Source organism: Longimicrobiales bacterium, from assembly GCA_028823235.1.
Lineage (GTDB): Bacteria > Gemmatimonadota > Gemmatimonadetes > Longimicrobiales > Gaopeijiaceae > UBA2589.
In genome coordinates, this window is sequence record JAPKBW010000010.1 from 1 (window position 1) to 57671 (window position 57671).

The window sequence follows — 57671 nt, forward strand, 5'->3', positions numbered from 1 at the left end:
GGACGAGGAGCGACGGGACCGCGGTCTCGTAGCACTGTCCGAACTTTCGAAGACTCGGCAAGTCTTTGCCTTCACCTGCCATCCGGATACGGCCGCTCGGCTCGAACAGCTCGGGGGCCGCATACTCAGGCTCCAGCGATGACCAGCCGGGTCGTTCGCACGTCGCTCCCGCTTTCGGTGACGGAGGTGACCTCGCCGGATTCGGCCTCGGGGAGCCAAGATCAAGGCGGGGACAAACCGACCTTCCTACTGCTCCACGGATATGGCGGCAGTTCCTATACTTGGCATGCATGGGCGCCCCGACTCGCCCTGTTCGGGAGGGTAATCAGCGTCGACTTCATGGGGTTCGGCGACGCCCCGAAGCCGGCCGATGGGACGTACACGCCAGCGGAACAGGCGCGTCTCGTCAAAGAACTCGTCGGCGAAATGGACCTCGGCCGAATCACGCTGATCGGTCACTCCATGGGCGGAGGAATCGCCCTGCTTTCCACCCTGATGCTGATTGATCAGGGGGCTCTGCCTGTCGACAGACTCGTACTGGTCGCGGCGGCGGCCATGCGGCAGCCTCTACCGCCCTTCGTTGCAATGGCGCGTTACCCACGGTTGTCGCGATTGGTGCTTCTCGTCGTCGGTGCCCAGCGTGTCATCGGAGTCGCGCTCAAGCAGATCGTTCATGACCCCGACTCCATCACCCGGGAGCAGATCGAGACCTATGCGCGCCCGCTGCAGGAGCACGGCGGAGCCCGAGCGGCCCTGGCGATGGGGAAGGAGATCCTCCCGGACGACATCGACCATATCACCGGTCGCTATCCGGAGATCACTATTCCCACTCTTCTTCTTTGGGGAGAGCATGACCGCGTCATCCCACTCTGGGTCGCAAAGAGACTCGAGGAAGCAATGCCAAACGCTGAGCTCACCGTGCTGGAGGCATGTGGGCATATCCCCCCGGAAGAGCTTCCCGACAAATCGTGGGAGGCCGTTGAGCACTTCCTCGCACGCTATCCGTGAGACCCTGATCTCGAGACCCAATTCACAGAATCCAGCTTACCGCAGGCGTTCCCGAGCCAGTGTGTAGAACATCTTCGCTCCAACGCGTATCGACATCATGAGCGAGCCTGAAATTTTTGACTCTCCCTCCGCACGACGGCGATGGGCAACCTCTGTTTCGACGATACGCAGTCCCTGTCGAGCCGCCCGGATCTGCATCTGCAGGGTCCAGCCCCAGTTCCGATCGTCCATCTCCAGTTCCAGCAGTCTCGAGAACCGAATGGCTCGGAACGGCGGCAGGTCGTCGAAGGACTCGCGAAACATGAGACGAACGAGTCCGAGAATCAGGCGGTTGCCCAGACGGGCGTGAGGAAGGATCGTGCCGACGTCACCGTCTACTCCCTTTCGCACACCGAGCACGAAGTCTGCGCGGCCCTCCAGGATTGGCGCCGCCACGCGCTCGATGTCCAACGGATCGTCGCTCCCATCGGCATCCATGAACACGAGGACTTCCGGATGCACGTCCAGGCTGGCCAGATGACGAATCCCGGCGAGGCAAGCCGCGCCGTAGCCGCGCTCGGCTTCGTGGACGACGTCCGCCCCAGCTGCCCGGGCCACGGCAACCGTGCCATCGGTCGATCCGTTGTCGGCGACCACGACGCGATCGACGGATGCTGGCATCGCGGCCAGAATGGCGGGAAGCGCCTCCTCCTCGTTCAGGGCCGGCATCATCACGGCGAGGCGCCCACTCACGAGAGCAGCACCTGCATAGCGGCCATCGGAGCATGAAGAAGTACCTGTTGCTCGGGTACGGTCTGGCGATGACCGCGGTAATCGCGACGCTGGCATGGTTCCCTTCCGTGCATGCGTTCCCTTGGCCAAGCCTGCCCATCTTCGGGCTCGCATTCTCGATCTACGTGATGGCGGCACGGGTCGCCCGCGATCAGGCGAACGAACCCCTCACGCTGCGAGCGATCTGGCTCGTAGCCGTCGCGAGCCGGGTCGCGTTGCTGCCACTGGCCCCAGGCCTCACCGACGACTTCTATCGGTATCTGTGGGACGGGCACGTGCAGTTGTCGGGCCTGAACCCCTACCTCTTCGCCCCTGGGGCCGCCGAGGTCGAAGGCCTCCGAACCGTCTGGCATAGTCTGATCAATAACCCGACGGTCCCGACGATCTATCCGCCACTGGCTCAGATCGCCTTCCTCCTGATCGCGGGTGTCGGGTCCAGCGTGCTTCTCATGAAGTTGCTCTGGGTCGGTTGTGACCTTGCTACCGCTTGGGTCATCAGCCGCATCGCGGTCGACAGGGGAGTCGAGCCAGCGCTGCCATTGTTGCTGTACGCCTGGGCCCCTCTCCTCATTGTCGAGGTCGCATGGAACGGTCACCTCGAACCCCTCGGGCTGCTCATGCTCGCTATGGCGATATGGGCCAGCGACCGAGTCCCGGCCTCTCGTGACGCGAGCCGGACCACCTCCCATCCCGCCCCGGATAGGGCTGGTCCGGTGTGCTCAGCAGGCGGTGCGCCGGCGCACGGGCAACAGATTGTAGCCATTGCCGCAGGCGCGGCGCTGGCACTCTCCGCGCTGACCAAATTCGCTCCGGCTGCCGCTCTTCCTGGACTGGTGCGACGGCTCGGATGGCGAGCCTTCATGGGGTTCTCGCTCGTGATCGTCGCCCTGTACTCACCATACCTGTCGGCAGGCTCCGCTCTGTTCGCCGGCCTCCGCACATACAGTGAGAACTGGTGGTTCATGAAGGGGCCGTTCACCGCGCTCGAAGTGCTGACCGGCGATCCGGATGAGGCGCGTCGGGCGGCTGCCGCAATCATGATCGGGGTCATCGGTTGGTCCGCATGGAGGCGCTTCGATCTCGAACGTACGCTGCTGTGGGTACTCGGAACGGGCATGGTCCTGACCCCGACCTTCCATCCCTGGTACATCCTCTGGATGCTGCCGATGGCCGCTCTCCGCGCGAACCGGCCCTTCGTTCTCCTAAGCGGCCTCGCATTCATCGGCTACTACGGCCTCGGAGCATATCGAGACACCGGGGATTGGGTGCAGCCCATCGGCGCTCGCATGGCCCTCTGGATACCGTTTCTCATCTTTCTTTTTTTCGATGCCTGGCAGGCGTATCGAGGCGAGGCGACGGGAGATGTGCGACTGAAGAACCGGTAGCCCCAGGGCCATGTAGCCGGACAGGAACAGGACGATAAAGGGCAGCTGGCCCCAGTACCCACCAGCTATGGCACCGAGGAGGTACCCCGTCATCAGGAAGGCCATAGAGACCTTGGCGATGGTCCCGAACGGAAGCGGCACGGCCGCCGCGTAGGAGGCCATCCCAGACGAGCCGCGTTTCGGTGTCCGCTCGAAAGCGTCCTCGGTACCACGCAGCCCTCGCAGGACCGCGTGCGTCACCGGCACCGACAGGCCGATCCCCATGGCGAGCGTTCGCAAGACGCTTCGAAACCGACCCCTGCGTGCGACCCCGCGCTCCTCCCCGGCCATCCAGTAGAAGAGGATAAACGGAACGGTCGCAGCTCCAAAGAGGAACACATCCAGACCGAGAAGGTGATCAAGCCCGAGAGCCCGTCGTGCGATGGCAGACGGGAAAAGGAGGAGCGCCAGAAGCCACGTGAGCGGGTGGGCCATGTGTCCGAACAGATGAATGACGGCTTCGGTCTTCACCGCGAAGGGGAACGGTCCCCGCAACAGCGCCGGGAGCACTTTCCGCCCGGTCTGAACACCGCCCTGTGCCCAGCGCCGTTGCTGCAGTTCGAGTGCCATGACCGAATCCGGGATCTCGGCAGGGACCTGTACATCGTCGAGGTAGGCAAAGCGCCAGCCCGCCATCTGAGCCCGATAGCTGAGATCGAGATCCTCGGTCAGAGTGTCAGACTGCCATCCTCCGGCATCCTCCATACAGGTGCGTCGCCACAACCCGGCCGTGCCGTTGAAGTTGAAAAACCGTCCACCTCGATATCGCCCACCCTGCTCGTACAGAAAGTGCCCGTCAAGCAAGAAGCCTTGCGATTCCGTGAGCCAGTTCGTGAAGCGATTCAGATGCGACCAGGCGGCCTGCACCATGCCCACATCGGGGTCCTGCATGGGCATGAGAAGGTCGCGTAGCGTATCGGGCGACGGCACAAAGTCCGCGTCGAGGACGAAGAGAAACTCTCCCCGTGACCGCGCCACACCCTCTGAAAGTGCTCCGGCCTTGTAGCCGGTCCGGGCGTCACGCCTGACCTGCTCGATCTGAACCCCGCGTGCCCCCCACCAAGCGACCCGCTCGGCGACCAGCGAGACCGTGATGTCGTCGGAGTCATCGAGCACCTGGATCTCAAGCAGAGCACTCGGATAGTCGAGCTGGGCGGCCGCGTCGATGACCCTGGCCGCAACCTGTCGCTCATTGTACATGGGGAGTTGAACGGTCACCCTCGGCAGGTCTTCTTCCGGCCACGGGTCACGGATCTCGTCGCGCGCGCGACGAGCCAGAACGAGCAGGTACGAGCGGTGGATCGCGAACGGAATCAGGAACGCGAAGACCGCGGCGGTTGCCGCGAGTACGATCATTGCGATGAGGTTGGTCATACGCTCAGGGGCATCAGGCTCAGGACCACTCGTTCAAGTTACAACGGGGCAATAGCTACCCTCCGGACTTGCCTGGCTATGAGCCATCACGAACTTCTCACTATGAGGAAGAGTCGATGGATGATGCTACTGGTCCTCGGAGCATGTGGGGATGAGGTAACCACCCAGTCCACGCCCGCTCCGGAAGCGAGTTGGGTCGGGACGACCGAGTGCGCAAGTTGCCACGTCGACGACCGGGCCGAGGGTCAGCAGAATGAGCCGAGCCAGCTTCCATACTAGTGGGCAGCACTGGTCGATCCATCGATAAATATGCCCCCCCCCTCCCCAACACCCTCCCTCTCCTGCAAGATTATTTCCCCTCCCGCCAACAAACCGAACAACGAGTCTGAGAGGTCTACTGTGACTGGTGTCCTTGAGCAGCTTGAAGCGATCCGTTCCAGTGCCGGCGAGCGGCGCACCGTCGGTCTCGACGACACCACTGTGTGTCAGTTCGTCACCAGCGACCCGACCTTGGCCGAGGCCGTCAACGCGGCCACGGAAGAGTTCGAATCACTGAACCGAGAATTCCCCGAATTGATGGCGATGGGGGAAGTCGAGCAGGTCGCGGAAATCGAAAGGAATATCGTCAACTTCTACGCAGACGATACGGTCAACCCTTATGTGTCGCTGGCTGCTTACGGGCCGTGGATCGTGACGACAAAAGGTGCTGTCCTGCACGACAACGGCGGCTACGGCATGCTCGGCTTCGGACATGTTCCGGGGACGATCATCCAGGCCATGACCAAGCCACAGGCAATGGCGAATGTCATGACGCCGAGTCCCGCTCAGTACCGCCTCACCAAGGCTCTCGAAAAAGAGATCGGCCAGACGCGCGAGCATGGCTGTCCGTTTACGCACTTTATCTCGATGAACTCCGGTTCCGAGTCGGTCTCGGTCGCGACACGTATCGCAGACGTGAACGCCAAGGAGATGACAGACGAGGGTGGGCGACACGCCGGTAAGCCCGTGAAGAAGCTGTCTCTCGCTGGCGGGTTCCACGGTCGGACCGGACGACCTGCTCAATTTTCTGATTCGTGTGTCGGCTCCTACGCGAAGCATCTCGCCACCTTCCGCGACGCAGAGTTGCTGACGGTCGAAGCGAACGATGTGGATGGATTGAAAGCGATGTACGCCGATGCCGGTGCTAACGGCTACTTCATCGAGGCGTTCTTCATGGAGCCCGTCATGGGCGAGGGGAACCCGGGTGTCGCGATTACGCCCGAGTTCTACTCGACTGCACGCGCCCTCACCAAAGGTCACGGCACGATCCTGCTGGTTGATTCCATTCAGGCGGGTATCCGCACCACTGGGTACCTCTCCTTCATCGACTATCCAGGCTTCCGCGAGATGGAGGCGCCCGATCTCGAGACGTATTCGAAGGCGCTGAACGCTGGGCAGTATCCGCTCTCGATTCTGGCATTGACGGCCGAGTCGGCGGACCTGTACCGGAAGGGCATCTACGGCAACACAATGACCGGAAACCCCCGCGCCATGGACATCGGCAGCGCGGTACTTGACATGGTCACCGATGAGATCCGCGAGAACATCGTGGATCGCGGCCATGAATTCGTGGAGAAGCTGAAGGCCCTCGCGGTTGAGCTCGACGGTGCGATCACAAAGGTCGAGGGCACTGGACTGCTCTTCTCGTGTGAACTCGAGCCACGATTCAAGGCCTACGGAACGGAGAGTGCAGAGGAGTTCATGCGACTGAAGGGTATCGGTGTCATCCACGGAGGTGAGAACTCCCTCCGCTTCACACCGCACTTCCAAGTGACGTCGGCCGAGGTAGATCTGATCGTGGATTGCGTACGAAACGCGGTACTCCACGGCCCACAGGCAGGATCAGCCTGACCGAACTCGCCAACGATCGGCAGGGCGCGGCTGTTCGCAGCCACGCTCGCTGCGGTTCTGGCTCCAGTGACCATCCTCGCCCACGAGGGTGGTCACTTTTTCGGATACGTCATGTTCGCATCTCCGGCGCTGCGCACAGCAACGCGACCACAATGAGAGTTGCGACCACTAGAGCTCCGACCGCCTCCACGCCGTCGCGAGCGAATCCGCATACTCGTTCCACAGTGAGCCAGCGTGCGCACGCATCCACTCGAGTGGGCAATCTGGATGCGCCCGGAAGAGCTCCAGCAGCTCCTTCACCAGATCTAGATTCTTCAGTGGCCCACTCTTGCGCGTCCAGCCAGCCCGTTCCCACTTCGGAGCCCAGTCGTTGATCGTGTTCACGCACAGCTGGCTATCGGAGAATACCGTCACGGTCGTATCCGCTGGGAGGGCTTTGTAGGCCTCGATCAGCGCCTTCAGCTCCATGCGATTGTTCGTCGTATCGTCAGCGGCACCGTACCCCTCGCGCTGGATGTCACCCTCCGTCACCCAGACGAAACCCCACCCGCCAGGCCCTGGATTGGGGTGACTGCTGCCATCGGTGAACACACCGGTCTTTGGGCCGGCCGTGTACTTCTCCAGCACTTCGGCACGCGTGAGGTTCTCCTCCCGCGTCGCTGAGGCTGCGGGCCGCGGTTTCTTCGCAGCCTTCTTCTTCGGCTTTGCCGCAGAGTCTTTCTTGTTCGGAGAATGCTCTCGGCAATACTTCGGCTCCCAGCCCGGGAACTTCTCCAGAGCTGCCGCAGGAACGCTGAACGATTCGCTGCAAACGCTACAAATGAACTGCGGCATCTTTCACAACTCGACTATTATCGACGGACCGCTCAACTGCGCTCTGCGATCGGGGCAACGCAAGATATCGAGATCAGGAACCGATTACGTAGTGCCCCTCGATCCCGTGAGATCCGGTGGAACGGACTCGCGCCCAGCTCACGACCTGGATCGGTCAAGCATTGTGGCGTTTGAACACTCCTCTGGCCCCACGTACCTTGAGAACAGTCACGGCGATATCACCGGCCAAGGAGTAAACATTTTCGAAGCCCAGGTCGGCGTCGCCGCGCGGTGCAGCCGCATCGCCTTCAACGAGAGCTCCACCTTCGGAAACTGGGACTGGGATGTGACTCGGTGGGAGCGTTCCGTCGGATATCGAATCACACTGCACGCTGGCATCATGGCGAGCTACACCTTGACGTCGGACGTCGGGCCTGCAGATCCTCGTGACAACCTCACCGCCGTTCGACTCTAGTGGGGATTCTGAGGCCGGCACACATGCTCGACACTCAGCCCGCCACGACGCACACGTCCGACGCACGACTCCTGACCTTCACGGCGTGGCACGCACGGGCCGCTTCACATCTCGAGCGCGTGCAGCGATGGACTCTTCCATACAAAGAGCGGCGCTCTCGCCACGAGAAGCACCCGGTCCACGATTTCCTTTTCCAGTACTACATGTACTCACCGGGGAAGCTCGAAGCCTGGCACCCCGCCCCATCGGAGTCCCTCGCAGACTCTCCCCAAGCCCGCGATCGCTTCGGAGCTCCGGAGTACCGCGTAGATGCCGGTGTCCTCACGCACGACCTCGGCGCCCTCTCCCACAAGGGCCGAGAGCAACTGCACGAGGTGGTGGACGTTCTGGTCGCCACGCAAAGTCGACCCGCGAACTTCGGGTGCTACGGGGTCCACGAGTGGGCGATGGTCTACAAGGGCGACGACGTTCGTCACGCCGGAATCGCGCCGCTTCGACTACCCCAGGAAGAGGTCGACGAGTTCGTCGAGAGCCGACCCGTCGCATGCAGTCACTTTGACGCCTACCGGTTTTTTGCTCCGGAAGCGAAGCCCCTGAACCGCATTCAGCTCGAGTGGTCGACCCGGCACGAGATGGAGCAGCCCGGCTGTATCCACGCCAACATGGATCTGTATCGCTGGGCCTACACAGCGATGCCCTGGATCGGGAGCGACCTCCTGCTGGACTGTTTCGAGTTGGCCGCGGATCTGCGCGTGCTCGACATGGAGGCCAGTCCGTACGACCTCCAAGACCTCGGCTTCGAGCCGGTACGGGTGGAGACGCCAGACGGACGCGTCGAGTACCAACGTCGGCAGAGAGAGTTCAGCGTGAGGGCTGAGGCGCTGCGGGCTCGGCTGATTGGAGCGGTGAAGGGAGTGCTCTCGGACTAGCACCTGGCTCGAGGGCTCTCTGGAGGTGTGTTGTGAGCGCGCGTCCCGCTGACTCAGACGCTAACGGACCCCGCCTGCCAGAGCCCCACGAGAACTTCAACCTCATCGTTCGGTCTACGGTACTCCGAAGATCCAAGCTGCACGGCCTCAATTGATGACCGCGCGCAGCCGCGCGCGACCCGACCGCAGAATTGATGTGTCCGCTAGGTCATGCGAAAAACTAGGTCCCATAGACTAGACGGAAACACTACGCCTTGCGGCCCCTCTCAAGTTAGCGCCCTTGCTCATGCAGCATGCGGTCGACGATGGGCGCACTTACCCGACAACCCGTCGGATACGGTGGGGGACGCTCTCAGTGTCCCAACACTCCTCCCAACATCCCCCTCCCCAGACTTCGTCTCGACCTAGTTCTCCAAAAACTCCACCGACCAGGTAATCTCCACTGAGTCCTTGATCGACTGCGCCGTGGGGCACTTGCTCACGTGAGTCTCCAAGGCCCGAGACACCTTGTCCTCCGGGGCTTCTGAGGGCAGACGGATCGTATAGTGCATATGGATCTTCGTCAGCAGAATGATCCGTTCTACGACCTCATTCGTGCCTTCAGCCGTACAGCTGATATCACCATTCGGAACCGTAATCCCGCGCACCTCCAGTGCGCCATTGAGTGTCCCGAGTAGTCAGCCGGCGGCTGCCGCGACGAGATAGTCGACGGGCAGCGGTAGGTTCGGCTGGGAATCCATGCCGTAGTGAGCTTTGATGGGGCCGTGAATTCCGAACTCCAGTTCGGTCCCGTCTTCGAGCGTGCCGCGCCGGTGCAGTCCGTCGACCTTGTCGACCGTTGCCCGCGCGATGTAGAGAGGTTCACTCATTTCTGCGTTGCGTCTCCTGACGGGTGTAGTGGCGTCGGACACCAGAGGCGAGCTCCGTAGCCAACTGGCCTAGCTCATCGCTTATGCCACGAGCGATGTCCTCGGGAGGAATCGAGTCGGTGCCGAGAACGAAGTCAAAGCTGTTCCGCTCCAGGCGCCCGAGGCATCGAGTCGGATTGGATCCAACGAAACGTCTACCTGAAGATCGCGGCCGTCGGAGTCGCGGCGGACTTCGATGCTGGGTCGGCGGGAAGAAATCGACATGCTCACGAAGTGAACTTACATCCTCAACTGTCGGAAGGCATTGCCCGCATGCTATCCCCCTGGTGTGGGCTCCTCATCCTGGAACCCCACACACCGGAGAACCGGAAGTGGGGGGTACCGCCGATATCGTTGATCCGTGCTGGCGCGCTCGCAAAGATAGAAACGTGACCCGCGGCGGTTGCCCGTGATCCGGTGGTGCTTGCACGTGACACACAGGCCGATCCGGCGCCGAAGTCGTTCCGCGTCGGTCACGTCACGTCGTCCGGATGTCTCGAGCCCCTAGGCATGCGCTTCGCTATGTAACCGACCTGCCGACAGGCGTCTCCGCTTCGGTGGGAGAAGAGATTACTCGCGGAGCACTTGGTGCAATGTGTGGAGATGGTGATCTGCTCCTTCGGGACGCCACTCTTCGTCGCCCGCGCCGCGAGGACCCCCCTCAGGTCGATCGGTCGGGAAGCGTCGGGCACCATTTGGCCAAGCGCCTTGAAGACCTCCGGTCCCACCTCGTAACACGCGTCGCAAATCGCGGGGCCCAGGTGCATGTGCAGATCGGCAATCGCTGAATCGAACCGGCTCACGAACCCATCTAGTCCTGTCTCGAGAACACCAGCTGCAGCGCCTCGCCACCCAGCATGTACCTCGCCAACCGTCTCTGTAACAGGATCTACGAGAAAAACCGGGACACAGTCAGCGGTGGCTACAGTTACAAGGACCCCGGCTTCATCGATGACCTGGCCGTCGCAGGGCTCGCTGAGAATCGGAGGCTCGGCGGGACCGATGGAGTCGCCATGCCGTGACGAATGCAGAAACACGTCGGCGCCGTGTACCTGACGCTGGTGCCAGGCGGCATAGCATCCCGTTCGCCTGACCAGATTCTGCCAGTTGCTGCGCACGACCGGTTCGGAGCTGCCACTGCTGAAAAGGCCGAGGTCGAAAGGTGCCGCGCCGCGGCCTCGCGTGGTCGTCCCCTGGACCAACCACGGGAAGCGATCCACCCATTCCGGGTGGACCAGGGCCGGCACTTCCTCGAGTACGAATTCAGTCACGCGCCTGATGCCACCGTGATCTCCTACGGGCCTAGTCATGAGCGAAGTTAGGCCAACGCATACGATCCCTCCATGCACCAAGGAAAATGCTTTACTTTAAGCGTCCGCGGGGGCGGAGACCCCTCTTCATTGCTTGGGCCATCGGACCGTGACGGACGACACCCTTTTCGACAGTCTGAACGCCGCCTACGCACAGGCGATGTTCGAAGAATATGCTCGCAACCCGGAGGCTCTGCCCCCGGAGTGGCGCAAACTCTTTGAGAACGGCGGGAGCTTGGCAATGGCCGAGGGTCTCTTCGTGCCCGAGCAGATGGACACCGGTCGTCCGCTCGACGCGCCTGTGGCTGCCCCAGCCCCTCCAGTCGCCCAGACGCCGGCAGCGACTACCGCCTCAGCCCCGGCAGATCCGCCCGCGGCTCTTCCACCCGAGCCGTTGACCCCAGGCGCAGCACTGATTCCGTCTCAGCTGGACTCCGATTCACAAGCACTCCTGAGGCTACTGCCTGCGGTGTCGCGTGCCACGGCATTGATTCAGGCATTCCGAGATCACGGGCATCGGCTGGCTGCGGTCGATCCATTGGGAAGCGAGCCTCCGGGACATCCGCAGCTCTCTCCTGCATTCTTCGGTACGTCTCAGGAGGAGCTAGGGGCACTGCCAGCCTCGTTGGTCCTGACTGAGAACAGCGACCACGGTGATCGCTCTGTGGCAGACGCCCTCACGGACCTCGGTGAGGTCTACGCCGGCTCGATCGGCTACGAGTTCGAGCATCTCGACGACCACGTCACGGTCAACTGGCTCTGGCAGCAGGTCGAGGCTGGGTCCCACCTACCCGAGCTGACCGCGTCCGACCGACGTGCGCTTCTTCAGCGCATCAGCGAAACGGAAGGTCTCGAGCAGTTCCTGCACCGGACGTATCTCGGGCAGAAACGATTCTCGATCGAGGGCAACGACATGCTCGTGCCCATGCTCGACCTCCTGATCGAGGAAGTCGGAAGAAGCGGTGGCCATGACGTCGTCCTGGGGATGGCGCACCGGGGGCGGCTGAACGTCCTTACACATACCCTTGGCCTGTCGTACGGCGAACTGCTCTCCGAATTCGAGGGACCCTCATTCAAGGGCGGCCAACTCGATGTCGCGGGCACGGGAGACGTGAAGTATCACCATGGCGCCCGCGGAACGCGGCGTGTGGACGGTGCTGATGTTCGCATCACCCTCGCGCCGAACCCAAGTCACCTCGAGTTCGTGAATCCCGTGGTTATCGGGATGGCACGAGCGCTTCAGTTTGAGAATCTGGCCAAGGGTGCCGAGCCGGACTTCGACTCGGTAGTACCCGTACTCATGCACGGCGATGCAGCTTTCGCAGCCGAGGGCGTCGTCGCCGAGACGCTCAACATGGCTCGCCTGCATGGCTACAACGTCGGTGGGACCATTCACGTCATCGTGAACAATCAGGTCGGCTTCACCACAGACCCGCGAGACGGACGCTCGACACACTACTCCAGCGATCTCGCGAAGGGCTACGGCATTCCGATCATCCACGTGAACGCGGATGACCCCGAGGCCTGCCTTGGTGCGATCCGACTCGCGATGGCGTTCCGGCGCGAGTTCCACGACGACTTCGTGATCGACCTCGTCGGCTATCGCCGACACGGTCACAACGAGGGCGACGAGCCAGCATACACGCAGCCCGTAAAGTACCGGAAGATCACGGCGCATCAGACGGTTCAAGAGCTCTACTCGGCCCGACTCATCGACGAGGGCGCGATCAACGATGCTCAGGTCGCTGACATGCGTGCCGCGATTATCGACCAGCTCCGAGAGGTGCAGGACAACGTTCGCGAGTCGGATCCAGTCGTGGACGACGAGCCCGATGAGAGGCAGGAAGTACCCGTCGTGCCGGAATCGACAGGCGTCGCGCTGGAGGTGCTTGAGAGAATCAATAAGGCTACGGTCGACGTGCCGGACGGCTTCACGCCCCATCCCAAGCTGTGGCGGCAACTCGGGCGTCGAGAGAGCGACTTCTCGCCAAATCGCACCATCGACTGGGGTTACGCGGAAACGCTCGCCTTCGGCAGCCTGCTGCTGGAGGACATACCCATTCGCTTCACGGGGCAGGACGTGCAGCGGGGCACGTTCAGTCATCGCCACGTAGTGCTGCACGATTCCAAAAATGGAGACGAATTCGTGCCGCTCGCCGCGATGGCCGGGGCACGCCTCGAGGTGCACAACTCTCCCCTCTCCGAGACGGCCGTCATCGGTTTCGAGTACGGCTACTCGGTGGCCGCAGACAACGACGTCGTGTTGTGGGAGGCGCAGTTCGGTGACTTCGTGAACGTCGCCCAAGTCATGATCGACCAGTTCCTTTCGTCAGGTCTGACGAAGTGGGGACAATACTCGCGACTCACCCTGCTTCTGCCTCACGGTCAGGAAGGCCAAGGGCCCGAGCACTCAAGCGCTCGACTGGAGCGGTTCCTTCAGCTGTGCGCTGAGGACAACATGCGGGTCACCTATCCGACGACTCCGGCCCAGTATTTCCACATGCTTCGCCGCCAGGCCCTGCGACGGCCTGAACGACCGATGATCGTGATGACGCCCAAGAGCCTCCTGCGCCATCCGAAGGCGACGTCCACGATGTCGGAACTCGCGGAGGGCGGCTTCAAGCACGTCCTCGATGACCCGACCACGGAGAGTCTGGATCAGATCACGAGACTCGTGCTTTGCTCCGGGAAAGTCTACTACGACATTCAAGGCCATAGCCGCCGGGCGGGCTTGCCGCACGTCGCAGTCGCCCGCGTGGAGCTTCTCTACCCGTTCCCCACCGAAGCGCTCACCGCGCTCCTCGGGCGCTTCCCCAACCTGAAGGAAGTGGTCTGGGCACAGGAGGAACCGCGGAACATGGGCGGCCTCACGTTCGTGGGCCCGCGTCTTCGGGCCGTCGTCCCTCGGAAAATCCCACTTGCCTACGCCGCTCGGCCCGAACGGGCCAGTCCAGCTGAAGGGAAGGCGTCGACGCACGCCGCGGCACAGGAAGCCGTCGTCCTCGAGGCCCTTGGCATCGAGGCGGAGGACGCCGAGTAGGGCGTTGCCCGATTTCTCCCGCATCCTCGGCGCCTTCAGAAAACGAGAGCCGGCCAAGGCTCGATCCAGCGGTGTGGTCCACCGTGACCCGGAGCACTTCATGGCCTATTTCCATCTGGGTCGGTACTCCGAGCAATTGGGCCGGATAGGTGAAGCTGTCATGTACCACAGGGCGGCAGCAGAGCTCTCGGGACGTGCTCCCTGCCTGATCCGCGTTTCTTGGACTGGTCCTCGTACTCGTCGGAGACCGGAACGAAGGGGAAGACATCGCGAACGACTTGGAGCGCTCCTCATTCGCCTGCGCCGAGTGGACGAGGGTCTCGCGTGGCTGGAAACGGCACTAAGGGCGAAGGAAGAGCTTCTTCTCCTTATAGATACTCCGTGGCTCCCTCTCCCCGAAGTCCGGCATACGAAGCGCTTCCGATCTTTGTGCGCACGTCTTCCCGAGACTCGCGAACGCTGACTACCTTCTCCGCCCCATGAAACTTCCTTTCAAGCTTGACCGCCCCCTCGTCTTCTTCGACCTCGAGACCACCGGCCTCGACATCAAGAAAGACCGCATCGTCGAACTGGCGTTCATCAAGTGGACGCCGCACGGCGACGTCCTCGAGCGCGAGCGTCGTTTCAATCCTGAGATGCCGATTCCGGCAGAGGCTACGGCGGTTCACGGCATTACCGACGCCGATGTCGCGGACGAGGCTCCCTTCTGCCGCACAGCAAAGTCCCTCGTCGACATGCTCGAAGGCTGTGATCTCGCGGGGTTTAACGTGCGTCGCTTTGACATCCCAATGCTGATGTTCGAGTTCGACCGGTGTGAGACGAGCTTCTCGATGGAAGGGCGCCGCGTGGTCGACATGCAAAACATCTTCCACCGTGAGGAGCGTCGTGATCTGTCCGCGGCTGCGCGCTTCTACCTCGACCGCGAGCATGAGGAAGCCCACACCGCCCTGGGGGACATCCGGACGTCGGCTGGCGTTCTTGGGGCTCAACTGCTCCGATACCCTGACATTCCTCAGGACCTCGACGGACTCCACGCCTACTGCGAAGAGTACTCCCCGACACGGACGGAAGTGGACCGCTGGTTCAGTCCCGAGGCAGAGGGGCGCGTCTTCCGCCGAGGCAAGCACAAGGGGGCCGCGCTGGCCGAGGTGGCCGGCGAAGCCCCTGACTATTTGAAATGGATGATGAGTGCCGACGACATGGACGAAGACGTCTTGACGATCGTGCGCGCCGCTCTCGCAAAAAAGGACTAAGAATCATGACTCGTGCATCGTTCGGCTTCGGCCTCGTCGCAGTAATCGCCCTCGCCTCGCCGACCGCGGCCACTGCGCAAGCGGCGATCTCGACCTCCGACATGGCGACCATGTATCCCCGCCAGATCGGCCCCGCAGTAACCGGCGGACGCATCCACGATGTCGAGGCGCTACCGAACGACCCGTCGACGATTTTCGTAGGCGCCGCTTCGGGTGGACTCTGGAAGACCACCAACCGCGGGCAAACATGGGTGAACGTCTTCGCTGATCAGCCTGTCAGTACCTTCGGCGACATCGCGATCTCTCGGTCGAATTCTGATGTCATGTACGCGGGGACGGGCGAGCAGCAGAATCGACAGTCTACGTCGTACGGAAACGGCGTCTATCGCTCCGAGGACGGAGGGGACAGCTGGACCCATCTCGGCCTCGAAGAAACACGGCACACCGGAAAAATCGTCATCCACCCGTCAGACCCAGATGTCGTGTACGTCGGGGCGCTCGGGAACCTGTGGGCGGGCTCTGATGATCGCGGTGTATACCGCAGCACGAACGGAGGACGGAGTTTCGAGAAGGTTCTCTATATAGACGAATTCACGGGTGTGATCGACATGGCAATCGATCCGTCCAACCCGGACAACGTCTACGCGGCCACCTACCAGAGGCTGCGTCGGACGTGGGGCTTCAACGGCGGAGGGCCCGGGAGCGGCATCTGGAAGTCGACCGATGGCGGAGACAACTGGATCGAGCTCGAAGGAGGCCTGCCCTCGGGCGACAAGGGCCGCATCGGGATCGCGCTCGCAGAGTCGAACCCGCAGGTCCTCATGGCGTTGGTCGAGAGCGCAGACTCCGACGCCCAGGGCGTCTATCGCACGGAGAATGGCGGCCTCCTCTGGGAGAAGGTAAACGACCAGAACATCCGCCCGATGTACTACTCGCACATCTTCATCGACCCCACCGACGATCAACGTGTCTACACACTCGCAACCCGCTCCTTCGTTAGCGATGACGGGGGGCGATCCTTCGAGAACATTGCCCTGGCCCCCACGTACGACGTCGGTGTTCACGCAGACCACCACTCCATCTGGATCGACCCCAACGACCCGAACCATCTCTTTCTCGCGGGCGACGCCGGGCTGAACGAGACCTACGATCAGGGCGTGACTTTCCGGCGCATCAACAACTTCCCGATCTCCCAGTTCTACGCGATCGCGGTCGACATGCGCGACCCTTACTACGTCTACGGAGGCCTGCAGGACAATCACTCGTTCTTCGGTCCGTCCGAGACGAGACGCTGGGCTGGAATCCTCAACGACGACTGGAGGCAGAACGGCTTCGGTGACGGTATGTACTGGCAAGCCGACCCAAGCAACGAGCGCTACAGCTACGGGAGCTCCAACGGTGGTAGCTATTTCCGCTACGACACCTATACCGGAGACATCCAGGACATCTCTCCGCACGCGCCGCTCGGCACGAGCTATCGGTTCGACTGGACCTCACCGATGATGCTCTCCGCGCACGATCCTAGCGTTCTGTACGTCGCAGGGAATCGATTCTTTACGTCGAAGGACCGGGGCAGTTCTTGGACTGCAACCGAGGAACTCAGCCGTGCAATCGATCGCGACGAGCTGGAATTGATGGGCGTGCTTGGGCGAGACATTACGATCTCGCGCAACGACGGCACGGGATCGTTCGGTGAAGCCGTCACGCTCGACGAATCTCCGATCGATCCGTCGGTCCTCTGGGTAGGATTCGACGATGGAAATCTCCAGGTGAGCCGGGATGCCGGCACGTCCTGGGCCGAGGTCTCGAGGAACGTACCGGGACTCGCAGCTGGCACCTATGTGAGCCGGATCGCGGCGTCGTTCGATGCACCCGGCACAGCCTACGCGACCTTCGACGGCCACCGCGACGGGGACTTCAGACCCTTCGTCTTCCGGACGACCGACTTCGGCATGTCCTGGGAACCCCTCCACGCAGGGCTTCCACAGATGGGTGTCGTGAACGTCATCGTAGAGCACCCTGACAATACCCAGGCTCTCTTTGTCGGTACCGAGCACGCAGTGTTCGTGAGCACAAACGCCGGCATGAACTGGGCGAAAGTCCCGAACCTGCCAACCACGCACTACGACGACATGGTGATCCATCCTCGTGAGAGGGATCTGATCCTCGGGACACACGGCCAGGGCATGCTCATCCTGGACGACACACGCGCGATCGCCGAGTGGGGTGCCGCGTCCGCGCCCATCACGGTCTTCTCGTCCGCGATGGGAACGGTTCAGATCTATCGGAAGGACACTTCCTATCGAGGACAGGACGCCTTCGCTGGCACAAATCCTGTCGACGGAGTGGAAATCACCTACCGGATCACGTCCGGAAGTGGCCGCGCGACCATGCGCGTCACCAACCGGTCCGGAGTGACGGTGCGTGAGTTGAGCGTCCCAAGTGGGGTGGGGACGCACCGAGTCAGCTGGGACCTCCGGCACGGCACTGATGATTCCGAGCAGTGGGCACGCTGGGAGAATCCTGCCCTCGCAAGGAACATTGGAAATCGCGGTCCGTGGGTCTCGCCCGGCGAGTACGTGGTCACCGTCGAAGCCGGCGGTGAGCATGGGACTACGCACGTAGCGGTGCGCGGCGACCCCGCCATGCCGATCAGCCAGGCTATGTACATCAGCCGTGAGCAGTTCATGCTCGACGCCATGGCCCTGACCTCTGAGATCCAGACGTTCTCGCAAGCGAACGATATCGGTGGCGGTGGACGCGGACGCGGTGGTTTCGGTCGCGGGGGGGGCATGCCGACCACCCCACAGGAGAAAGTCCAAGCTGCCGGTCGTCTCGTGCAGCAGGTTTACCAGGCCTTGAACGGCGGGCAGGTTCGCCCCGGGACGCTTTATCCCCCGACGCAGACACAGAGAGGCCAGGTACTGGATGCTCGTCGGCTTTTCGATGAGGCCCAGGTGGAGTTAGGGGGTTAGGAGATGAACCAGACACTCCTCCTTCTGGCTTCCGTCACGCTCGTCGGGTGCGGAGCTGATGGTAGCTCGGCGGCGACCCACGAGCCGTCTACTCCGGCAGAGGGCGTGTACGGCCAAGCGCCCTCGGCTAGAAGCGGGGTTCCGGCAGCCGTCGTGATGGCACCCGCACCGACTGCTCAATCGGAGGTCGGCGTCTCTCCGTTCGCCTTTGACAACCCGGTGATCGATCAATTCGGGCTGGTCTTCTCCCCCACTCAGCTGGTCGTCGAGGCGGGAACCACACTCGTGTTCATGAACAGCGAGTCAGCTCTCACTCACAACGTCCAGGTGTGGGACCCTGCCGCAAAGACAATGCTGCTCGACAGCGATGCTCTGCCCGGCGATCGAATCGAAATCACGCTCACCGAGGTGGGTGGCTACGACATCCTGTGTGACGAACATCCGGGAATGAGGGCCTTCGTGTTCGTGACTGCGAGTCCCTATGCGGTGTTTGCCGACCCGGATGGCGCCTTCGAACTGGGCGTCGCCCCAGTCGGCGACTACCTCGCCCGGGTCTGGACCGTCGATGAAGGCTTTGGACCAGAGGTGCCAATTTCGGTGGCTGAGATCCGCACCGGCGTGGACATGAGGCCGGGCGGTTGAGTCTCGGACCGCACAGCGAGACGCACTGCTAGATTCCTCTTCGACATCACGGGCGCGGTGCCCGTAACGCGGACGATCAACCCCGGGCTAACGATCATGCTTCTTCATGCACATTCGGGCTTCCGATACCTCGTTCTCCTTCTGGGGATCCTCGTCATTCTCTACGCGGCGTACGGAATCGCCACGGGGGCTGGGTACGACAAAAAGATGAAGATCCTTTCGGCAGCATTCACGGGAGTCATCGATGTCACGATCCTGCTCGGTTTCATGAACATCTTCTTCGGCGTTGGCTTCTACCCGCAGTTGGGTGGGCACATCGTGATGATGGTTCTCGCCGCAACTGTCGCACACATAGTCCACGGTATCATGAAGCGCCGGCCGGCCGAGCAGCAGACGTTCGCACCGCATCTGGTAGGCGCGCTGGTCGCACTCGGGTTGGTCGCGGCAGGCATCATGGCTATCGGCCGGCCGATTGTGGGGTGACGGCTCCCGGCATCGACCTGCTGGTGCCGTCTGCGGGTGCGCATACCGGTCACGGACCGGATGACCTCGGCCTGATCATGGGGGGAGGGGGTGCCCGGGCCGCGTACCAGGTGGGATTGCTGCGCTGCGTCGCCCGCCGCTTCCCCGACCTGCACCTTCCCTACATCACCGGCGTGTCAGCCGGAGCGTTGAACGCCGCGCTGCTGGCATCGCACCACGGCACATTCCTGCAGGCGGTCGACGAGCTGTCCCACCTGTGGTCCACGCTCACCGTCGATCATGTATTTCGAGTCGACGCCCGGTCGCTGGCCATGAACAGTATGCGGTGGCTAAAGCGACTCGGGTCCGGTGGAATCGGAGGAGCCCGCAGCCAGGTCCGTGGACTCGTCAACACGCAGCCGCTGCGCAAGCACCTCACCGAGGCGCTGCACGCGGTGGACGGCGAAGTGACGGGCATTCAGTACAACATCGACCGCGGTAAGCTCAAGGCGGTCGCGCTAAGCACGACGAGCTACTCGACCGGTTCTTCCGTCACGTGGCTGCAGGGTGACAACATCGAGCCGTGGTCGCGCCCAGGGAGGCTTACACGGGACACGACACTCACGATCGAACACATCATGGCATCGGCCGCGCTCCCTCTGCTCTTCCCGGCAGTGAGACTGGGGAACGAGTGGTACGGTGATGGCGGGATCCGCCTCACTGCACCTTTGTCCCCGGCGCTGCACCTCGGGGCACGCCGCATCATGGCAATTTCGACACGGTACGCCCGGACCGAGGACGAAGCTTCTACCTCTGCGATACAAGGATATCCGCCCCCGGCTCAGGTCGCCGGCGTACTCCTGAACGCGGTATTTCTCGATCAGCTCGACAACGATGCACTGCGACTCGAAAGAGTGAACCGCCTCCTCGAGACACTGCCCGAAAAGCAACGACATGGCCTGGAGCCTGCAAAGCTTCTCGTGCTCCGCCCGTCGGAGGACTTGGGAAAGCTCGCCTCTCAATTCGAAGCCCAGCTCCCAAGGTCCTTCCGTTTCCTGACGCGAGGGCTCGGTACCCAAGAGACAGAGAGCCCCGACGTGCTCAGTATGATTCTCTTCCAGCCTGACTATCTGACGGCTCTGATTGAGATCGGCGAGAAAGACGCCCGCGATCGAGCCGACGAGATCGGCGAGTTCCTTCTGGGCTGACCGTCCGTCTACCGACTACCGAGTCGAGTAACCTCACTCGCTGTTAGATTTTAGAACGGCCACAAACACCCCGAATCGACGGCGGGACACGGCCTCGAACTGGTACTCAGGGCAGGAAACAGCATCATGGCAGATGAAAAGAAGCTCGCTACCGAGCTCGAATCGAGAGAAGTAGCCGAGCAGGCGCGTGAACAGAACTGGGAGAAGCGGAGCTTCGCCCGCGCACTCTTCGAGGGCCGCTTCGATCTCGACCTCATCTACCCGCTCCCCACGCCGGACGCGGAAGAGCGAAAGCGAGCCGCCGCGTTCATCACCGAGCTCGAGGTCTTCGCCCGAGATCACATCGACGGCGACACGAACGATCGCGAGGGGCACGTTCCGCAGGCCGTGCTGGATGGACTCGCCGAACTAGGTGCCTTCGGAATCAAGACGCCGCAAGCGTACGGTGGACTGGGACTCTCTCAGATGTCGTACAACCGCGCTCTAGCGATCGTGGCCTCACGCTGCAGCGCTACGGGAGCGTTCCTGTCCGCTCACCAGAGTATTGGTGTGCCAGGACCACTCCTGAAGTTTGGGACTGAGCAGCAGAAGAGCACCTACCTGCCGCGCCTCGCCAAGGGCGCACTGTCCGCTTTCGCCCTCACCGAAAACGACGTGGGTTCTGATCCAGCCAACCTGTCGACCACAGCCGAACTTTCGGAAGACGGCTCGCACTGGATCCTCAACGGCGAGAAGCTCTGGACCACGAACGGCCCCCGAGCCCAAATCATCGTCGTGATGGCCCGTACACCAGGGAAGGAAGGCGCACGCAAGAAACCCATCACCGCGTTCATCGTTGAAACAGAGTGGGAGGGAGTCGAGACGGTCATCGAGTGCTCTTTCATGGGGCTGCGAGCACTGTCGAACGGCGTGATCAAGTTCACGAACGTGAAGGTCCCGCGTGAGAATCTGCTCTGGGGTGAGGGCAAGGGGCTGAAGCTCGCACTCATCACCCTCAACACGGGTCGCCTCGCCCTGCCCGCGTTTTGTGGCGCAGCAGCAAAGAGCTGCCTGGAAATGCTACGAGACTGGTCGAACACACGCGTCCAGTGGGGTCTTCCCGTCGGTCACCACGATGCTGTCGCTCAGATGCTCGGCAAGATGACCGCCGACACCTTCGCACTCGAATCCGTCGTCGAGCTCACAGGTGGGATGGCGGACTCCGGCCACTTCGACATTCGACTAGAAGCGGCGATCGCCAAGCTCTGGGGCTCGGAAACTGGCTGGACCCTCGTAAACGACGCACTCCAAGTGCGTGGCGGACGCGGCTATGAGACCCACGAATCGCTGGAGGCACGCGGCGAGACTGCATACCCCATCGAACGCTGGCTCCGGGACATGCGCATCAACACGATCTTCGAGGGATCGTCGGAGATCATGCGCCTATTCATCGCGCGGGAAGCTGTGGACCGGCACCTGTCGATTGCGGGCGACCTGGTGAACCCGAAAGCTCCCCTGGGGGCCAAGGCCGCCGCTCTCGTGCGCGCCGGTCTTTACTACGCCTGGTGGTACCCGACCCGGTTTCTCGGATGGGGCGCCTGGCCGAAGTACTCTCAGTTCGGCACCCTCGCAAAGCATCTCCGCTACATCGAGAGAACGTCCCGGCGGCTCGCCCGAGCGACGTTCCACACGATGGTTCGGTTTGGACCGGGACTAGAGAAACGACAGGCCGTCCTCGGTCGCGTGGTAGACATCGGCTCGGAACTCATGGTCATGTCGGCGACCATCGTGCGTGCGAAGTCGCTTACCGCAAAGGGGAATGGGAAGACGGGAGCGGAGGCCCTCGCCGACGCCTACTGTCGACAGGCACGACGCCGGATCTCACAGCATTTCCGGCTCCTGTTCGGCAATGACGATGTGGCCACGTACTCTGTGGCCCGCCGCTTCCTTGAAGGAGAATTCGAGTGGCTGGAGGAGGGCGTCGTATCGCTCGAAGGCTACCGAAAGGCTGCTCAGGCGACGGCCCCTTCGCCCACGTCTGAGTCGACCCTTTCATCCGAACCTTTGGCGGCCGGCTGACCCATGCTGCATCCGAGAGCGTTCAAGGTCACCGTAGTCTGGACTCTCGCGCTTCTCTTCCTCGGTAGTGTCGTTCACGCGACCGAGTCGAGCCTGGCGTGCCCGGACTGGCCAACCTGTTTTGGCACCATGGTCCCCGAGATGTCCGGTGGCGTCTTCTGGGAGCACCTGCACCGGCTGGTGGCAGGCGGCCTGGTCCTCATGTTCGTCCTCGCGACATGGCTCGTGCGGCGAGAGGTTACCGACCGACCGTGGATGTTCAAAGCATGCCTCGCGGGCATCGCCTTGCTCCTCGTCCAGTCGGTGGTCGGCGGACTGACCGTGATTTACCAGCTCCCGGACATGGTCTCAACGACCCACTTGTCGCTCGCGTTCCTCTTCCTGTCCCTCGCGACGTTCCTGGCCGCCTCGACGCACCAGCGCGCGCCCGAGGAGACGATCGAGATATCGACCTCGGTCGCCGCCAGTCTACGCCTGTGGGCGGCAGTTGGGGCCGGATTTATTTTCCTCCAGTCGGCCCTCGGAGCACTTGTCCGACACACCGACGGTGGCATATCCTGCCCCGATTTTCCTCTTTGCCTAGGACAGGTCATTCCTCCGCTCATCAATGTGCAGATCACGTCACACTTTTTTCACCGGGTATTCGCGCTGCTCGCGACTCTGCTCGTCATCGGAATCGCCCTCTGGGTTATGCGCCAAGAGGTCCCTGGAATCTTCCGACGGCTAGCGTGGTCTGCTGTCGCACTGGTCGTGGCTCAAGTCGCTCTCGGTGTCGCTTCGGTACTGACGATCCTGGCCGTACCGTCGGTGACACTCCACACGCTGGTCGCTGCTACTCTGCTTGCGAACCTCGTGACACTCTCCACGATCGCGGGGCGCGCATGAACGTGACCGAGGCCGGCGACATGCTGGCCCTCATCAACGCATCACTGAACGCAACGAGTGCCATCGCGCTCATGACCGGCTTCATCTTCATTCGGAAGAAGGTGGTCGACCGTCACCGGAAGGCCATGCTGACGGCCGTGGGCGCCTCCGGGATTTTTCTCGTCTTCTATGTGACTCGGGTCATCCTCACGGGGACTCACGAGTTCGCAGGGGAAGGCCTGGCTCGGATCGTATACCTCAGCGTGCTCTTCTCGCACGTGACTCTGGCGATCGTCGTCTTTCCCTTCGTACTTCGTGTGCTCTACCTCGTGAGGCAGAAGCGCTTCGAGGACCACAAGCGATTGGCCCGCTTCGTCTTCCCGGTGTGGGCGTATGTCTCGGCGACTGGCCTGATCGTGTACATCCTGCTTTATCAGGTCTACGGGTACGTGTGACCTCCGGTCCCAATCGCCTCCGTGGATATGCAGAGGCCGTAGCAGCCGCGTCGCTCTGGGGTTCGTCCGGAGTCTTCGCGGTCAATCTCTTCCGGATGGGGCTCCCACCGGAAAGCCTCGCGCTTCTTCGGCCTGTGGTGGGAAGTCTGATCCTTCTCGCAGCGGTAGTCCTGCACAAGCCAGCTGCCCTGCGCATCGACCTGCAGGGACTCGCGATCCTCATGCTCGGGGGAGGATTCGCCGTAGGCGTCTTCCAGATTGCCTACCAGTTCTCAACCGATGCAGTCGGTGTGCCATCAACCGTCGCAATGCTCTATCTCGCGCCCGCCGTCGTCGCAGCCTCTTCCGGACCACTGCTCGGTGAGTGGCCGGACCGCACTCGCCTCATTCTTCTCGTAGTTACGCTACTCGGAGTCTGGCTCTCCGTATTCGGAGCCAAGGAAGTTCCCGGCCTTTTCGACTCGAGCGGCTTCACTTGGGGGATCCTAGCTGGGGTGAGCTATGGGGCCTACACGCTCTTCGGACGATTCGCGGCCCCCCGCTACGGGTCACTCCCCACCGTCGTCTACAGCACTCTGGGTTCGTGCCTATTTCTGGTCCTGGTCGTTCCAGCAACGACGGGCCCCATCGTCCTCCCCAACTCCGGTCCCGCCTGGGCTCTGCTCTTCACGTTCAGCTTTCTGACCATGGCTGTGGCTCACTTCCTCTTCTTCGATTCGCTTGCCCACATCGACGCAGGCCAAGCCTCGATCGCAACGGCCATCGAGCCTGTTATAGCTGCGGTTCTCGCGACCGTCCTGCTCTCTCAAGGCCTTAGTCCGGTCGGATGGCTCGGCATCACGCTGGTCGTCGGTGGCGTCGTGGGGGTGGGCCTGACATCGGGTGTCGCGTCAGACGCGACCGGAGGCGTAGGCAGGAATACTCCGTAAAACTGAGGCGACCCCAAGCTCCGCAGATCTTGCAGCTGTTGCGATATCCACCATTGGGCGGATAAGCTCGCCACCGTGGACTCGCTCAATGAAATTCGCCGCGTCCTCCGGGAATCATCCGATCCGGACAATCCGACGGCGGAACGGCTCGCAGAACTATTACGCGATGTGCAGCATGTCGCAGTTGTTGGCCTGTCGAGACACTTGGAAAAGCCGGCGCGACGGATCCCATCATACCTGGCCGCGAAAGGCCTCGACATGATACCCGTGAATCCACACGCGAAGCGCCTTCTCGGCCGCGAGTGTTACCCATCGCTTGGTGAGGTTCCTGAGACCGTCGACCTGGTCCTGGTCTTCCGACCGTCCGAGGTCGCCGGTGAGTTCGTCAATGCTGCGCTGGCTCGGCCGGACAAGCCAGCCATCTGGCTTCAGACTGGGCTACGGTCCGACGACGCGGCGGGGGAAGCTCGCGACACTGGGCGCACGGTTATACAGGACCTCTGCATTTTCAGAGTGTACCGAGCGTTGATCGCCTAGAGTCGGTTCAGGCCCCTAGCAGCTCCGCCAGCATTGCGACGTGTCCTTGGGCCTTCACACCACGCCATACATGCTCGAGCCGACCCTCTTCGTCGATCAGGAAAGTCCCTCGCTCGATGCCCAGAAGAGGTGATCCATCCACCATGCGCTCGCCCCACACGCCATACTGATCGGAGACGACTCCGCCTACGTCGGCAAGCAATGGAAAGGTCAAGACGAATTTCGCTCGAAACGCGTCGTGAGAATCGACATGGTCCGCTGACACACCTAGGACCAATGTATTGACCGCGTCGAAGCGAGACAGACTGTCTCTGAAGTCGCAGGCCTGAATTGTACACCCAGGCGTGTCGTCCTTCGGATAGAAATAGAGGACGACCTTCCGGCCACGCAGCGACGAAAGCGTGATCGACTCACCGCCATCACGGTCGAGTGTGAAGTCAGGCGCAACGTCTCCCTGCTGAATCATGCATCCATCCCATCGAGGTTCAATTCGTCATCGTCTGCGACTTCCTGCAAATCGACCGTGATCGCCGCGCTCACGATCTCACCCTCCCATCTGCACAGATCATGGCCTCGGCCCTGACAGAGCGAGTGGGTCATCTTCGCAGTACCGCCAAACGTCTGCTCAAGGATCTGCTCTCCGAAGCCCAACAACAGGTGGCACGCATCACCACCGGGATCTGCTTCGACGAACAGGAGTGTGCGTCCTTCGATTACGAAGGGTCCCCGCCCAAAGCCACCGACGTGACGGCCGAACAACTTCTTGAGCGCCCGACGAGCGTGCCTGCGAGCCAGGCGGTACTGCACACTCTGTGGCAATATTCTTGCTATGCGTGCGGGCCGTTCGGCCTCGGCGAGCAATCTTCCGACGCGGTGGAAAACCTGAGCCCCGTCCGGCCGCCGAATTACAAACCGAAACAACCCCCTCACGTCCTCGTCGGTAAGCCGCACCCGTTTGCGAACATCTTCCCTATGCGTGCGGATCTGGCGGTCGACGACATCGCTCAGGCCAAAACGCCTGGGCATGGTCCTCGTCGTATCCTCTTCTTCGAGGAACTCGGGGGGCAGGTCCATGTCACGCATGACCTCGAGCAGTCTGAGAGCGACGACGGCCTGGATCCGGCGAGATCGAGGAGGTGAAGCTAGAGCGGGCGCGGCGTCCGTCAACGGACCTCGACGAGTCGATGGGACTGGAAAAGTACAATCTCAAAAAAGTTGCACGGATGAGCAACGCGTAGCGATTCAGTCAATTTCAAAACCGTACCGAATTGAGAGTGACACTCCTCGCGGCCGACCGTACATAGAGGCTTCGACTCCGGCTAACGTGAGCGGGGGAGTGTGAAGGTAATCTCGTTGGCCCACGCTCGGGGGGCTGCTTCTTCCTGACATCGAGACCTTTCATCTCCCCCGTTTCTTATGTCCCCACCTCAGTACCGGGGCCAAGGCGCTTCTCCTAACTTTCTTCCATGAAGCGATACCCCGCGTTCGATCCCCCGGAATACCTCCACTGGACCGCAGATCCGAAGCTCATCGAGGCTTTCGGGGCTACGCTCGATGCTGATCCGCAGCGCGCTGAAATCATTGCAGCGCTGACAGAGGACGACCTCCTCGCGATCTACCGGGACCTGCTGCGCACCCGCCTGCACGACATCGGGTTGAAGCGTTGGGTGCGCACTGGCGTCATCTCGAAGGCATGGCTCGGCACCGGCGAAGAGGCGGTGACGGTCGGAAACGTCAGTGCCCTCAATCCGGACCGTGACGTCGTCTCTCCGATGATCCGCAACGCGGCCGCACTTCATATGATGGGTATGCCGCTCTCCGACATGTTCCGTGGCTACCTCGCGACATCGGATTCTCCGAGTGCGGGTCGAGATCTCCACATCGGCGATCTAGAAGCGGGCATCGTCCAGCCGATCAGTCACATGGGCACCAGCGTCACGATCGTCGCCGGAATCGCCATGTCATTCCGGGCGCGGCAGGAAGACCGGGTCGCGATCACGTGGGTGGGAGATGGCGCGACCAAGTGCGCGGCCGCGCATGAGGGGATCAACCTCGCCGCGGTGCAGGACCTCCCTGTCATCTTCGTGATCCAAAACAACCAGGTTGCCCTCGGGACGAGGGCCACAGCTCACGGGGCCGGAGATCTTCACGCATGGCCCGCCATGTACGGCATCGACGGTATGATCTGCGACGGCAACAACGTCCTTGACGTCTATGCGGCGACGCGGATCGCTGCTGACAAGTGCCGTGCGGGAAATGGCCCCGCCATGATCGTTGCAGACACGTTCCGGATGGGAGGGCATGCCACGCACGATGAGCGTGAAGCCCGCGAAGCATTCGACGAGGAGTTGTTTGCCGCCTGGGGACAGCGGGATCCTGTCGGCCTTTTCGAGGCCTGGTTAGGGGCGCGGGATGTCGAACCGTCAGTCCTCGAAGAGATCGAGAATGAAGTGACGATCGAAATGGACCAAGCGGCCGATGAGGCACTCGAATCCAAAGACCGGATCCCACCACCTGAACAAGCTTTGTACTCAGGATTCTCCGAAGGAAGCACGCTCGTAGGCCTCGAGGGACGTCCGATTCAGATCGGTTAAGGAATGGCCCAAATCGTGCGATTTCTCGCGCATAAGTCGCGACACCACGACTTGAACGGCATGGCTATTTCGGACATCTTATAGGTTAAGCATTCCTACGATTTGACCCGTGGCTGGCTCCGCCCTTTGGGATATGACCCATGGTCAACACCAATCCAGATAACGTGAGCCAGATTTTAGCTGAACGTCCCCTCGACGACCTCACCGACGAAGAGCTCGTAACGGCCCATCTCGATGGCCGCCCAGGCGCGTTTCAGCGCCTGTATGACCGATATCGGGATCGCCTGATTCATTTCATCACCCGCAAGACAGGCGATGCGGATCGGGCACAGGATCTCGTGCAGGAGGCGTTCATTCGCGTGACGCGACACCTCCACAGGTTCGACACCACCAAGAAGTTCTCCACGTGGGTCTACACCATCGCTGGCAACCTCTCGAAGAATGAGCTCCGGAATCGTTCGCGGAGTCCGCTTGTGCTATTCCAGCGCCTGACCGGGAACTGGGACGACGATCACCGGCCGATTCAGTTCGAGGATTTCTCGATGCGTCCGGATGACCTCTATCGGAAGCGCTACCTGCGTCGCCTGGTTGAGGACACGGTCCAGACCCTGCCCGAGCATCATCGACTCGTTTTCCGGCTGCGTGAGCTCGAAGGGAAGAGCTACGAGGAGATCTCCAAGATTACCGGCGTGAACCTCGGGACGGTCAAGAGTCGCCTCCACAGGGCTCGAAACTCCTTCGCCCAGCGCATCGAACCCCATTTGAACTGAAGCACCCACCCCACTCGTTTCCTGGAGTGAGGTACGATTCTGCTTCGGCGGTCATACGCCGCTAATCGCTCGGAGGTTGGGCCGATGTTCGAAGACCTGCGCGATGCCTTCAAGGAGGCGCTCGACAACTTCAACAAGGAGTTGAGCCGCGATAACGTGTCCGGCACAGCCGATCAGATGTTCGCCGGCATGAAAGGCGAGCTTGCGAGCGAGAAGGCCCAAGTCTCCGGCCTCGAAGATCAAATCACGAAGACGATGGAGCACATCGAGCGCCTGTCGGACGAGGTTGCGACCGCTCGCCGCCGGGAAGAGATGGCTCGGGAGATCGATGACAACGAAACCGTGAAGCTTGCGGCGGAATTTGCCACGAAGGCTGAAGGGTATATCACCGTCCTGCAGAAGAAGCGCACAGCGTTGGAAGAGGAACTGGTCTTCCGTGTCCGGACTGTCGAAGAGATGTGTGCGCAGTTCAATGCGGCACGCGAGAAGCGCGACAGCCTGACCGCGACGCCTGGACGCACGGATGCCCGTGAGAGCATCTCAGCCGCAAATGACCTGTTCTCTCAGTTCGACCGAATGGCAGAAGCGATCGGAGGAACCAAGGCAGAAGCTGAGGCGGCTCAGGCGTTTGACGAACTCGACCAGCCGTCCGAGTTCCGCGTGGACATCAATGACACGCCTGTCCCAAGGGAGCTGGACGTCGACGCAGCGCTCGAGGAACTCAAGCGTCGGATGGGCGAAGACTAGTCGCCTTCGAGCACTTCGCTGGCCAGTTCTCGCAGGAAGAGTAGACCCGCGCATTCCCCTGCGAGGAAGATGATGTCCTCTCTCGTGGTCGAGGGAAGCGTCGTCGTTCGAGTGGTCCCGCCGTCCACATAGAGCGTCCAGATTCGTCCATCGTCGGCCCCGAGAAACAGAACCAGTCCATCGGCCTCCAGGTCGACGAGAGACGGCCCATCCTCCGGCCCAAAACGCGGGAGGCGAGCGGTGTCAACCTCCGTCCGAGCCGGATCGGCAGCGAGGTCTAGTGCCACGAACGCGGCGGTCGCCCCCGGGTCCTTGATCGAGGACCACAGGATCAGGCCCCGCTCCGCCTGTGAAAGATGGATGATTCTCCAGAGTGGGAGCGCGAAACCCGATCGCTCACCGTCGGCTCCCCAGAGTGCCATCGACCCTCGTGACAGATCGCTTGCGGGTTCCCGCTTGATGTAGCGGGTCAGGTCGATGATTTCGTCAGCCATCACAGAATGAACAAGGACCGACCGGGCCAGTCAAACACCCCACTTGGTCTGGCTCTCCCCAAAATGTTCGGGTAACTTCGTGTGGCGTGATCTTGCGCCTTGGAACGACCCACACACCTCAGTATCCGCTATGCAGAACTGGATCGGCATCGCCATCTGGATCATTATGGGCTCCTCGATCGGCCTCGTGATGAGAGCCGTCATCAGCCGCCCGGAGGAACAACCCGGACATGCTCAGATCATTGCCGTTCTCGGTGCATTTGCCGCCGTCATTGGTGGCATGCTTGGCGTGGGGATCTTCCACCTGTACGATCCGCTCGCGCTGAGCAGCGGCGGAATGGCTGGAGCGGTGCTTTTCGCGCTCCTGATGACGTTCATCTACCGCTGGGGCCTGCGGACGCTCATCTGAGTCCAAGTCGGGTCCATGGATCCGACGACGCAGCACCGCCCTCGCGTATGACCAGCGGACCTTGGTCCGCGCAACCGCTGACGGGCACTCATGTCGGATGCACTTCGCTTCATTGACGACAACCTTGGGCGCTTTCGGTCCGAGCTATACGACTTCCTCCGCATCCCATCGATCTCGGCGAAGTCCGAGCACGACGGGGACACGCGCGCGACTGCGGAGTGGTTCCACGACAAGTTGATCGCAGCGGGCCTGACGTCGGAGATCATCGACACACCCGGGCATCCAATCGTTCTCGGCGAGTGGCGAGGAGCCGGCCCTGATGCACCCACCGTGCTGATCTACGGTCACTACGACGTGCAGCCACCCGAGCCGCTCGAGTTGTGGACATCCCCGCCCTTCGAGCCGACCGAGCGTGATGGTCGGATTTACGCCCGCGGATCGGCAGACGACAAAGGGCAGCTCTACATGCACGTGAAGGCGCTCGAGGCCCATCTCGCCACGGGCTCGGAGCTTCCGATCAACATCGTCGTCCTCGCAGAAGGGGAAGAGGAGATCGGGTCCCCCAACCTCGTGCCGTTCGTCGAAGTGAACGCTGACCGACTCGCGTGCGATGTGGTCCTGATCTCCGACACCGGGATGTACGCGGAAGGTCGGCCTTCAGTTGGCTTCTCTCTTCGCGGCCTCGCCTACTTCGAAATTCATGTGCACGGCGCGAACAGCGACTTACACTCGGGTGAATACGGCGGAGCCGTGGCGAATCCAGGCAACGCGATCTCCGCGATCATCGCTTCGCTGCACGACGCAGATGGCAGGGTCGCCATCCCGGGTTTCTACGATGCCGTCCTCGACTGGGACGCGGAAACGCGCGCCCGAATCGGCTCGCTTCCGCACTCTGACGACGAATATGCGAAGAGCCTCGAGGTGGCGGAGCTAACCGGCGAGTCAGGGTACGGAACGCTGGAACGACTTTGGATCCGCCCCACGTGCGACGTTTGCGGGATCCTTTGCGGCTATACGGGCGAGGGCGCAAAAACGGTGCTCCCGAATCACGCGATGGCCAAAGTGAGCTTCCGCCTGGTGCCCGATCAAAATCCAGAGAAGGTCAAACAGCTTCTCGAGGCGCACGTGCGTTCCGTGACACCGATCGGCGTTTCGGTCGAGATCGTCGAATTGCACGGCGGGAGGCCCTGGAAAGCGAGTGTGTCGGGAAGGGCCTTCGAGGCAGCAGGTGCCGCCCTTGAGGAGGCCTTCGGGACCAAGCCAGTACCGATGGGAGGCGGTGGATCGATCCCGATCGTGGTGGAATTCGAAGAGAAGCTCGAAGCCACGGCACTTCTGGTCGGCTTCTCCCTCCCGGGCTGCAACCTGCACGCCCCTGACGAGTGGCTGCCGATCGACAACTACGAGAAGGGAATCGGTGCGCTGGCCCTGCTCTATGAAAAGCTGGGCGAGTGATCCAAACTTTTCGGGCCATGGAGATCACCCCGCGAGGGTCGTAACCGCCAAATTCCTACTGCACGGTACCTTAACCGCACGTTTCACGAATCGCGTACCAGGCGCCCGGATTCGTTTGCGGCTTAGGTCTAGTCGATGCTGTGCAGGCGCCTCACCACGCCCCAGGAAGTCGGCATTAAGTAGCTCAGCCTAGGATGACGTAGCGCAGACCTGGATGGACTTCGCGAAGATGGAATTGTTGAAGGGAAGCCGGGACCCCAGGGCCCCCATCGAACGGCCCCTGGAGAGCGGAACTGCTGAAATCGAGATCCGCGCCTGGCTCTGAGGCCAGAGACAACGGAGGTGCTGCTGCGGGCGACTCAAATCAATCGATCACCGCCTGGATTCATTCGACAGGAATCTGATACGCTCCCCGAAACTCGTCCGCGGCCACGGCGACATCAACGGACGCCATCGCCATCGGCTGACCCTTCACGTTATCGGTTGTGAGCACCACATGGCTGAACACGAAGAGAGCATCCCGCAGTTGCTCAATCTGGCGCACAACGTTGCAGCCAAAAAAGTCTCTAGGCATCCCCATGATCACTTCCGAGAAAGGAGTGACGGGCCCATTCTTCGGCGCCCACAACGGATTCTAGGAGGAATCCGAAGGGCGGTTCCGCTAGCTTCGCGTACATCGTAACAGCCGTATCGACATCGAATAGAAACTCCCGCCAGACCGGCACGAGGATCGCACCCTCGGCCATGGCGGAAAATCGATCGAAGGAAGGAAAGAGCCGCATGAGGGGAGCACCTATTTTCGAGTCGTCACCGAAGGAGGGCAACCGATGAGCGCCGGTATGTCCGGCGGACCGGAACGGGCGTCAACGCCGCTACTCGCGGTCGACACGGGTGGCACTTTTACCGACCTCGTTTTGCTCGAGTCAGGAAATATTCGAACACTCAAGGTCCCGAGTACTCCACACGATCCCTCGCAGGCGGTGCTCGACGGCATCAGAGAGATTCTGGGAGAATCGGCGACATTCGACCTTCTGCACGGCTCGACCGTCGCGACTAATGCCCTGCTCGAACGTCGTGGCGTACGTGTCATGCTGGTTACCAACGAGGGCTTCGAGGACGTGATCGAGATCGGTCGCCAAGACCGTCCCCAGCTGTACGCTCTGGTCGGCCATCGCCTCCCTCCCCTCGTATCGCGCGAGGATCGCATCGGTGTCCCAGGACGCGTCGGCCCCCATGGTGAAGAGATCGCCCCTCTGGATACGGCCCGGCTCATGGGCCTGGCAGCAGAAGCGACCGAACGTGGCGCAGAGGCTGTCGCGATTTCACTGCTCCATTCGTACGCGAATCCATCGCACGAACGCGCAGTAGCGGAAGCCCTAAAAGCTGGACTTAGCGACGATTCGATTCCGATCTCGGTGTCGAGCGAGATCGTGCCGGAATTTCGAGAATACGAACGCACATCGACCACCGTTATCAACGCGTACGTCGCCCCTCTCATGGACCGATACCTGGGCCGCCTCGCTGATGAGGCGGGCGCGAGGCGTGTCACGATCATGGGGTCAAACGGCGGCGCCCTGCCGATCGATCGAGCTCGGCGCGAGCCAGTGCATACGGTGCTCTCAGGACCTGCCGGCGGCGTTGTCGGCGCTCTGTCGTGGGCGAAGCGGGCAGGCCACGACTCCATCATCTCCTTCGATATGGGCGGTACCTCGACCGACGTCTCCCTGTGTCCCGGACGGCCCCTTCGCACGCGCGAGTTTTCGATCGCGGACCAACCGGCCGCGATCCCGGTACTCGACATTCATACGGTGGGCGCAGGTGGCGGGTCGATCGCCCGTGTGGACGCGGGCGGCGCACTCCGGGTCGGACCCAGGAGTGCAGGAGCGCAGCCCGGACCGATCTGCTATGGGAACGGCGGCACCGCGGTCACCGTCACCGATGCTCACGTCTGGCTTGGCCGGCTGCCCGCTGCGGCCTTTCTAGGCGGCGATCGCACTCTGGATCGAGAAGCGGTGGAGGGACCACTGCGCGAGATCGCGGAGGCGCTCAACAAGAGCCTCGATGAGGCTGCAGAAGGAGTGCTCGCCGTCGCTGACACCGCCATGGAGCGCGCGCTTCGAGTCATATCGGTCGAGCGTGGATATGATCCGGTCGACTTCGCGGTCGTCGCATTCGGGGGCGCTGGCGGACTTCACGTAGCTGAGCTCACTGACCGAGTGGGTGCCTCCAAGGCCCTGATCCCCCCGGACCCAGGCCTCCTGTCCGCGTACGGAATGCTGGCTTCACCCGTGACGCGTGAGGTCTCTCGCACGGTGCTGCTGGACACCAACGAACCCGATCTGGACGCCCGACTCTCGACGGTACTCGACGAACTTGAGAGCGGCGCCCGTGCCGCAATGGAAAAAGAGGGGCTCGCGGCCTCCATACTCGTCTCGGAACGTTGGATCGACGCCAGGTACCAGGGGCAGAGCTTTGAACTCGGAGTACCTGAGGCCGGCTGGAGAGAGGCCTTCCACACGGCCCATGAGGAGCGATACGGATACCGACGAGACGAGGCACCTCTAGAAGCAGTCACTCTTCGCGTCACTGTGACCGGTCCCGAGCCGGAGCTCGGTCAATCACCGATCGAGCCAACCGACGGCCCTCCACCTATCTCTAGCGTCAAGGTCGTATTCGGGGGCACCGAACATGAGGCGACGAGCGTCTGGCGCACCGACCTGAGAAACGGTCACACTCTCGATGGCCCTCTCATTGTCCAAGAGTACTCCGGTACGACTTGGGTCCCACCGGAGTGGCAGCTCCAGGTCGACCGCTGGGGCACTCTTCACATGACACAGGCGACCAACACCTGACTGGTTATCTTCGAGGCTTAGTACAGCCCTGTGGGCACCTCATGCGATCCAAGCACGTATGACCTCTTCTGACGAAAAGCTGTCGCCTGCGAGCGACGACGACTTCCAGCCGCCCTACCAGGCGGCTGCCATCGCCGGGGGCATGGTGTTCGGGCTCTACGCGCTCACCCTGTCTCCAACGACCGCGTTCTGGGACACGAGCGAATACATCGCTACGGGCGAGATCATGGGCATTCCCCATCCTCCGGGGAATCCTCTCTTCGTCGTGCTTGCACGGGCCTGGTCCATTCTTCTGACTCCGCTCGGCCTCACGGCTGCGGTGAAGATCAATCTGTTCAGCGCCCTGATGAGTGCGTCCGCGCATGGGCTCTGGTTCCTGGTCGTCCACCACGTACTGCGCTTCTTCTCGGAAGACCGATTCTTCCGTCTGGCCGGTGCGTCTGCGGCAGTGCTAGTCAGCTCGACAGCCTACACCGTCTGGAATCAGTCGAACGTGAACGAGAAGGTGTATACGGTCTCGCTTCTCACCATCGCGCTCCTTTCCTGGCTGGCAGTCCGGTGGCAGGAGAACCTCGGGAAGGGGAAGGACGACAACCTTTTGATTCTCATGGCGTTCGTTCTCGCCTTGAGCGTTGGAAACCACTTGATGGCCTTTCTCGCGGCGCCCGCCATCGGCCTCTTCATTCTGTATGTGCACCCCCAGTCCTTGCTGAACTGGCGGCTCTACGTCGCAGGAATCGGGGCGGCCATGCTCGGGCTCACCATCCATCTCTTCCTGCCGATTCGTGCGGGACTGAGTCCGGTCATCAACGAAGCCGCGCCAACGTGCCCGGATATCGGATCGGCGATCGGTGCTGTGGTCACGTACGGGAAAGCCGGGTGCGTCGCGCTCGCTGAGGCGATCAGCCGCGATCAGTACTCGAAGCCACCGCTGGTGCCTCGACAGGCTGCCCTGTCGTCACAGTTCGTGAACTACCTGCAGTATTTCGACTGGCAGTGGGCCCGGTCACTGGCGGGAGACGATACGGTATTTCCACGTATCCGACTCCCATTCACGATGCTCTTCACCGGCTTCGGCGTCTGGGGGGCTATTGAGCACGCCCGGCGCGACAAGGCCAGTTTCATCTACCTCGCGACACTCTTCGGGACGCTGTCAGTCGCGCTGCTCTACTACATGAACTTCAAGTACGGCTACTCGCTACAGGCGCCGGTAGCCGACCGTGCTCTCCATGAGGTACGTGAGCGTGACTACTTCTTCATCGTCAGCTTCTCGGTGTGGGGTCTCTGGGCGGGCATGGGCATCGCGACGCTGTGGCAGGAAGCGGCTCGCGAAATAGGGAGCACCCTCAAGAAGGTCAGTCCAATTCTACTCATGGCGTGCATCCCGCTTGTGTTCAACTGGGGATGGGCCTCGCGGAACGACGACTACTCAGCGCGCGACTGGGCATATAACCTGCTGATGAGTGTTGAACCGTACTCGGTGCTCTTCACCAACGGCGACAATGACACTTTCCCGCTCTGGTATCTGCAGGAGGTGGAGGGTATCCGCCGCGATGTCACGGTGGTGGTCACGTCGTACCTGAACACTGCGTGGTACACGAAGCAGCTTCGCGACCTCACCACGCCCTGCGAGGTGGGTGTCGACCCGTCCGACGACTGGACCGTGATCCAGTGTCAGCGCCCGTACACGTTCGAGAATACAGACGCTGCCTACGTGACCGACGCCGGTCAGGCGAACGGGAAGACGTCGATCGTAGTCGCGCAGATCATGACGCCGACCAAGTCGATCATCCCGCTCGACGATCAGCAGATCGAGGAAGCGGCGGCGGCGTATTCGCGAATTGATCAGGCCGTCACCCTCCAGATCGGTCAAGTGCAAGCCCGGCTTCCCGGCGATCAGTACCTGGCTCCGTGGCAGCGATTCGCGCTCACGCTCATGGTCGAGTCCATCGACGATCGCCCGATCTACTTCGCTTCCAGCGGAAACGCAGCAATCTCCCTGGGCGTGCAGCCTTATCTGGTCAGGCAGGGCCTCGCTTTCCGTATGAACGACGGTGCGCTGACCGACAGCATGGAGGCAGCCACGGCGCTTGAGCCGTCACCGTACAGCAGCGTGACCGGCAACTGGCTGGACGAAGCAAGGACCAAGATCCTTATGGAGGAGGTCTTCGTGCACCGCGGCGGAATCCCACATGAATGGGATCATTGGCCGGATATTGCGACGCTTGGTATTCCCAACTACTACTCATGGGTCTACACGGCACTCATGCAGGGTGCCAATCAGTCCGCCAACATCGAAGCCGCAGAGCAGTACCGGATCGAGGCAGAAGCGTGGCTGCAGCTAGGAACACCGGCGGGCAGTTGATCGCTGTCCGTTGGATTGATCGAGCGATCCAGATCCACTAATCGCGTGATCGCGCTCTAGAGGTCGACCAGCACGCCAAGCCCCTCCCGCTCGGCTGCATGAAGCACTCTGGACGCGACTGCTACGTCCTGAACAGCATTTCCCACCGACTTGAAAAACGTGATCTCGTCCGGTGATGTGCGCCCCGCGACAAGACCCAGCACGACCTCCCCGATCTCGCCCGCCATTACGGATTCATCGACGTCTCCATCACGGATCGGACCCACGATGTCGCCAGCCTCGTCCATGATGGCCTCTCGTTGATCGACGATGACCCGGGCACGCTGAATCAGAGCCGTGTCCACCTCTCGCATCTCGGTGGTGAACGAACCCACTCCCGTCACATGCGTGCCTGGCTCTATGCTGGTTCCGTCGAACACCGGCACAACACTGCTCGTGGCCGCGATCACAATGTCCGCTCCCCGCACTGCCTCGTCAGGGTCAGTCACCTGAATCGCAGCAACGCCCTCGAGCTCAGCGACCAGCGTCGCGGCGCTCGACCCACTTGGCGACACGATCCTCACCTCCGATATCTCCCGCACGCATCGGACCGCCTGCAGCTGCGTGCGCGCCTGCACCCCGGCTCCGAACAACGCAACCGTCGAGGACTCCGGGCGAGAGAGCAAATCGGCCGCTAGGCCGCCGACTGCTCCGGTGCGCAGCGCGGTAAGCCAGGTCCCATCCATGACCGCTGTGGTTTGTCCTGTCACCGGATCAATCGCAAGCACAACGGCGTGAATCACCGGCAGCCCCTCCGCGGCATTTCCGGGATTCACAGACACGACCTTCGCGCCGGCAACTCCGGTATCCTTCAAGTGGGCGGGCATGAAAAGTGTGACGCCATGCTCGGACTCGAGCGGCAGTCGGACAGGGACTGTGGCGCCTCCCTCGGACAGCGTTGCGAATGCCTGGCGCATCGCCTCGATGGCCACCGGCATGTCGATAGCAGCGCGGACATCAGCACCGGACAGGATCCTGATTTGCATGAGACTCGTGTCGCTTACAGAGTAACGGAGGCGGCGCATCGCGCCGCGCACAACCTACTCCACCAGGGCCCCGATTGGACACATTGAGGCGACATCAGCCAACGGCCCTCGTCGTAGGAGCCGGAGCCTTCGGTGTAGTTTCCGCCCTCGAGCTCGCACACCGTGGATTCGCGGTCACGATTCTTGACCGAGGGCCTACGCCACATCCCGAGGCATCGTCCACGGACATCAGCAAGATGCTGCGAATGGACTACGGCTCCGACGTGTTCTATCACGAACTTGCCGAAGCAGCTCTCGACATCTGGGATGAGTGGAATAGAGCTTGGTCTCGACCTCTCTACCACGAAGAAGGCTTCCTGGTGCTGGCCCCCGGACAGATGCGAGCCGGCGGCTTCGAGTACGAGAGCCATCGTGTTCTCACGGAGCGCGGATACAAGCCACAGCGAGTGGACAGCGCTTATATGGCACGCCATCACCCGGAATGGTCTTCTGACCGATACCCTGATGGCTACATGAGTCCTCGCGGAGGCTGGGCAGAGAGCGGGGCCGTAGTCGCCGACCTCCTCGAGCAGTGTGTGGACAGCGGCGTGCAAACGATGACCGGCACGTTCGTTCGACTCCTTAGCCACGGGTCCCGCGTGAGTGGTGCTCTCGTTCGTACCGGTCACAGCGAGCAAACCATCAAGGCCGATTCGGTCGTCCTGTGCGCTGGTGCCTGGACGCCCTCTCTAGCACCATGGCTATCCGAGGTGATGAAGGCCGTCGCCCAGCCGGTGGTTCACTTCGCCGTCAATCGAACCGAGTCGTTTGGTGGCTCCGCCTTCCCGCCCTTTTCCGCCGACATCTCGGGAAGCGGCTGGTACGGCTTTCCTGTTCTCGCCGACGGCCGATTCAAGCTCGGGCACCACAGTGATGGTCTTGTAGTCGACCCATCCCAGCGCGGCACGGTCGGGCCGGGCCACATCGAGAAAGCCCGCGACTTTCTGAGAGAGTCGATTCCATCGATCGCCGAAGCTCCCGTCATCGACTCCAGAATCTGCCTATACTGCGACAGCATCGACGGTGACCTCCTGCTCGATCGAGATCCGGAAAGAGAGGGACTGGTCGTGGCCGCCGGTGGTAGCGGCCACGGTTTCAAATTCACACCGATGATCGGGAAGATCGTCGCGGATGCGGTCGAGGGTCGCGCCAATCGATGGCAGCCGCGATTTTGTTGGCGTACAGGCGGTAGCGCCGCGGCGGAAGAAGCTCGCCACAGACAACCTAAGGACCAGAAAGGCTGATGAAAATCGTTTCCACTCCCGACGGCCCCACGCCGGCCGGGCACTACAGTCAGGCCGTTGTTTACGGAGGGGTCGTCTACGTCGCCGGAATGTTCGGCAAGGACCCGGCCACCCCAGACACCCCCCTGGGTGGTGCAGGCGAGCAGACCCGCACTGCCCTCCGTAACGTGTCGACGGTACTCGAGGCAGCTGGCTCAAGCCTCACATCTATCATCCGGATGACGGTGTACGTCTCGGACATCGACTATTGGGGTGAGGTCAACGAGGCATATGCAGAGGTCATGGGCGATCACAAACCCGCTCGAGCGATCGTAGCGGTGAAGAACTTCCCTGACCCATACATAGTTGAGATTGTCGCGACGGCAGCGCTCGGCGGATAAATCTCGCGACGGCGGTACTTGCCTTCGTTAAATCGCAAGACACGAGGCCGTCATGTTGTCGAGGAAGAGCCTGTCGCGTGAGGAGAGCGACTTCATGCCGTAAACATCGACGACATCGAGGACCCGGCCGACCTCGTCCGCGTTCAGGGGATGCAATACGCCGGTGTTGATGTCGCCCCAGCTCCCTCGGTCTTCCTGATTTCGCACACCAGTCGGCGAATGGTGCGGGTTCGGCACTTCAGCGCATCGGTGCGCCTCGATTCGACGTTTCCGCCAACTCCCGTGCCACAACTAGGCACCGCCGCCGCTCGTCACCAGAACGGCTATAGCAGATACGAGATAGTTCATCATCAGAAAAAGCTTCGACATCGTCCAACGTAGAGGGGGGGGCCTGACCACGCCTTCCACATCTCTTACGACGAATAGTGAGACGGAAACGTTACAGGTTCGGACCCCTGCCCGACTCGTGCACTGAGCACGAGTCTCAACCTGCCCGATGCCCCCTTGTTTTCAAGGGCTCTTGACCGACAGAAGACATCAAAGTCACTCGACCAGGACCGGCCGGAGCGGGGCGCAACATAGGTCCTGACAGCGAACCCTCCTCGCGGACCTCGAGCACATAGTCGAACAGCTCTGGCCGGGCCTCGACCACGTCACCGCGGCTGAACAGGACGATTCGCGGCACCTCCTGAAGCAGGTCCTTGGTAAGGAGCAGCGTCCGCAGGCGAGCCTCCTGATCCAGACGATCGAAGGGCTGCTCAATCGGAATGGAGGCCACGATCCGTCCTCGCGCCGCGACCAGTGAAGCAGCAGCGAGACGGATGGCGACTCGACCCGCAGCGAGGTCCTCTTCAGACAGTGGCGTCAGCACTCCGACACTCCCCTGCAGATGAACGGTGTCGTCATCCCAGGTCATCGCCAGAATGCGCGCACCGGAGATCCGCGACACGAATCTCGAAGCACGGTCCAGTAGCATATCTGTGGCGCGTGCACGGCGCGCAAACCGTACCCTGAGGAGGGCAGAGACCACATCTCCGGCAGCGCCTTCCGGTAACGATATCGGCCGGTCCGTGCGCGAACCCTCCAGCTCCCGCAGTCGAGCTCGCAGGAGCTCAACACGTTCCGACCCTGCTTCGAGCGCCGCATGAAGGGTGAGTGACCGACGCTCAAGCTCCTGGAGGTGAACCGGCTTGGGCTCGAGCTGCTCCCAGCGACTCTTCCACCAGCTTCCGTCCTGTACGACAGACTCCCATTCGTCGCGTAGCTCATCAAGCACCTCATCGTAGTGTGACTCGAGGACACGGCCACACATCGGGCAGGGAGCCTCACTTCCCATCGATTCCATTCGACGAATTCTCGCCCGCAATTCTCGGGCGCGATCCCGATATGCGAACAACGTCGTCTCTGCGTCCTGCCGCTCTCGATGCCAGTCCATGGTGGCGACCTCGAGGTCGCCATCGCTCTCAGTTACGTCTGCCCGGGTGGACATCAGTTCCTGTCCAGCATTTCTGAACTCCGCAGCGACTACATCGGGATCGATCCGTACGGCACCGCGTGCGGGCCGGGCGGCGATGGTCGGGTCGGGTGTCGGTTCCGGCGCATGAGCGCCTAGTGCCTCGAGCGCCGCGTCGATCAGCCCGAGCCCTCGACTCTCGGCCACGGCATCAATTGCCCGACGAAGCGCGCCATCGAGCGTCTCCGCTTCGACGCCAGACCACCATCTCCGGATCGCTCCGTCAGGTCCTGTCCTCCCGGCCTTCAGGTACAGGTCTGTTACGGCACGACGAGAGCGCCCCCCGCCCCCGAGAATCGCAGTCAGTCCTAGGGGAATCGACGTGCTCAAGCGACCAGCCCCAGGAAGCGTTCCGTCCAGGGCGTCTATCTGGCCGTGTGCGGTCTCTTCGTGTCCCTCGCTCAAGTCGGGGATCACCTGAGCCACGAGCCGAGCAGCCTCGGCATTGTCCGTGCCGTCCCGCGTCAGTTCGGCGAGGACCACGTCCCGAACCAGGGCTGGGGCATCGACAGGCCGCCAAGCCTCCGAAGGCACGTTGATATCCTTGCCCGCCTCGATCGCCAGATGAAGAGCCTCACCGCGAAAGGCCCGAAGAGGCTCCCCCTGGAGAGCGAGCAAGTCGGATGGGGCTGCGCCCTGCAGTCTAATCCGGACGATCTTGTTCGCGATCCCACCGGGGACTTCGGTGAGTACCTCGTGCACCTTTCGCCGAACGCGATCGGGGTCAGCGGTCACGATCTTAACCGGCGCTAGGGCTACGACGGGGCGTCCGGGAATCGCGTGGAAACTCACCTTGCCGGTCGCGAGATCTACGGTGAGGAAGCCCTTCTCGTCGGCCGCCTCGTCCCACGGATCGAGCGCGACTCGTTCGAGAGACCCCGGATATCTCACCCGATCGCTGAGCTTGGTGTGTCGATGCTCTCCACCCAGTGCGACGTAGTCCCACTCGGCGGGATCAACCAGAACCCCGCCATCGGAGCCTCGACCCGCCTCTGCGTGCATGATCAGAACATTCCACTTCATTCTCGGATCGGGATCCGGGATCGCCGGCTGATGACGCCGAACAGCGCGGTACGGAACCAGGCAGGCGTGCAGGCCGAGACGTTCGATTGATACCGATCGAGTCAGGCCGGTCGCCGCCTCGACATTCTGGAACGTATCGAGGACCGCGAGCGCCCCTGGCTCACCACCCCGCCGCGACGTGTCCCGCGGCCCGGCCACCATGAACACCGTCGTCTCGGGTAGAGAGACACGCAGCGTTTCCAGCCCCCGAGCCAAGGCGACCACCGCGCTGGCAGGTGGGTCCGGTCGATCGAACACATCGCCAGCCACCACGACGGCCCCTGGCTTGAGTCGCACAACTTCTTGCACGGCCCGCTCGAACGCTGCGGCTACGTCTCGTTCCCGCATGTCCGCGCCACGCTCGACCCTTCCGTGTGCCCGGAAGCCAAGGTGGAGGTCGGACAGATGCGCGATGATCATCCGATGGGCCCTCCAGCTGATAGTCTCCGAAATTCGTCGAAAGCTTCCGGCCATTCGCCGTCATCGCCTCGGCATAACAGGACAACCTCGGTTTCGTCACGCCCGGCATCAGATCGCTCATACTGTACGTGGTCCCATCCATCGGGTATTTCGGGCGCTCCTGGCTCTGGGCGGCGAGGGCCCCAGACCAAGAGCCCACCCGGGTTCAATCCTGTCTTCAGGCGAGTCACGCTCGCCTTCGAGAGAGCCCCCACCCCGCCGATGGGCGCCAGTGCGGCACGATCGAACACTACGATGTCAAACTCGGGCTCTAGCGATTCGATCAGATCATCGAGATTGCCCGCGTAGACCGAGAGCCGGTCGCCCCGCTCGATGGCCAGCCCGGTGCCGAAGTGATCTCGCCCCAACTCGACGACCGCTCCGGTGCGCTCTAGGGCATCCACACTGGCGAGCGGGTGCTCGCTTACAATCGCCTGGGGCGCGGACGAGGCACCTCCTCCGATGAAGACGATACGGATCGAAACATCGAGATCAGGTAGTAACTGGCGTGTAACAACAACATCCCAGGGTAGCCGGCGCGTTGGCTCGAAAGGCATGACGCGCCTGATGTGCATGTCCTCCCGAAGCTCCAGCGCCGCGAGGTCATCAGCGGGTCGGCGGCGGACGATAACGGACACACTCCCCGAGCGAGCCGGCCGCCGGGCGAGCTCCTCGACGTCAGTTCTCGAAGCGAGCACAGTCCCAAAGATCATGCCACCGAGAGAGAGCATGACGAGGCACGCTACGAGCAGGTATGCCGGCACCGGCGCACGCGGGAGGAGGAATCCCGTAAGGACAAAGCCAAAGGCGGCGCCCACTGCAGCCGCTGAGCCGGGGCCCGTCAGACGTCGACCCAGATCGGTCCTCGCCGCAACCGCCAGTCCGCCAAGCACATTCCCGGCCGAGTAGAGCGGGAGTGCAGCGAGTACCGCAAGTCCGGCGCCCCGCACCCACCGGGCCTCACCCAGCACCTCGATGCCCCACAGTGTCCCAAAGACCGCGGCGGCGAGATACGCGAGCATGCAAAGCAGCCACCGGCGCCGCAGGCGCTCGACCAGGTCATGATCGCCTCGCGGGGCGCTCCACATGCCACCGGCGAACGCAGTAGCCTCGACCGCAAGAATCGTGGTGAGCGAGCGCACCAGCCCCACGCCATCGTACAAAAGAATTGCCATTGCTACCTCAGCGGCAACCGCCGCAGAGGCCCCCACAAGCAGAGCGGGCAGAAAACCACACCGTGGAGGACGGACCTCCGCCCCGGCCCCCACTCCTAGTCCCCACTTATCGAAAAACGCCCACGATGAAAGACCAGAGCAGGCCGGTCCGAAACTGTGGCGTGCGTCACTCGCCCAAGGATGATCGAATGATCACCCCCACTGAGGATCTCCTGGATCGAGCACTCGAGGGCCGCGACCGCGTGTTCAAGCAGCGGCGCACCGGACGGCCCCTCCGACCATTCGACGGAGTCAAATCGGCCATCTGAAGGGTCGCTCGCAAACTTCGAAGCGATCACAGACTGATCCCCTGCAAGCACATTCACCGCAAAGTGCGAACCACTGACCAATCGGTCGTGACAGCTCGACGTGTGCCCAATGCAGATCAGTACCAGTGGTGGGTCGAGCGACACCGAGGTGAACGAATTGATCGTGAGACCAAATGGCAAGCCTCCGTCCTCCCGCGCCGCAACGATCGTGACGCCGGTCGGATAAGAACCCATGACCTCGCGAAGCGAGGCTTTTCCTTCGTGAGGACCGTCCATTATCAGCTTGCTCACCGGGGGGGCAACGCTAGGTTGTGAACCTCAGGATCCAACTGCGGATCCGGGTGCGTACCGACCCCAAGGGCTTGATGCGAAAGCACTTACTCATGCTCACGGTGATGTTAACCGTGGGTACCGGCTGCGACAATGTAGAGTGGGGCGGCATCGACGTTGAGTTGAAGCCTCCCCCGGAATCTGCGCGTCCAGTCAGCGTCGAAGCTGGGCAAAACGACCCGCCTGGCCCGAAGAACTATTCGGGGCCCCTGCTCTTGGCTGGCATTCGGAACGGAGAACGGGCTGACTTCGTCGTGGTGGGGGAGGTTCATCCTGACGTGCTCAGAGAGTTCCCCGACGCTCGCTTTCCAGAGGACCAAGGTCGACTTGCCGCGTTGACCGCACCGGGAACCGAGTGGGTCCTGTTTTCTGATGGAGTTCGGGTGGGTCGGATGGTGACAGAGGCCTCGGGCCCAGCCCAGGGATTCTGTGGCTCACGTACGGAGGTTTCGGGCGTGGTCGAACTGGTGCCGAGTGCGGCAGGTGCCGAGCGCCTTCTCGCCATGCCGGCATCGGATGTGAGCCCTCGTCCCTACGAGCCCTATCGCGCGATCAGACACCAGTACGACCAGCGAGTCGCCACTCTCACGATCGCGGGCGATGCGCTGCGCGACTACTCAGCAGTCTATCCACCGCTGGGCATGCTCGACGCCCGCGACCACATCCAGGCTTATCAGCTAAGACACGCGCCAGGTGAGGCGGTCGCGGCAACTTTCATGCACGAGGACGAGCTGGCAATCGCACCGCCAGGCCCTCGCGCGTACGCACTGTTCGTGATCGGAGAACAGGACGGTGCGGAGTACGACATGGCGTACTCCTGGTATCGCGAAGTGGACGCCGAGGGTAAGGGCGCACCGCGTTACTTCGATCATCTGGACTGGGATAACGACGGGACTGACGAGATCCTGCTGGATGTCCTCGGAGCCAACCGGCGTTGGTTCGCAGCTCTTGGACGGCGGGATGGGACCTGGGCTCGAACGTTCCAGGATTCTTGTGGATCGAGCTCAGCCGCAGGAGGCTGACCAAGAGCCGCCGCAAAGCACGACTAGCGGACTGCGTTCTCTTCCGCTTCCGCCCTCAGGGTCTGATAGCTCACGTATCGGGACTCGGCGATATGACTCTGCTCGACTCCGTCACGGACTGCGCAGTCCGGTTCATTCAGGTGGGCACAGCCACGAAAGCGGCAGCCGTCTCTCGCTTCCGCGAACTCGGGGAAGCAGGCTTCGACCTCATCCGGTGGAACGGCCCATAGCCCGACATCTCCAAAGCCCGGTGTGTCGGCCACGAGTCCGCCGCATGCTAACTCGATCAAGCGAGACCCGACCGTGGTATGTCGGCCAGTTCCGGTCTTCTTCGATAATGCACCGGTCTTCAGATCCAGCGCTGGATCAATGGCATTGAGCAGCGACGACTTTCCTACGCCGGACGGTCCGATGAAGGCAGACGAACCGGCGCACATCGCCTCATGAAGCTCTGCGAGGCCGCCCTCCGACTTGGCACTCGTTACCAAGACGTCGTAGCCGACGGACTCGTATAGCGGCCGAAGCCGCCGCTCAACTTCTTCCGCGTCGGGAAGGTCGGACTTGTTCAGAACGAGCGTTGGCTGCATCCCGCTCGATTCAACCAGAACGAGCAGTCGATCGATCAGCTGCGTCGTTGCAACGGGCCCGCGGAGAGCAACGATGACGAAGACGCGATCGAGATTCGCAACCAGTATCTTCGCTTCACGTCCCCCACGACCACGGCGCACCAGCTCGGACTGCCTGGGTTCAACCGACTCGATCGTCCAGGTGTCATCCGATGGAGAGATCTCTACGCGGTCACCGATCACAACCCGCCCCCCCGTGCGGACCTCCCTCTTGAGTCGTCCACGCAGCGACGCCTCGACGTGCGGACCGTCTGCCGTCGCTACAACGTACACACCCCCACCCGTCCGGTGAATCGTACCGGACACCCGCCGCGGCTCAGTCACGCTCTAGCCTTCTCGCCTGGTATCGTGGACGCACGAGCCCCCTGCCGGGACTGCAGTCCAGACAGGGGGCTCATCGATCGACTTTCGATCATATACCAGCTATCGGGACCAGGTCCCGGTGACTATCACGCCGCGAACGACTCCAGCGCGGTGCCTTTTTCGCCTTCACGGAGACGGCGAAGTGCACGGTCACGCAACTGGCGGATCCGCTCACGCGTCACCCCCAGCATGTTGCCGATCTCTTCCAGCGTATGCTCACGCTCGCCCTCGAGGCCGAAATACAACCTCAAGACCTTCGCATCACGCGCTTCAAGCGTCGAAAGCGCAGCCGTGATCATCTCTGTGAGGAGACGGCTCTCGACTTCCACCTCGGGCTCGGCGGCTTCCTCTGTAATGAAGCGCTCGACGAGTTGTGAATCTTCAGAGTCTCCGATCGGTGCGTCGAGACGAATCTCGGCGGCGTTCAGCGTCTGAAGGGACTCGACCAGCTCAGGAGTCAGATGTGTTGCCTCAGCCAACTCCTCCGTCGTCGGCTCACGCCCCTTCTCCTGCTTGAGACGCTCTTTCTCACGAAAAATCCGAGCCAAGTCGCTAGCGCGATTCAACGGCACCCGCACTGCCCGGCCGTGATTGGCCAAAGATGCGAGGATCGCCTGACGGATCCACCAGACCGCATAACTGATGAACTTTACGCCCTGCTCGGGATCGAACTTCCGGGCAGCGGTTACGAGGCCGACGTTCCCTTCCTGGATCAAGTCCGTGAGGGAGACGCCTCGGTTCTGATATTTTTTTGCGACGCTAATGACGAAGCGCAGGTTTGCTCGCGCGAGCTCCTGGATCGCCTCCTGATCGCCCAACTGGGCAAGAGCACCGAGTTCTTTCTCACGCTCAGGCGTGATAAGCTCGTGGCGGCTCACATCTCGGAGGTACTGATCGAGGGCGCTCTGCTCTTCGACACTGGCATCAAAGCCGGAAAGGACATTGCCCTTTCCCCGACGCTTCTGACGCTTCGTAGTCGGGGCAGCAGCCATCGCTATTTGTTCTCCATGGGGGTGCTCTCTCGTTCGCCGGCCATCCGACAGTCCAAAGAGGCACTTGGTATCAGGAATAAATGACCCATCCTAAGCCGTCTATCGTTGGGGCTCAGGACAAAGATGTCAAGTCGATTCACTAAAACGACCCTGCCAACTTTACCGAACCGACCGTCGCAGGACCGCGAATCTGAGCCCTTACAGGCCTCGATTCTGCACCACGGTACAACAGTTCCAACACCGCTACAGGTTAGTAACCTTCATATGGGGGCCAGTTCCTCATCGCGCCACCCCCGAGCGTCAAAAAGTCCCGTATTTGCTAGAGAACCTCTATCCTTTTTATCTTGCACCCTGTCCGGTACCAAGGCCTCGTGCCTACGGCCCCCCCGACTTGCCTCACTCCCTCCTTGTCACCGATTCTTCGGACATCAGACGAATCCGGCAGCGGAACGAAGACTCATTCGCTTGGCGCCGTAACAAGTGGTAGCCGTCGTCGCTGACGGGGTGAGCGGACACCCAGATGAAGACGTAGCGAGTCGCATCGCAGCAGATGTCACACTCGAGTTACTGCGGACGACAGTGAGGGCGGCGGTAGGGATCTCGTATCGCGGGTCCAGTCCGCCATGGAGCACGCTGTCATAGCAGCGCACGAGAGTATCCGGGCTCACGCTAAAGTCGAGCCTGACCTGGCCCGCATGGGCGCGACGCTGACCGCGATGGTCGCCAACGGGGAGGCGGGAGCCTTCGTCGCGGTCCACGTTGGCGACTCACCCGCCTATCTATTCCGGATCGGAGTGTTGGCTCAGATCACACGTGACGACACCTGGGTCCAACAGAAGATCGAGAACAAGTGATGGGCCCGGACCAGGCACGGCGAAACCCCTACGCCCACCTGCTGACACCGTGCCTGGGGCTCGAGGAGCCCCCCATCCGCAGGTGCCTTCTGGCCAGTCCGCTCCTGACGATACCTACCTGCTTTGCACAGACGGCCTAGTCGGGATGCTGCAGGATCAGGGATTAGCAACGATCCACTCGGAAACCTTCCGGTCGCCGGGGAAGGCAGAGGAACAATGCACCAAAGCGCTGAACGCCATGCTTGAAGCTGCGAGCGAAGCGGGCGGGCGAGACAACATCTCGGCAGCAATGATTCGGTTCGGCTAGCCGTCAGTCAGGGCGTCGAGACCGGGCGCGTGATGCGCTCTAGTACCTGTTCCGCTGCCACCTCGCGGCGCTCGAATGTAAAGACCCTCAGGACACGCGCCGTTGCATAGAGTTCTCGAGCGACCTTGGGCAAGTCGAGCATTCCCTCGACCCCATCCATATCGAGTCGCTTGATCTCACCGCCACGCTGTTCGACCAGTAGATCCAGCTGGAACATGGCCGGCTTCACGGGAAAGTCGATCATGACCTCCCCGGGCTCCAAGCCGAGATCACTGGCGAGATCGTCCTCGACCGCCCGTTTCCACGGTGAGTCGCCAACCGCCCAGTCTTCGACCTGGCGCCCTGCGAGGTCAGCCGCGGTCAGTTCGAGAGCCCGCTTCGGGAGCTTCCGGTGTCGAAGGGCTGGAAGCCACCGGGTGGCGATCCGCTCCGCGACCTCGCTGTCAGCGTCGAGGACGCGGCGCCCGATCTCATAAAGGAGCTCCTCATCGGTGGGCCCAATGAGTTCTTCGGAGTCGATGAGCCCACCCCGGACAGCCTCTTCGACGATCCGTTTGTAGAGAGCCGTTGCTGCACGCACAGCGTGATGCCAATACACATTCCGGAACATCTGATACTTAGCAAACAGAAGGCTCTCGAGTGAGGCTATCGCCTTCTCGTGCACCCCAACCTCATAGCGCCCCGTGACCGGGTCCTGAAGTAGCTGAAGCCCCTGAAGGAGGCGGGACACGTCCACCTCCCCGTAAGGAACGCCACAGAACCGGGCGTCCCGACGCAGGTACTCCATCTTGTCCAGATCGAGGCTGCCGCTGACGAGTCCGCGAAGCGGGATGTCACTCTCGCCTCGAATCAACTCCGCAATCCGATCAGGTGCGGTGAGGCCCAAGGGAGCCATGGCATCACGGAGGGATGGCGAGGCAAAGAACCTGCGAGACACTTCCTCGTGATGTACGGGCAGATGTTCGGTCGCCAGCTCTTCCAGAGCATGCGAATAGGCGTAGTGCCCGATGTCATGCAGAAGGGCGGCGTAGGGTACCAGCTCCTCGCCGTCCCAGGCCTCCGGCGCCACTCCGCCGCGCTCCCGCAGATGCCGCAACGCGGTCTTTGTCAGGTGATAGACACCGAGTGCGTGGTCAAACCGGGTGTGCGTCGCCCCGGGGTAGACCAGGTGCGCGAGCCCAAGTTGTCGGATGTATCGAAGTCTCTGGAACTCGGCAGTATCGACGATACGAACTGCCGTCGGATCGAGTCTGATCGTATCCCAGAGGGGATCCCGGAGGAGTTTGTCGCCGCCTGTCATCTTCATGCCTCGAAGTCTACGCTCTTCAACGGGCAACTCGAATGCCCTAAACGGCCGCTTGGCGACCGAAAACCACCCTCCCTATCTTCCCGAAGAAACAGCGAAAGCGCCAGCCCTGATTTCGTGCAAGCCAACCCCACACTTCGAGAGCTCATCCGAGCCCGGGTCGAGAACCGACCCGGTATCTATCGGATGATCGGGCCCGACGAGGAATTGCTCTACGTGGGGAAATCCGTGCGAGTCCGTACCGGGTGCTGTCGTATTTTCGGGCGAACAAAGGGGAAAAGGCTTGGGAGCTGATTCGGGGAACGCAGCGGATCGAGTGGGAGTACAGCGATCAGCCCAGATCTGAGACGTCGTACTTCAACAGCACGATGCCAGAGTCGAATACCTCGGAACTGTGCAAGGTGAGAGTCGCGAGGCCGTCGAGCCCGGGCAAAAGAGGGGTCCCGCTCCCAAGCAGAGCCGGGATCACGGCAACCTCGACACGATCGACGAGTCCGGCCTCCAGCATGCTCCGAAAGAGGACACCGCCCCCGAACAGCCAGATGTCCTTCCCATCTTCGGCCTTCATTGCGGCCACCCTGCCGGGGACATCGTCTGAGACCACAGTGATGCGAGGGTCCGCGTCCGCCGGCATTGTCGTGGAAGCGACGCAGACCTTCATACCCTCAAGCACACCGGCACCCTCAGGCGTTCGTGCGATCTCCCAGGTGCCCCGACCCATCAGCAGCGTGTCGAGGGTCGACAGATACGCGGCGAAATCAATCGCGGACTCCGCGATGATCCAGTCGTACCCACCGTCTTTCGTCGCGATAAACCCATCGACGCTCGCCGCAACGGAGTACCTGAGTCGTCGAGTCATCTCAGGATATCCGCAGGACGCCTACCCCGGCAGAAGGTTCATTCGGACGGCGGTCACTTCTTCGATCTTGTTGCGGCTATAGAAGACTGGGAAGAAGTCATCGTTCGCCCAGTACTCGAAGAGATTCCGGTAGAAGCGAGAACGCGTGTCACCACTCTGCCCCGGGGTGTTCATTCCGACCGCGCGATCCCAGTCGCCCGTGTCGATGATGATCCGGAACGACGCGCCGGATGTCTGATTGCTACCATTTCCGGTCTGGTTCACGGTCGAACCATAGCCGCCGCGCGGGAGAGGGCCGGCCTCGAGCACAGCACGGGTACTCGCGTCGACCGCGGTTCCAAGCGGGTGTCGCAGCGTCGCAGAGTGATAGGCGGCCTGGCCGTATTGCCACGCCGACATATCGGCGCCAAGGCGCCCCTCAAGCGTCGCCATCGCGGTGGTAAGCGCACCCGAGAGAAGATCATTTCGCGCGAGCATGGGTTCACGTCCCAGAGTCCCGGGTGGGACCATGATCGTCTCGATAACCTTCCTCAGAGACAGGTTCCCACCCAGTCCCGAAGGCATCAGCGCATCTCGCGTCCGCTGCCGCAGCTCGGCCTCCCACGCGGAGTAAATTGTCGCCTCAATGGAGTGCTTATCCATGACGTAGTCCCAATCCAGAAGCATCTGCCTCGCCCGTTCAGGCTGCCCCATCATGGCCAGGTCATCGAGCATTGGAACCAGTTGACGAGCCGGAATGGAGAGTTCGTCTGTCTGGAGGCGCATCATATCTGCCATGGAGAACCGAGTGCCGCTATCTAGGACCTCGACGATCCGCAGCCACCGGTAGGGGTCTGACCAGCTGAAGCCAACCGCATTCATGTGTTCGTAGTCACGCGGAATCAGGTCGTTATTCGCTGTGGCGAAGTAGCCATCCTCGGGATTCACGACGTGTGGCTTGGAGATGATCGGGAGGTACCCGTCCCATTCATAGCGGCCATCACCGGGGACCGGCACCAGCCCGCTCCAGTTCCGCCGGACGGGAGCAATTCCGACCGCCTGCCAGCCGATGGTGCCGTCGCGGTCGGCCCAGATCATGTTTTCGCCCGGAATGTTGGAGTAGTTACAGGCCGCCCTGAACTCCTCCCAGTTTTTGGCCTGATCCATTCGCAGCGATGCGAGGTACGGCGCTCCGCCAACCTCCATCCAGCCGGCACGGACGGCATAGGCAAGGTTCCGGCCCCCGTCCTCAAAAACGACTGGCCCGTGGCGCGTGTACTTGAGCTCAGCAGTATGTGCGGACTGACCCCTGACCGGAATCTCCTCGGTGATCACGGTCATCTCCTCCCATTCTCCCCGATACCGGTACTGGTTCGGGTTCGACGGGTTGGTCTCGTAGACGTAGAGATCCTCTGCATCGGTCGAGAAAACAGTCAGCCCCCAGGCACCGTACTCGTTGTGCCCAATCGACACCCCCGGAAGGCTCGGCTCACCGCCGCCGATGACGTTCCAGCCGGGACCGACGAGGTGGACCCAATAACGCAGAGACGGGGCGCCCTGCGCACGATGTGGGTCGTTCGCCATGATCGGGTAGCCACTCTCCGAACGGCTCCCGTCGACAACCCAGTTATTCGAGCCGATGTCCTGCTTCACATCGTATGCGACGACCCGAGCGGCCTCTTCCACGGCTCGTTCGAGCATGGCGAACTCGTCACTGCCCGCGCCGCGACCGTCGACGATGTCTTCGGGCGTGAACTGAATCCCTCTGCGGAATGCGTTGTAGAGTTCGAGAATGTCTTCCGACAGCGCGCTTCCGTTAATCGCTGCGTCGAGGTCCAGAAGTGGATCCCCCGGCCCAAAACTAGAAACAGCTTTCACCGTCTCAGCGCCGACAGCAGCAACACGTCGCCCAGTGGCCAGCTCCGCTCCGATGTTGCCGAGAAGACCCTGGTGACGGGAAACGACTACGTCCGGAGTCCAGCGGCCCGGCGTGATCCCGAGTAGATCAAACTCGATGGTCAGGAGGTCCGGATCGCTTTCGGTCTGGGCGATGTAGGCGTTGATCCCGTCCGTATACGCATTGATGATGAGCGAACCGCGGTCGTGGTAGTGGTTCAGCTCCTGCTCAAGGTCCCGTCGGAATTTGAACAGGCGCGTGCCGATGTCTCTCTTCAGCTCTCGCTCGCCGAGGATCTCCGAAACGGTCCCGGTAGCCTGCCTACGCCACATCTCAAGCTGGAACAGCCGGTCGCGTGCGGCATTCCACCCCTGAGCGAAAAATAGATCGTGCTCGGTCTCGGCATAGATATGGCTGACGCCCCACTGGTCGACCAGGATCTCGACGGGTTGCTCCAGTCCCGGGATATCGAGCGTCGTCGATTCCTGACTCTGCAGCGGCCCCGCGGCCCACATAGCGGCAAGCACGACGACACAAACAACCCTTACGCCCGTCAATCCGTTCGACCACTGAGACATCACGCGCATGACCTTTCCTCAATAGAGTTTCGCGGCGTTCAGCGTACGGTTTGCGGCGGCCCCTCACAAGCGATTCCCTGCTCTCGCTCTTGGTCACTCGACAGCTCGACGACCCGCCTCTGAATGGGCTGGCCGCGGCTGAGGCCATTCTGGTTCGGAGCAACCGCAACTGGCATACCCACAGGATGGGCATTGAAGGCGGTGAAGACCTCCCCCAGACACTCGAGACTGGAATGGTACTGGCTTACGAGCCGGGATTCTGGGTCGGTGCCGACGCCTACTACCTCGAAGACATGGTGCTCATCACGGACAGCGGCCATCGCGTCCTGAGCGCCAACCTTCAGTACTGGGCCTCGGACATCGAGGAAATGATGGCCCGCTGAGTACAGCGCCCAGCTCGGGTCACCCGTCTGGAGCGTGAACATACCGGTTGCACGACGCTGTCTTAGGAGTCCTTCGACCTCGCGGGCCGCCCCGACGTACATCGATACGCCCCCTACAACCGCCTCATGCGCGCGACAGCAGCCCCACTCCACCTGGACCGAGTTCCCGCTCTATCGAGTACCGTCCCGTCAGAGCGTTTTGTATCGCCAGGAAATGGGCGTCCATGTGAGCTACGCCTGGTAGACCGTCCTGCCCCCGACTACGGTACGCACGATCTGAATCTCCTTGATCCGATCCGGATCCACGTCGTAGGGGCTCTCGGCGAGCAAAACGAAGTCACCCAGCTTCCCGGCAGTGATTGACCCCTTCAGTGACTCCTCGTGTGACGCGTACGCCCCGTGCATGGTACAGATTTTCAACGCCTGATCGAGTGACACGCGCTGGCTCGGACCCCAGACACGCCCGGCGAAGTCCTTCCGGGTCACCATCGATTGAAGTGCCATGAGCGGCTCATAGGGGCCCGGACTATGGTCCGACGCCGGAGCGACCATAATGCCATAGTCGAGGAAGGACTTGTGGGCGAACATCCACTCCATCTTCTCCTCGCCGTATTCGATCCACTTCTCGCCATGATAGTGCGCGTAGGTGTAGAACGGGGCCGGGATATAGGCACCGTCTGCGATCCGCTGCAGCAACTGCGGGTTCACCAGCGAACAGTGCTCAAGGCGATGGCGGGTGTCGACTCGTGGGAATTCACTCGCCATACGCTCGTAGGCGTTCAGGACCATGTCGATCGTGACATCACCGTTCGCATGGATCGCGACCTGCCAACCTGCACGGTGCGCGACCTCGACGGCCTCCTGAATCTCGTCTTGAGTCATCGTAAGGATGCCGAGATCGTCCGGCCGCCCTGCATACGGAGTGCTCATCGCCATCGTGCGCTCCGAGGCGGAGCCGTCAGCCGCGTACTTGACCGGCCCGATCCGGAGCCATTCGTCTCCAAACCCGGTTCGCACGCCGGACGGCCGTAACTGATCGAACAGCCCGCGGCCGGCGAAGAGGTTCATGCGAAGGCTCAGATCTCCCGCTCCCCTCGCGTCCTGGTAGGCCGTCAGATCATCCGACCCAGTACTAGCCTGATGCACGGAGGTGAGACCCGATTCGTTCATCTTGGCACATATCGCGGCAACCCCGGCTGCTCGCTCCTCAGGGGTCGCACTGCGTGGGATGGTAAAAGCCCCGCGCGCACTCTCCGCCACCTTACCCGTCAGTTCTCCGCCTTCCCGATAGAAATGTCCGCCGAAAGGATCGGGCGTGTTCACCGTCACGGTCGCGGTTTCGAAGGCGCGGGAGTTGTACACACCCGTGTGACCTCCGCGATGCCCGACCATGATCGGATGATCGGTGCTGACGGCATCGAGGTCGAGTCGATTGAGCGGCCGCCCTTCTTCCTGCTTCGTATCGTCGTACATGAAGCCGACGATCCACTCACCCGGGGGGGTCACGGCCGCACGATCTCTCAGAGCAGCTTGAATGCGAACGACGCTGCCCAGATTTGTGTTGACGTTCTTGAGCTCATTCAGGCCCGCACCGGACGGGTGCGAGTGGGCATCAATGAAGCCTGGCAAAACCGTGGCACCCGCAGCGTCGATGACCTGAGTGCTGGCCGACGCCATGTTCCGGATGTCAGCACTGGACCCAACGGCCACGAAGCGATCGCCCTTGATCGCGAAGGCTTCGGCCTGCGGAGTGGAGTCGTCCTGGGTGAGCACGTTCGCGTTGACCACGATCAGGTCCGGAGTGTTGCTCCCGCTGGACGACCCCGCCACGCATCCGGTTGTGAGCCCCGCCGCAGTTGCGGCGGCACCGAGTCCAAGAAATTGCCTGCGATCAAAGTCCGTCATGGCAGTCCTCTCTAGCTGCGGGTCCCAAAAACAGGACCAATGGTTTCCTGAACTGACTCGAATTCCGCTACCGCATCAGCATCTACCTTCGTCACGAGACTGACGAGCACGCACGCCAAGAGCCCCGCGATGAATCCCGGAATCATCTCGTACAGATCGTAGTAGTCCGCCTTGAACACACGAACCCAGATCACCGTGGTCGCGAATCCGGCGATCATGCCCGCGACCGCGCCCTCTTTCGTGGTACGCTTCCAGAAGAGAGAACACAGCACCACCGGGGTGAAGGCACAGGCGATACCCGACCATGCGAAGAGCACGAAGTCGAAGATGACCCGGACCTCGAGCAGGGCGACGACGAGTCCGACGAGCCCGATTACGACAGTCACACCTTTGCCCAGCAACGAGAGCGTACGCTCGCTCCCCTGAAAGCCCAGAGCTTTCTGCATCACGTCCCGGACGACCGCCGATGACGCCAAGATCAGCAGAGAGTCCACCGTCGACATGATGGCCGCCAGCACCACGACCAGAAACACGCCCGTGAAGAAGTCCGGAAAGAACGCTGCGCTCATTTCTGGCAGGATCGTCTCCGGATCCGCGAGCCCCGGGAACAAGGTGCGACCCGCCATCCCGCCGAAGACGGCACCGACATCGAATCCTATCACGCACAGTACTGCCCAAAATCCGCCGTCCACGATCTGCTTCTGGTCTCGTGCCGCCATGAATCGCGTCAGCAACTGCGGCGACCCTAAGAACGCCAATCCAATCGCTACGGAGCCGGCTGCGCTGATCACGCCCGCGAGTGTCAGCCCGTAGGATCCCATCGGGTCGAGCAACGCGGGATCCGTCGCGCGGAGAACGGAAATCATCTCGCCCCAACCACCTGCTGCAGCGATTCCCACGATGGGCAGGGTGATCAGGCACCCCAGCATCAAGACACCCTGAAGGAAGTCGGAATAGGCGACAGCCTTAAAACCGCCCACGGTTGTATAGAACAGAACGATTCCCAGACCGATCCAGACGCCTTGAGTGTAGTCGAGTCCGAGGAAGGACTCGAAGGCCTTCCCAGACGCGGTCAACTGGGCGGCGGTGTAAGCCATGACCATGCTCAGCACGATGCTCGCCGAGACCCACCGGAAGACGTGCTTGGTATCGCGAAAGCGTTCGGTCAGGTAGTCGGGAACCGTGATGGCATCGTAGCGGTCCGTGTATTCCTTGAACGGGCGCGCGACCCAGATCCAGGCAGAGGCTACGCCGAGCACCTCACCCAAGATGATCCAGAACGCATGGACTCCGACCGCGTACCCCATGCCGGTAAGGCCGAGAAGAAGCCACGCACTCTCACCAGTCGCATTTGAACTGAACGCTATAACCCACGAAGGCAGCTTCTTACCCGCCACGTAGTAACTCTTCAGGTCACCGGACTCTCTTCCGCCCCAAAATCCGATCAGAAGAAGGATCAACAGATATCCGATCACGACGCCCAGAATCGTGGAGGACATCATGTGTCGGTCCTTCGGTCTCTACGTCGAGCTCGATAGAACGCGATCTCGAGGCCGAGCCCCAAGCCCACAGCCACGACCAGCAAGATCCAGGCATCGAGCGGCATATCAGCCCCCAACCTTGTCGACCGCTTTCCCGAGCTTCTCGATCCCCTCTGCCATCTCCGCTTCAGTGATCAGCAGAGAAGGTCCGATTCGGATCACGGTGCCGTTAAGACCACCCTGGCCAATGAGCACACCCTCGTCCCGCGTGGCGTTCATGAGCCGTGCCGTGCGTTCCGTGTCCGGCTCCTTCGAGACCGGATCCTTAACGATCTCTATACCCTGCATCAGTCCCATGCCCCGCACGTCACCGATCCAGGATGGGTGCCGCTCCTGCATCGCCAGCAATCCCGCTCGAAGCTGCTCCCCGCGCTCCTGCGCGTTGTGCGGAGCGTCGTGGAGGCGCATCTCGTCCTGCGTGGCGCACAGCGCGGCCATCGAAACTGGATTGCCGCCGAACGTCGAGATCGTCTTTCCCTTCCAGGCATGTGCGATCTCGTCGGTGGTGATCGT

Annotated in this window: 52 protein-coding genes (1 of these 52 running past the window's edge); 28 read left to right on the forward strand and 24 right to left on the reverse strand. The window is 61.9% G+C overall.

Annotation, left to right across the window (positions count from 1 at the left end):
- Positions 1–138 precede the first annotated feature (138 nt).
- Positions 139–1008 carry an alpha/beta hydrolase gene (locus OSA81_07370; protein ID MDE0898819.1) on the forward strand — a complete coding sequence of 290 codons (870 nt, stop codon included), beginning with the start codon at positions 139–141 and terminating at the stop codon, positions 1006–1008.
- 36 nt (positions 1009–1044) lie between these two features.
- Here OSA81_07370 and OSA81_07375 read toward each other — a convergent pair whose 3' ends face one another.
- Entirely contained in the window at positions 1045–1740 is a 696-nt protein-coding gene (locus tag OSA81_07375) for a glycosyltransferase family 2 protein (GenBank protein MDE0898820.1), read from the reverse strand.
- 1241 nt (positions 1741–2981) lie between these two features.
- Positions 2982–4577, reverse strand: a complete 1596-nt coding sequence (locus OSA81_07380) for a glycosyltransferase (protein MDE0898821.1) — start codon at positions 4575–4577, stop codon at positions 2982–2984.
- A 120-nt stretch (positions 4578–4697) separates the two neighbouring features.
- Here OSA81_07380 and OSA81_07385 point away from each other — a divergent pair, with 120 nt between their 5' ends.
- The gene (locus OSA81_07385) at positions 4698–4856 is read left to right on the forward strand and encodes a hypothetical protein (protein ID MDE0898822.1); all 159 of its coding nucleotides are present in this window, start codon (positions 4698–4700) and stop codon (positions 4854–4856) included.
- Positions 4857–4976: 120 nt separating this feature from the next.
- Positions 4977–6467, forward strand: a complete 1491-nt coding sequence (locus OSA81_07390) for an aminotransferase class III-fold pyridoxal phosphate-dependent enzyme (protein ID MDE0898823.1) — start codon at positions 4977–4979, stop codon at positions 6465–6467.
- 168 nt (positions 6468–6635) lie between these two features.
- Here OSA81_07390 and OSA81_07395 read toward each other — a convergent pair whose 3' ends face one another.
- The gene (locus OSA81_07395) at positions 6636–7301 is read right to left on the reverse strand and encodes a ribonuclease HI (GenBank protein MDE0898824.1); all 666 of its coding nucleotides are present in this window, start codon (positions 7299–7301) and stop codon (positions 6636–6638) included.
- Between the two features lie 163 nt (positions 7302–7464).
- Between OSA81_07395 and OSA81_07400 the strand changes: the two genes are divergently transcribed.
- Both OSA81_07400 and OSA81_07405 read left to right on the forward strand, forming a co-directional pair.
- A complete protein-coding gene (locus OSA81_07400) occupies positions 7465–7755 on the forward strand; it encodes a hypothetical protein (protein MDE0898825.1) in 291 nt (96 codons plus the stop codon).
- A 23-nt stretch (positions 7756–7778) separates the two neighbouring features.
- The gene (locus tag OSA81_07405) at positions 7779–8684 is read left to right on the forward strand and encodes a hypothetical protein (GenBank protein MDE0898826.1); all 906 of its coding nucleotides are present in this window, start codon (positions 7779–7781) and stop codon (positions 8682–8684) included.
- 404 nt (positions 8685–9088) lie between these two features.
- On the opposite strand, the gene OSA81_07410 is transcribed toward OSA81_07405, so the two are convergent.
- The 3 genes from OSA81_07410 to OSA81_07420 all read right to left on the reverse strand — a co-directional run bounded on the left by OSA81_07410 (position 9089) and on the right by OSA81_07420 (position 10863).
- Positions 9089–9337, reverse strand: a complete 249-nt coding sequence (locus OSA81_07410) for an OsmC family protein (GenBank protein ID MDE0898827.1) — start codon at positions 9335–9337, stop codon at positions 9089–9091.
- 24 nt (positions 9338–9361) lie between these two features.
- Positions 9362–9553, reverse strand: a complete 192-nt coding sequence (locus tag OSA81_07415; protein ID MDE0898828.1) for a hypothetical protein — start codon at positions 9551–9553, stop codon at positions 9362–9364.
- 512 nt (positions 9554–10065) lie between these two features.
- Positions 10066–10863 carry a polyphenol oxidase family protein gene (locus OSA81_07420; GenBank protein MDE0898829.1) on the reverse strand — a complete coding sequence of 266 codons (798 nt, stop codon included), beginning with the start codon at positions 10861–10863 and terminating at the stop codon, positions 10066–10068.
- 133 nt (positions 10864–10996) lie between these two features.
- Here OSA81_07420 and OSA81_07425 point away from each other — a divergent pair, with 133 nt between their 5' ends.
- The 11 genes from OSA81_07425 (at position 10997) to OSA81_07475 (ending at position 25325) form a co-directional block, all read left to right on the forward strand.
- Entirely contained in the window at positions 10997–13942 is a 2946-nt protein-coding gene (locus tag OSA81_07425; protein MDE0898830.1) for a 2-oxoglutarate dehydrogenase E1 component, read from the forward strand.
- A 479-nt stretch (positions 13943–14421) separates the two neighbouring features.
- The gene (locus OSA81_07430) at positions 14422–15195 is read left to right on the forward strand and encodes an exonuclease domain-containing protein (protein MDE0898831.1); all 774 of its coding nucleotides are present in this window, start codon (positions 14422–14424) and stop codon (positions 15193–15195) included.
- A 5-nt stretch (positions 15196–15200) separates the two neighbouring features.
- On the forward strand, positions 15201–18170 hold the full coding sequence (locus OSA81_07435; GenBank protein MDE0898832.1) for a hypothetical protein: 2970 nt from the start codon (positions 15201–15203) through the stop codon (positions 18168–18170).
- 3 nt (positions 18171–18173) lie between these two features.
- Entirely contained in the window at positions 18174–18812 is a 639-nt protein-coding gene (locus OSA81_07440) for a plastocyanin/azurin family copper-binding protein (protein ID MDE0898833.1), read from the forward strand.
- 57 nt (positions 18813–18869) lie between these two features.
- The gene (locus tag OSA81_07445; protein MDE0898834.1) at positions 18870–19295 is read left to right on the forward strand and encodes a hypothetical protein; all 426 of its coding nucleotides are present in this window, start codon (positions 18870–18872) and stop codon (positions 19293–19295) included.
- Positions 19292–20482, forward strand: a complete 1191-nt coding sequence (locus tag OSA81_07450; protein ID MDE0898835.1) for a patatin-like phospholipase family protein — start codon at positions 19292–19294, stop codon at positions 20480–20482. The genes OSA81_07445 and OSA81_07450 overlap by 4 nt, the downstream gene beginning before the upstream one ends.
- Positions 20483–20608: 126 nt before the next feature.
- A complete protein-coding gene (locus tag OSA81_07455) occupies positions 20609–22540 on the forward strand; it encodes an acyl-CoA dehydrogenase family protein (GenBank protein MDE0898836.1) in 1932 nt (643 codons plus the stop codon).
- A gap of 3 nt (positions 22541–22543) precedes the next feature.
- Complete coding sequence (locus OSA81_07460; protein ID MDE0898837.1) at positions 22544–23425, forward strand: COX15/CtaA family protein; 882 nt, start codon at positions 22544–22546, stop codon at positions 23423–23425.
- A complete protein-coding gene (locus OSA81_07465) occupies positions 23422–23859 on the forward strand; it encodes a DUF420 domain-containing protein (GenBank protein ID MDE0898838.1) in 438 nt (145 codons plus the stop codon). Before OSA81_07460 ends, OSA81_07465 begins: the two co-directional genes overlap by 4 nt.
- The gene (locus OSA81_07470) at positions 23856–24788 is read left to right on the forward strand and encodes an EamA family transporter (GenBank protein ID MDE0898839.1); all 933 of its coding nucleotides are present in this window, start codon (positions 23856–23858) and stop codon (positions 24786–24788) included. Before OSA81_07465 ends, OSA81_07470 begins: the two co-directional genes overlap by 4 nt.
- Before the next feature lie 75 nt (positions 24789–24863).
- Positions 24864–25325: a CoA-binding protein gene (locus OSA81_07475; protein ID MDE0898840.1), complete on the forward strand. Its 462-nt coding sequence runs from the start codon at positions 24864–24866 to the stop codon at positions 25323–25325.
- A 7-nt stretch (positions 25326–25332) separates the two neighbouring features.
- Here OSA81_07475 and bcp read toward each other — a convergent pair whose 3' ends face one another.
- Complete coding sequence (bcp, locus tag OSA81_07480; GenBank protein ID MDE0898841.1) at positions 25333–25791, reverse strand: thioredoxin-dependent thiol peroxidase; 459 nt, start codon at positions 25789–25791, stop codon at positions 25333–25335.
- The gene (locus tag OSA81_07485; GenBank protein ID MDE0898842.1) at positions 25788–26492 is read right to left on the reverse strand and encodes a hypothetical protein; all 705 of its coding nucleotides are present in this window, start codon (positions 26490–26492) and stop codon (positions 25788–25790) included. The genes bcp and OSA81_07485 overlap by 4 nt, the downstream gene beginning before the upstream one ends.
- Positions 26493–26791: 299 nt before the next feature.
- Between OSA81_07485 and OSA81_07490 the strand changes: the two genes are divergently transcribed.
- The 3 genes from OSA81_07490 to OSA81_07500 all read left to right on the forward strand — a co-directional run bounded on the left by OSA81_07490 (position 26792) and on the right by OSA81_07500 (position 29436).
- Positions 26792–27919: a thiamine pyrophosphate-dependent dehydrogenase E1 component subunit alpha gene (locus OSA81_07490; GenBank protein ID MDE0898843.1), complete on the forward strand. Its 1128-nt coding sequence runs from the start codon at positions 26792–26794 to the stop codon at positions 27917–27919.
- Positions 27920–28083: 164 nt separating this feature from the next.
- The gene (locus tag OSA81_07495; GenBank protein MDE0898844.1) at positions 28084–28689 is read left to right on the forward strand and encodes a sigma-70 family RNA polymerase sigma factor; all 606 of its coding nucleotides are present in this window, start codon (positions 28084–28086) and stop codon (positions 28687–28689) included.
- Positions 28690–28773: 84 nt separating this feature from the next.
- Positions 28774–29436, forward strand: a complete 663-nt coding sequence (locus tag OSA81_07500) for a hypothetical protein (GenBank protein ID MDE0898845.1) — start codon at positions 28774–28776, stop codon at positions 29434–29436.
- Here OSA81_07500 and OSA81_07505 read toward each other — a convergent pair.
- Positions 29433–29930, reverse strand: a complete 498-nt coding sequence (locus OSA81_07505) for a hypothetical protein (GenBank protein ID MDE0898846.1) — start codon at positions 29928–29930, stop codon at positions 29433–29435. The genes OSA81_07500 and OSA81_07505 overlap by 4 nt on opposite strands.
- Positions 29931–30060: 130 nt before the next feature.
- Here OSA81_07505 and OSA81_07510 point away from each other — a divergent pair, with 130 nt between their 5' ends.
- Together OSA81_07510 and OSA81_07515 are read left to right on the forward strand one after the other, a co-directional pair.
- Positions 30061–30339, forward strand: coding sequence for a hypothetical protein (locus tag OSA81_07510; protein MDE0898847.1), 279 nt, complete (start codon positions 30061–30063; stop codon positions 30337–30339).
- Between the two features lie 90 nt (positions 30340–30429).
- Positions 30430–31794 carry a dipeptidase gene (locus OSA81_07515; protein ID MDE0898848.1) on the forward strand — a complete coding sequence of 455 codons (1365 nt, stop codon included), beginning with the start codon at positions 30430–30432 and terminating at the stop codon, positions 31792–31794.
- A 385-nt stretch (positions 31795–32179) separates the two neighbouring features.
- Here OSA81_07515 and OSA81_07520 read toward each other — a convergent pair whose 3' ends face one another.
- Positions 32180–32368: a hypothetical protein gene (locus OSA81_07520; protein MDE0898849.1), complete on the reverse strand. Its 189-nt coding sequence runs from the start codon at positions 32366–32368 to the stop codon at positions 32180–32182.
- Complete coding sequence (locus OSA81_07525) at positions 32361–32576, reverse strand: hypothetical protein (protein ID MDE0898850.1); 216 nt, start codon at positions 32574–32576, stop codon at positions 32361–32363. Before OSA81_07525 ends, OSA81_07520 begins: the two co-directional genes overlap by 8 nt.
- 45 nt (positions 32577–32621) lie before the next feature.
- On the opposite strand from OSA81_07525, the gene OSA81_07530 reads away from it, so the two are divergent.
- On the forward strand, positions 32622–34646 hold the full coding sequence (locus OSA81_07530) for a hydantoinase/oxoprolinase family protein (protein MDE0898851.1): 2025 nt from the start codon (positions 32622–32624) through the stop codon (positions 34644–34646).
- 58 nt (positions 34647–34704) lie between these two features.
- Positions 34705–37011 carry a DUF2723 domain-containing protein gene (locus OSA81_07535; GenBank protein ID MDE0898852.1) on the forward strand — a complete coding sequence of 769 codons (2307 nt, stop codon included), beginning with the start codon at positions 34705–34707 and terminating at the stop codon, positions 37009–37011.
- A gap of 56 nt (positions 37012–37067) precedes the next feature.
- Here OSA81_07535 and OSA81_07540 read toward each other — a convergent pair whose 3' ends face one another.
- Positions 37068–38036 (reverse strand): ornithine cyclodeaminase family protein, encoded by a 969-nt coding sequence (locus OSA81_07540; GenBank protein ID MDE0898853.1) that lies wholly within the window; start codon positions 38034–38036, stop codon positions 37068–37070.
- An 83-nt stretch (positions 38037–38119) separates the two neighbouring features.
- Here OSA81_07540 and OSA81_07545 point away from each other — a divergent pair, with 83 nt between their 5' ends.
- Together OSA81_07545 and OSA81_07550 are read left to right on the forward strand one after the other, a co-directional pair.
- Positions 38120–39319 carry an FAD-dependent oxidoreductase gene (locus OSA81_07545; protein MDE0898854.1) on the forward strand — a complete coding sequence of 400 codons (1200 nt, stop codon included), beginning with the start codon at positions 38120–38122 and terminating at the stop codon, positions 39317–39319.
- Positions 39319–39699 (forward strand): Rid family hydrolase, encoded by a 381-nt coding sequence (locus OSA81_07550; protein ID MDE0898855.1) that lies wholly within the window; start codon positions 39319–39321, stop codon positions 39697–39699. The genes OSA81_07545 and OSA81_07550 overlap by 1 nt, the downstream gene beginning before the upstream one ends.
- A 27-nt stretch (positions 39700–39726) precedes the next feature.
- Here OSA81_07550 and OSA81_07555 read toward each other — a convergent pair whose 3' ends face one another.
- The 4 genes from OSA81_07555 to OSA81_07570 form a co-directional block, all read right to left on the reverse strand.
- On the reverse strand, positions 39727–39936 hold the full coding sequence (locus OSA81_07555) for a hypothetical protein (protein MDE0898856.1): 210 nt from the start codon (positions 39934–39936) through the stop codon (positions 39727–39729).
- 247 nt (positions 39937–40183) lie between these two features.
- Positions 40184–42694 carry a hypothetical protein gene (locus OSA81_07560; protein ID MDE0898857.1) on the reverse strand — a complete coding sequence of 837 codons (2511 nt, stop codon included), beginning with the start codon at positions 42692–42694 and terminating at the stop codon, positions 40184–40186.
- The gene (locus OSA81_07565; GenBank protein ID MDE0898858.1) at positions 42691–43908 is read right to left on the reverse strand and encodes a hypothetical protein; all 1218 of its coding nucleotides are present in this window, start codon (positions 43906–43908) and stop codon (positions 42691–42693) included. Before OSA81_07565 ends, OSA81_07560 begins: the two co-directional genes overlap by 4 nt.
- Positions 43909–44003: 95 nt before the next feature.
- Positions 44004–44507, reverse strand: coding sequence for a flavin reductase family protein (locus OSA81_07570; protein MDE0898859.1), 504 nt, complete (start codon positions 44505–44507; stop codon positions 44004–44006).
- 74 nt (positions 44508–44581) lie between these two features.
- On the opposite strand from OSA81_07570, the gene OSA81_07575 reads away from it, so the two are divergent.
- Positions 44582–45568 (forward strand): hypothetical protein, encoded by a 987-nt coding sequence (locus OSA81_07575; GenBank protein ID MDE0898860.1) that lies wholly within the window; start codon positions 44582–44584, stop codon positions 45566–45568.
- A gap of 23 nt (positions 45569–45591) precedes the next feature.
- Here OSA81_07575 and rsgA read toward each other — a convergent pair whose 3' ends face one another.
- Both rsgA and OSA81_07585 read right to left on the reverse strand, forming a co-directional pair.
- Positions 45592–46518, reverse strand: a complete 927-nt coding sequence (rsgA, locus tag OSA81_07580; protein MDE0898861.1) for a ribosome small subunit-dependent GTPase A — start codon at positions 46516–46518, stop codon at positions 45592–45594.
- A 125-nt stretch (positions 46519–46643) separates the two neighbouring features.
- Complete coding sequence (locus OSA81_07585) at positions 46644–47549, reverse strand: RNA polymerase sigma factor RpoD/SigA (GenBank protein ID MDE0898862.1); 906 nt, start codon at positions 47547–47549, stop codon at positions 46644–46646.
- A gap of 623 nt (positions 47550–48172) precedes the next feature.
- On the opposite strand from OSA81_07585, the gene OSA81_07590 reads away from it, so the two are divergent.
- Complete coding sequence (locus tag OSA81_07590) at positions 48173–48403, forward strand: hypothetical protein (GenBank protein ID MDE0898863.1); 231 nt, start codon at positions 48173–48175, stop codon at positions 48401–48403.
- Between the two features lie 314 nt (positions 48404–48717).
- Here the strand turns inward: OSA81_07590 and OSA81_07595 are convergent, their stop codons facing one another.
- The 3 genes from OSA81_07595 to OSA81_07605 form a co-directional block, all read right to left on the reverse strand.
- Positions 48718–50016, reverse strand: a complete 1299-nt coding sequence (locus OSA81_07595) for an HD domain-containing protein (GenBank protein ID MDE0898864.1) — start codon at positions 50014–50016, stop codon at positions 48718–48720.
- A 331-nt stretch (positions 50017–50347) separates the two neighbouring features.
- Positions 50348–50875, reverse strand: coding sequence for a dihydrofolate reductase family protein (locus OSA81_07600; GenBank protein ID MDE0898865.1), 528 nt, complete (start codon positions 50873–50875; stop codon positions 50348–50350).
- A gap of 21 nt (positions 50876–50896) precedes the next feature.
- Positions 50897–53338: a penicillin acylase family protein gene (locus OSA81_07605; protein ID MDE0898866.1), complete on the reverse strand. Its 2442-nt coding sequence runs from the start codon at positions 53336–53338 to the stop codon at positions 50897–50899.
- Positions 53339–53418: 80 nt separating this feature from the next.
- Here OSA81_07605 and OSA81_07610 point away from each other — a divergent pair, with 80 nt between their 5' ends.
- Positions 53419–53712: a hypothetical protein gene (locus tag OSA81_07610; protein MDE0898867.1), complete on the forward strand. Its 294-nt coding sequence runs from the start codon at positions 53419–53421 to the stop codon at positions 53710–53712.
- 231 nt (positions 53713–53943) lie between these two features.
- Here the strand turns inward: OSA81_07610 and OSA81_07615 are convergent, their stop codons facing one another.
- From OSA81_07615 to OSA81_07625, 3 genes are all read right to left on the reverse strand, one after another.
- The gene (locus OSA81_07615) at positions 53944–55617 is read right to left on the reverse strand and encodes an amidohydrolase (protein MDE0898868.1); all 1674 of its coding nucleotides are present in this window, start codon (positions 55615–55617) and stop codon (positions 53944–53946) included.
- Between the two features lie 11 nt (positions 55618–55628).
- On the reverse strand, positions 55629–57119 hold the full coding sequence (locus OSA81_07620) for a sodium/proline symporter (GenBank protein MDE0898869.1): 1491 nt from the start codon (positions 57117–57119) through the stop codon (positions 55629–55631).
- A 105-nt stretch (positions 57120–57224) separates the two neighbouring features.
- Positions 57225–57671, reverse strand: the 3' end of a protein-coding gene (locus tag OSA81_07625; GenBank protein MDE0898870.1) for an aspartate aminotransferase family protein. 876 nt of this gene lie beyond the right edge of the window; 447 of the gene's 1323 nt are visible here — the last part of the coding sequence; its start codon lies off the right edge, out of view; it ends in the stop codon at positions 57225–57227.

Excerpts from the sequence above, each read along its gene's own strand:
- OSA81_07535 (MDE0898852.1), top strand. The coding sequence starts at position 34,705 with ATGACCTCTTCTGACGAAAAGCTGTCGCCTGCGAGCGACGACGACTTC.
- OSA81_07460 (MDE0898837.1), top strand. The coding sequence starts at position 22,544 with ATGCTGCATCCGAGAGCGTTCAAGGTCACCGTAGTCTGGACTCTCGCG.
- OSA81_07510 (MDE0898847.1), top strand. The coding sequence starts at position 30,061 with ATGCAGAACTGGATCGGCATCGCCATCTGGATCATTATGGGCTCCTCG.
- OSA81_07615 (MDE0898868.1), bottom strand. The coding sequence starts at position 55,617 with ATGACGGACTTTGATCGCAGGCAATTTCTTGGACTCGGTGCCGCCGCA.
- OSA81_07440 (MDE0898833.1), top strand. The coding sequence starts at position 18,174 with ATGAACCAGACACTCCTCCTTCTGGCTTCCGTCACGCTCGTCGGGTGC.
- OSA81_07595 (MDE0898864.1), bottom strand. The coding sequence starts at position 50,016 with ATGAAGATGACAGGCGGCGACAAACTCCTCCGGGATCCCCTCTGGGAT.
- OSA81_07565 (MDE0898858.1), bottom strand. The coding sequence starts at position 43,908 with ATGGCAATTCTTTTGTACGATGGCGTGGGGCTGGTGCGCTCGCTCACC.
- OSA81_07590 (MDE0898863.1), top strand. The coding sequence starts at position 48,173 with ATGGAGCACGCTGTCATAGCAGCGCACGAGAGTATCCGGGCTCACGCT.
- OSA81_07530 (MDE0898851.1), top strand. The coding sequence starts at position 32,622 with ATGAGCGCCGGTATGTCCGGCGGACCGGAACGGGCGTCAACGCCGCTA.
- OSA81_07505 (MDE0898846.1), bottom strand. The coding sequence starts at position 29,930 with ATGGCTGACGAAATCATCGACCTGACCCGCTACATCAAGCGGGAACCC.
- OSA81_07465 (MDE0898838.1), top strand. The coding sequence starts at position 23,422 with ATGAACGTGACCGAGGCCGGCGACATGCTGGCCCTCATCAACGCATCA.
- OSA81_07405 (MDE0898826.1), top strand. The coding sequence starts at position 7,779 with ATGCTCGACACTCAGCCCGCCACGACGCACACGTCCGACGCACGACTC.
- OSA81_07600 (MDE0898865.1), bottom strand. The coding sequence starts at position 50,875 with ATGACTCGACGACTCAGGTACTCCGTTGCGGCGAGCGTCGATGGGTTT.
- OSA81_07395 (MDE0898824.1), bottom strand. The coding sequence starts at position 7,301 with ATGCCGCAGTTCATTTGTAGCGTTTGCAGCGAATCGTTCAGCGTTCCT.
- OSA81_07620 (MDE0898869.1), bottom strand. The coding sequence starts at position 57,119 with ATGATGTCCTCCACGATTCTGGGCGTCGTGATCGGATATCTGTTGATC.
- OSA81_07490 (MDE0898843.1), top strand. The coding sequence starts at position 26,792 with ATGAAGCGATACCCCGCGTTCGATCCCCCGGAATACCTCCACTGGACC.
- OSA81_07560 (MDE0898857.1), bottom strand. The coding sequence starts at position 42,694 with ATGATCATCGCGCATCTGTCCGACCTCCACCTTGGCTTCCGGGCACAC.
- OSA81_07435 (MDE0898832.1), top strand. The coding sequence starts at position 15,201 with ATGACTCGTGCATCGTTCGGCTTCGGCCTCGTCGCAGTAATCGCCCTC.
- OSA81_07385 (MDE0898822.1), top strand. The coding sequence starts at position 4,698 with ATGATGCTACTGGTCCTCGGAGCATGTGGGGATGAGGTAACCACCCAG.
- OSA81_07415 (MDE0898828.1), bottom strand. The coding sequence starts at position 9,553 with ATGAGTGAACCTCTCTACATCGCGCGGGCAACGGTCGACAAGGTCGAC.
- OSA81_07605 (MDE0898866.1), bottom strand. The coding sequence starts at position 53,338 with ATGCGCGTGATGTCTCAGTGGTCGAACGGATTGACGGGCGTAAGGGTT.
- OSA81_07500 (MDE0898845.1), top strand. The coding sequence starts at position 28,774 with ATGTTCGAAGACCTGCGCGATGCCTTCAAGGAGGCGCTCGACAACTTC.
- OSA81_07525 (MDE0898850.1), bottom strand. The coding sequence starts at position 32,576 with ATGCGGCTCTTTCCTTCCTTCGATCGATTTTCCGCCATGGCCGAGGGT.
- OSA81_07540 (MDE0898853.1), bottom strand. The coding sequence starts at position 38,036 with ATGCAAATCAGGATCCTGTCCGGTGCTGATGTCCGCGCTGCTATCGAC.
- OSA81_07380 (MDE0898821.1), bottom strand. The coding sequence starts at position 4,577 with ATGACCAACCTCATCGCAATGATCGTACTCGCGGCAACCGCCGCGGTC.
- OSA81_07455 (MDE0898836.1), top strand. The coding sequence starts at position 20,609 with ATGGCAGATGAAAAGAAGCTCGCTACCGAGCTCGAATCGAGAGAAGTA.
- OSA81_07370 (MDE0898819.1), top strand. The coding sequence starts at position 139 with ATGACCAGCCGGGTCGTTCGCACGTCGCTCCCGCTTTCGGTGACGGAG.
- OSA81_07515 (MDE0898848.1), top strand. The coding sequence starts at position 30,430 with ATGTCGGATGCACTTCGCTTCATTGACGACAACCTTGGGCGCTTTCGG.
- OSA81_07585 (MDE0898862.1), bottom strand. The coding sequence starts at position 47,549 with ATGGCTGCTGCCCCGACTACGAAGCGTCAGAAGCGTCGGGGAAAGGGC.
- OSA81_07430 (MDE0898831.1), top strand. The coding sequence starts at position 14,422 with ATGAAACTTCCTTTCAAGCTTGACCGCCCCCTCGTCTTCTTCGACCTC.
- bcp (MDE0898841.1), bottom strand. The coding sequence starts at position 25,791 with ATGATTCAGCAGGGAGACGTTGCGCCTGACTTCACACTCGACCGTGAT.
- OSA81_07550 (MDE0898855.1), top strand. The coding sequence starts at position 39,319 with ATGAAAATCGTTTCCACTCCCGACGGCCCCACGCCGGCCGGGCACTAC.
- OSA81_07575 (MDE0898860.1), top strand. The coding sequence starts at position 44,582 with ATGCGAAAGCACTTACTCATGCTCACGGTGATGTTAACCGTGGGTACC.
- OSA81_07520 (MDE0898849.1), bottom strand. The coding sequence starts at position 32,368 with ATGCCTAGAGACTTTTTTGGCTGCAACGTTGTGCGCCAGATTGAGCAA.